This window comes from Streptomyces sp. NPDC060002, assembly GCF_042737245.1.
In the GTDB taxonomy this organism is placed as follows: Bacteria; Actinomycetota; Actinomycetes; order Streptomycetales; family Streptomycetaceae; genus Streptomyces.
On sequence record NZ_JBHWUW010000003.1, the window covers coordinates 1 to 55,589 of the forward strand.

General features: G+C 72.2%; 52 protein-coding genes and 1 pseudogene. 17 read left to right on the top strand and 36 right to left on the bottom strand.

All coding sequences use genetic code 11. The features are described from left to right. Positions 1-88: 88 nt before the first annotated feature. Positions 89-2,086: a pyruvate dehydrogenase complex E1 component subunit beta gene (locus tag ACFWBD_RS04035; protein ID WP_385662279.1), complete on the bottom strand. Its 1,998-nt coding sequence runs from the start codon at positions 2,084-2,086 to the stop codon at positions 89-91. A gap of 136 nt (positions 2,087-2,222) precedes the next feature. On the opposite strand from ACFWBD_RS04035, the gene ACFWBD_RS04040 reads away from it, so the two are divergent. Next, complete coding sequence (locus ACFWBD_RS04040; protein WP_385662282.1) at positions 2,223-2,930, top strand: TetR/AcrR family transcriptional regulator; 708 nt, start codon at positions 2,223-2,225, stop codon at positions 2,928-2,930. A 42-nt stretch (positions 2,931-2,972) separates the two neighbouring features. On the opposite strand, the gene ACFWBD_RS04045 is transcribed toward ACFWBD_RS04040, so the two are convergent. From ACFWBD_RS04045 to ACFWBD_RS04055, 3 genes are read right to left on the bottom strand one after another with little or no spacing between them, the layout of a single operon-like run. Then, positions 2,973-4,127: an acyl-CoA dehydrogenase family protein gene (locus ACFWBD_RS04045; RefSeq protein WP_385662285.1), complete on the bottom strand. Its 1,155-nt coding sequence runs from the start codon at positions 4,125-4,127 to the stop codon at positions 2,973-2,975. A 1-nt stretch (position 4,128) separates the two neighbouring features. Beyond that, positions 4,129-5,187 carry a 2,3-butanediol dehydrogenase gene (locus ACFWBD_RS04050; protein ID WP_385662288.1) on the bottom strand — a complete coding sequence of 353 codons (1,059 nt, stop codon included), beginning with the start codon at positions 5,185-5,187 and terminating at the stop codon, positions 4,129-4,131. A gap of 41 nt (positions 5,188-5,228) precedes the next feature. Next, positions 5,229-6,017, bottom strand: coding sequence for an enoyl-CoA hydratase/isomerase family protein (locus tag ACFWBD_RS04055; protein WP_385662291.1), 789 nt, complete (start codon positions 6,015-6,017; stop codon positions 5,229-5,231). A 171-nt stretch (positions 6,018-6,188) separates the two neighbouring features. On the opposite strand from ACFWBD_RS04055, the gene ACFWBD_RS04060 reads away from it, so the two are divergent. After that, on the top strand, positions 6,189-7,721 hold the full coding sequence (locus ACFWBD_RS04060; protein ID WP_385662294.1) for a long-chain fatty acid--CoA ligase: 1,533 nt from the start codon (positions 6,189-6,191) through the stop codon (positions 7,719-7,721). Positions 7,722-7,724: 3 nt separating this feature from the next. Further along, on the top strand, positions 7,725-8,495 hold the full coding sequence (locus ACFWBD_RS04065; protein WP_385662296.1) for an SDR family NAD(P)-dependent oxidoreductase: 771 nt from the start codon (positions 7,725-7,727) through the stop codon (positions 8,493-8,495). A gap of 74 nt (positions 8,496-8,569) precedes the next feature. Here the strand turns inward: ACFWBD_RS04065 and ACFWBD_RS04070 are convergent, their stop codons facing one another. From ACFWBD_RS04070 to ACFWBD_RS04085, 4 genes are all read right to left on the bottom strand, one after another. Then, a complete protein-coding gene (locus ACFWBD_RS04070; protein WP_385662298.1) occupies positions 8,570-9,328 on the bottom strand; it encodes an IclR family transcriptional regulator in 759 nt (252 codons plus the stop codon). A gap of 287 nt (positions 9,329-9,615) precedes the next feature. Beyond that, positions 9,616-10,629, bottom strand: coding sequence for a 4-hydroxy-2-oxovalerate aldolase (gene dmpG, locus ACFWBD_RS04075; protein WP_385662300.1), 1,014 nt, complete (start codon positions 10,627-10,629; stop codon positions 9,616-9,618). Further along, on the bottom strand, positions 10,626-11,597 hold the full coding sequence (locus tag ACFWBD_RS04080; protein WP_385662303.1) for an acetaldehyde dehydrogenase (acetylating): 972 nt from the start codon (positions 11,595-11,597) through the stop codon (positions 10,626-10,628). The genes dmpG and ACFWBD_RS04080 overlap by 4 nt, the downstream gene beginning before the upstream one ends. Then, complete coding sequence (locus tag ACFWBD_RS04085; protein WP_385662306.1) at positions 11,594-12,451, bottom strand: 2-keto-4-pentenoate hydratase; 858 nt, start codon at positions 12,449-12,451, stop codon at positions 11,594-11,596. The genes ACFWBD_RS04080 and ACFWBD_RS04085 overlap by 4 nt, the downstream gene beginning before the upstream one ends. Before the next feature lie 278 nt (positions 12,452-12,729). Here ACFWBD_RS04085 and ACFWBD_RS04090 point away from each other — a divergent pair, with 278 nt between their 5' ends. Then, positions 12,730-14,364: an FAD-binding protein gene (locus ACFWBD_RS04090; protein ID WP_385662309.1), complete on the top strand. Its 1,635-nt coding sequence runs from the start codon at positions 12,730-12,732 to the stop codon at positions 14,362-14,364. Between the two features lie 119 nt (positions 14,365-14,483). Here the strand turns inward: ACFWBD_RS04090 and ACFWBD_RS04095 are convergent, their stop codons facing one another. Then, a complete protein-coding gene (locus tag ACFWBD_RS04095) occupies positions 14,484-15,092 on the bottom strand; it encodes a TetR/AcrR family transcriptional regulator (protein WP_385662311.1) in 609 nt (202 codons plus the stop codon). 48 nt (positions 15,093-15,140) lie between these two features. Further along, positions 15,141-16,001, bottom strand: a complete 861-nt coding sequence (locus ACFWBD_RS04100; RefSeq protein ID WP_385662314.1) for an alpha/beta fold hydrolase — start codon at positions 15,999-16,001, stop codon at positions 15,141-15,143. 165 nt (positions 16,002-16,166) lie between these two features. Here ACFWBD_RS04100 and ACFWBD_RS04105 point away from each other — a divergent pair, with 165 nt between their 5' ends. After that, the gene (locus tag ACFWBD_RS04105; RefSeq protein WP_385662317.1) at positions 16,167-17,039 is read left to right on the top strand and encodes a VOC family protein; all 873 of its coding nucleotides are present in this window, start codon (positions 16,167-16,169) and stop codon (positions 17,037-17,039) included. A 56-nt stretch (positions 17,040-17,095) separates the two neighbouring features. On the opposite strand, the gene ACFWBD_RS04110 is transcribed toward ACFWBD_RS04105, so the two are convergent. From ACFWBD_RS04110 to ACFWBD_RS04125, 4 genes are read right to left on the bottom strand one after another with little or no spacing between them, the layout of a single operon-like run. Beyond that, positions 17,096-17,284 carry a ferredoxin gene (locus ACFWBD_RS04110; protein WP_385662319.1) on the bottom strand — a complete coding sequence of 63 codons (189 nt, stop codon included), beginning with the start codon at positions 17,282-17,284 and terminating at the stop codon, positions 17,096-17,098. A gap of 15 nt (positions 17,285-17,299) precedes the next feature. Then, on the bottom strand, positions 17,300-18,112 hold the full coding sequence (locus ACFWBD_RS04115) for a mycofactocin-coupled SDR family oxidoreductase (protein WP_385662322.1): 813 nt from the start codon (positions 18,110-18,112) through the stop codon (positions 17,300-17,302). 7 nt (positions 18,113-18,119) lie between these two features. Continuing rightward, the gene (locus ACFWBD_RS04120) at positions 18,120-18,341 is read right to left on the bottom strand and encodes a hypothetical protein (protein WP_385662325.1); all 222 of its coding nucleotides are present in this window, start codon (positions 18,339-18,341) and stop codon (positions 18,120-18,122) included. Next, positions 18,338-19,483, bottom strand: a complete 1,146-nt coding sequence (locus tag ACFWBD_RS04125) for an amidohydrolase family protein (protein ID WP_385662328.1) — start codon at positions 19,481-19,483, stop codon at positions 18,338-18,340. The genes ACFWBD_RS04120 and ACFWBD_RS04125 overlap by 4 nt, the downstream gene beginning before the upstream one ends. Positions 19,484-19,659: 176 nt before the next feature. Between ACFWBD_RS04125 and ACFWBD_RS04130 the strand changes: the two genes are divergently transcribed. After that, positions 19,660-20,523, top strand: a complete 864-nt coding sequence (locus ACFWBD_RS04130; protein WP_385662330.1) for a mycofactocin-coupled SDR family oxidoreductase — start codon at positions 19,660-19,662, stop codon at positions 20,521-20,523. A 7-nt stretch (positions 20,524-20,530) separates the two neighbouring features. Here the strand turns inward: ACFWBD_RS04130 and ACFWBD_RS04135 are convergent, their stop codons facing one another. From ACFWBD_RS04135 to ACFWBD_RS04155, 5 genes are all read right to left on the bottom strand, one after another. Further along, the gene (locus tag ACFWBD_RS04135; RefSeq protein ID WP_385662331.1) at positions 20,531-21,514 is read right to left on the bottom strand and encodes an NADPH:quinone oxidoreductase family protein; all 984 of its coding nucleotides are present in this window, start codon (positions 21,512-21,514) and stop codon (positions 20,531-20,533) included. Continuing rightward, a complete protein-coding gene (locus ACFWBD_RS04140) occupies positions 21,511-22,701 on the bottom strand; it encodes an acyl-CoA dehydrogenase family protein (RefSeq protein ID WP_385662860.1) in 1,191 nt (396 codons plus the stop codon). Before ACFWBD_RS04140 ends, ACFWBD_RS04135 begins: the two co-directional genes overlap by 4 nt. After that, positions 22,698-23,465 (bottom strand): SDR family NAD(P)-dependent oxidoreductase, encoded by a 768-nt coding sequence (locus ACFWBD_RS04145; protein ID WP_385662332.1) that lies wholly within the window; start codon positions 23,463-23,465, stop codon positions 22,698-22,700. The genes ACFWBD_RS04140 and ACFWBD_RS04145 overlap by 4 nt, the downstream gene beginning before the upstream one ends. A 10-nt stretch (positions 23,466-23,475) precedes the next feature. Then, positions 23,476-24,624 carry an acyl-CoA dehydrogenase family protein gene (locus ACFWBD_RS04150; protein WP_385662335.1) on the bottom strand — a complete coding sequence of 383 codons (1,149 nt, stop codon included), beginning with the start codon at positions 24,622-24,624 and terminating at the stop codon, positions 23,476-23,478. Between the two features lie 117 nt (positions 24,625-24,741). Beyond that, positions 24,742-26,214, bottom strand: coding sequence for a FadR/GntR family transcriptional regulator (locus tag ACFWBD_RS04155; RefSeq protein ID WP_385662338.1), 1,473 nt, complete (start codon positions 26,212-26,214; stop codon positions 24,742-24,744). A gap of 219 nt (positions 26,215-26,433) precedes the next feature. Between ACFWBD_RS04155 and ACFWBD_RS04160 the strand changes: the two genes are divergently transcribed. The 3 genes and pseudogenes from ACFWBD_RS04160 to ACFWBD_RS04170 all read left to right on the top strand — a co-directional run bounded on the left by ACFWBD_RS04160 (position 26,434) and on the right by ACFWBD_RS04170 (position 27,966). Then, positions 26,434-27,642, top strand: a complete 1,209-nt coding sequence (locus ACFWBD_RS04160; protein WP_385662341.1) for an acyl-CoA dehydrogenase family protein — start codon at positions 26,434-26,436, stop codon at positions 27,640-27,642. 60 nt (positions 27,643-27,702) lie between these two features. Beyond that, a pseudogene (locus ACFWBD_RS04165) lies at positions 27,703-27,819 on the top strand (hypothetical protein); the annotation flags it as partial. Positions 27,820-27,822: 3 nt separating this feature from the next. Continuing rightward, positions 27,823-27,966 (top strand): hypothetical protein, encoded by a 144-nt coding sequence (locus ACFWBD_RS04170; RefSeq protein ID WP_385662344.1) that lies wholly within the window; start codon positions 27,823-27,825, stop codon positions 27,964-27,966. Between the two features lie 58 nt (positions 27,967-28,024). Here ACFWBD_RS04170 and ACFWBD_RS04175 read toward each other — a convergent pair whose 3' ends face one another. The 10 genes from ACFWBD_RS04175 to ACFWBD_RS04220 are packed head-to-tail and all read right to left on the bottom strand — an operon-like array spanning position 28,025 to position 39,719. After that, positions 28,025-29,686 (bottom strand): OB-fold domain-containing protein, encoded by a 1,662-nt coding sequence (locus tag ACFWBD_RS04175; protein ID WP_385662347.1) that lies wholly within the window; start codon positions 29,684-29,686, stop codon positions 28,025-28,027. After that, positions 29,683-30,828 carry a thiolase family protein gene (locus ACFWBD_RS04180; protein WP_385662350.1) on the bottom strand — a complete coding sequence of 382 codons (1,146 nt, stop codon included), beginning with the start codon at positions 30,826-30,828 and terminating at the stop codon, positions 29,683-29,685. Before ACFWBD_RS04180 ends, ACFWBD_RS04175 begins: the two co-directional genes overlap by 4 nt. A 15-nt stretch (positions 30,829-30,843) precedes the next feature. Beyond that, a complete protein-coding gene (locus ACFWBD_RS04185; protein WP_385662353.1) occupies positions 30,844-31,965 on the bottom strand; it encodes a CaiB/BaiF CoA transferase family protein in 1,122 nt (373 codons plus the stop codon). 2 nt (positions 31,966-31,967) lie between these two features. Next, on the bottom strand, positions 31,968-32,732 hold the full coding sequence (locus ACFWBD_RS04190; protein WP_385662355.1) for a crotonase/enoyl-CoA hydratase family protein: 765 nt from the start codon (positions 32,730-32,732) through the stop codon (positions 31,968-31,970). Positions 32,733-32,734: 2 nt separating this feature from the next. Continuing rightward, a complete protein-coding gene (locus ACFWBD_RS04195; protein ID WP_385662358.1) occupies positions 32,735-33,997 on the bottom strand; it encodes a MaoC family dehydratase N-terminal domain-containing protein in 1,263 nt (420 codons plus the stop codon). Further along, positions 33,994-35,505 carry a class I adenylate-forming enzyme family protein gene (locus ACFWBD_RS04200; RefSeq protein WP_385662361.1) on the bottom strand — a complete coding sequence of 504 codons (1,512 nt, stop codon included), beginning with the start codon at positions 35,503-35,505 and terminating at the stop codon, positions 33,994-33,996. Before ACFWBD_RS04200 ends, ACFWBD_RS04195 begins: the two co-directional genes overlap by 4 nt. A 4-nt stretch (positions 35,506-35,509) precedes the next feature. Further along, a complete protein-coding gene (locus ACFWBD_RS04205) occupies positions 35,510-36,754 on the bottom strand; it encodes an acyl-CoA dehydrogenase family protein (RefSeq protein WP_385662364.1) in 1,245 nt (414 codons plus the stop codon). A gap of 20 nt (positions 36,755-36,774) precedes the next feature. Next, positions 36,775-37,242 (bottom strand): VOC family protein, encoded by a 468-nt coding sequence (locus ACFWBD_RS04210; RefSeq protein WP_385662366.1) that lies wholly within the window; start codon positions 37,240-37,242, stop codon positions 36,775-36,777. Positions 37,243-37,252: 10 nt separating this feature from the next. Then, complete coding sequence (locus ACFWBD_RS04215) at positions 37,253-38,452, bottom strand: cytochrome P450 (protein WP_385662369.1); 1,200 nt, start codon at positions 38,450-38,452, stop codon at positions 37,253-37,255. 34 nt (positions 38,453-38,486) lie between these two features. Next, positions 38,487-39,719: a CaiB/BaiF CoA transferase family protein gene (locus ACFWBD_RS04220; protein ID WP_385662372.1), complete on the bottom strand. Its 1,233-nt coding sequence runs from the start codon at positions 39,717-39,719 to the stop codon at positions 38,487-38,489. 103 nt (positions 39,720-39,822) lie between these two features. Between ACFWBD_RS04220 and ACFWBD_RS04225 the strand changes: the two genes are divergently transcribed. Then, a complete protein-coding gene (locus ACFWBD_RS04225; RefSeq protein WP_385662375.1) occupies positions 39,823-41,142 on the top strand; it encodes an acyl-CoA dehydrogenase family protein in 1,320 nt (439 codons plus the stop codon). Beyond that, positions 41,139-41,906 (top strand): SDR family NAD(P)-dependent oxidoreductase, encoded by a 768-nt coding sequence (locus ACFWBD_RS04230; protein WP_385662377.1) that lies wholly within the window; start codon positions 41,139-41,141, stop codon positions 41,904-41,906. Before ACFWBD_RS04225 ends, ACFWBD_RS04230 begins: the two co-directional genes overlap by 4 nt. A 304-nt stretch (positions 41,907-42,210) precedes the next feature. Here the strand turns inward: ACFWBD_RS04230 and ACFWBD_RS04235 are convergent, their stop codons facing one another. From ACFWBD_RS04235 to ACFWBD_RS04245, 3 genes are read right to left on the bottom strand one after another with little or no spacing between them, the layout of a single operon-like run. After that, positions 42,211-43,245 carry a phosphotransferase family protein gene (locus tag ACFWBD_RS04235; RefSeq protein ID WP_385662380.1) on the bottom strand — a complete coding sequence of 345 codons (1,035 nt, stop codon included), beginning with the start codon at positions 43,243-43,245 and terminating at the stop codon, positions 42,211-42,213. Continuing rightward, positions 43,242-44,783, bottom strand: a complete 1,542-nt coding sequence (locus ACFWBD_RS04240) for a class I adenylate-forming enzyme family protein (protein ID WP_385662383.1) — start codon at positions 44,781-44,783, stop codon at positions 43,242-43,244. Before ACFWBD_RS04240 ends, ACFWBD_RS04235 begins: the two co-directional genes overlap by 4 nt. A 16-nt stretch (positions 44,784-44,799) precedes the next feature. Continuing rightward, complete coding sequence (locus ACFWBD_RS04245) at positions 44,800-45,108, bottom strand: hypothetical protein (protein WP_385662386.1); 309 nt, start codon at positions 45,106-45,108, stop codon at positions 44,800-44,802. A gap of 101 nt (positions 45,109-45,209) precedes the next feature. Here ACFWBD_RS04245 and ACFWBD_RS04250 point away from each other — a divergent pair, with 101 nt between their 5' ends. Beyond that, the gene (locus tag ACFWBD_RS04250; protein ID WP_385662388.1) at positions 45,210-45,983 is read left to right on the top strand and encodes an enoyl-CoA hydratase/isomerase family protein; all 774 of its coding nucleotides are present in this window, start codon (positions 45,210-45,212) and stop codon (positions 45,981-45,983) included. An 81-nt stretch (positions 45,984-46,064) separates the two neighbouring features. Continuing rightward, positions 46,065-47,075 carry an LLM class flavin-dependent oxidoreductase gene (locus tag ACFWBD_RS04255; protein ID WP_385662391.1) on the top strand — a complete coding sequence of 337 codons (1,011 nt, stop codon included), beginning with the start codon at positions 46,065-46,067 and terminating at the stop codon, positions 47,073-47,075. 64 nt (positions 47,076-47,139) lie between these two features. Here ACFWBD_RS04255 and ACFWBD_RS04260 read toward each other — a convergent pair whose 3' ends face one another. After that, on the bottom strand, positions 47,140-48,396 hold the full coding sequence (locus ACFWBD_RS04260; protein WP_385662393.1) for an amidohydrolase family protein: 1,257 nt from the start codon (positions 48,394-48,396) through the stop codon (positions 47,140-47,142). 261 nt (positions 48,397-48,657) lie between these two features. On the opposite strand from ACFWBD_RS04260, the gene ACFWBD_RS04265 reads away from it, so the two are divergent. The 4 genes from ACFWBD_RS04265 to ACFWBD_RS04280 all read left to right on the top strand — a co-directional run bounded on the left by ACFWBD_RS04265 (position 48,658) and on the right by ACFWBD_RS04280 (position 52,966). Further along, a complete protein-coding gene (locus ACFWBD_RS04265; protein ID WP_385662396.1) occupies positions 48,658-50,136 on the top strand; it encodes an aldehyde dehydrogenase family protein in 1,479 nt (492 codons plus the stop codon). Positions 50,137-50,260: 124 nt separating this feature from the next. Then, positions 50,261-51,385: an acyl-CoA dehydrogenase family protein gene (locus ACFWBD_RS04270; RefSeq protein WP_385662398.1), complete on the top strand. Its 1,125-nt coding sequence runs from the start codon at positions 50,261-50,263 to the stop codon at positions 51,383-51,385. Between the two features lie 23 nt (positions 51,386-51,408). Beyond that, positions 51,409-52,179, top strand: a complete 771-nt coding sequence (locus ACFWBD_RS04275) for an SDR family NAD(P)-dependent oxidoreductase (protein WP_385662401.1) — start codon at positions 51,409-51,411, stop codon at positions 52,177-52,179. Between the two features lie 7 nt (positions 52,180-52,186). After that, entirely contained in the window at positions 52,187-52,966 is a 780-nt protein-coding gene (locus ACFWBD_RS04280; protein WP_385662404.1) for an SDR family NAD(P)-dependent oxidoreductase, read from the top strand. A gap of 71 nt (positions 52,967-53,037) precedes the next feature. Here the strand turns inward: ACFWBD_RS04280 and ACFWBD_RS04285 are convergent, their stop codons facing one another. The 3 genes from ACFWBD_RS04285 to ACFWBD_RS04295 are packed head-to-tail and all read right to left on the bottom strand — an operon-like array spanning position 53,038 to position 55,588. Beyond that, positions 53,038-53,778, bottom strand: coding sequence for a hypothetical protein (locus ACFWBD_RS04285; protein WP_385662406.1), 741 nt, complete (start codon positions 53,776-53,778; stop codon positions 53,038-53,040). A 24-nt stretch (positions 53,779-53,802) separates the two neighbouring features. Then, positions 53,803-54,369, bottom strand: a complete 567-nt coding sequence (locus ACFWBD_RS04290; protein ID WP_385662408.1) for a flavin reductase family protein — start codon at positions 54,367-54,369, stop codon at positions 53,803-53,805. Positions 54,370-54,406: 37 nt separating this feature from the next. Beyond that, complete coding sequence (locus tag ACFWBD_RS04295; protein WP_385662411.1) at positions 54,407-55,588, bottom strand: hydroxylase; 1,182 nt, start codon at positions 55,586-55,588, stop codon at positions 54,407-54,409. Between the last annotated feature and the right edge of the window lies 1 nt (position 55,589).

Consider the following 55,589-nt stretch of genomic DNA (forward strand, 5'->3'; position numbering starts at 1 on the left):
GTGTGGCCGGGCCGGTGGGGGTCCGCACCACGGGGGAGGCCCCGGGAGGTTCGGCCCGGGGCCTCCCCCTTTGCCGTCGCTTCCTCGTTCACACCGCCGCGATGCGCCGCAGGGTGTCGGCGATGGTGTCGCGCGAGGGCAGCCACAGCCGTTCCAGCGAGGGCGCGTAGGGCGCGGGCATCGGGGGTGGCGCGACCCGGGTGACGGGCGCGTCCAGGTGCCAGAACCCCTCGTCGACGGCCAGCGCCGCGAGTTCGGCGCCGACCCCGAAGTCCCGTACCGCCTCGTGCGCGATGACCAGCCGGCTGGTCTTGGCGAGGGAGGCGAGGACCGTCTCCCGGTCCAGCGGGGCGATCGTGCGCAGGTCGATCACCTCCACGCTCACGCCCTCCGCGGCGAGCGACTCCGCGGCGGCCAGGGCGTCCTGGACCATCCGCGACCAGGAGACGAGCGTGATGTCGGTGCCCTCACGGACCACCTTCGCCCGACCCAGCGGGACCAGGTGGTCGACCGGCGGCTTCGGGCCCTTGAAGCCGTACTGGAGCCGGTTCTCGACGAAGACGACCGGGTTGGGATCCTGGATGGCGGCCCGCAACAGTCCGTAGGTGTCGGCCGGGTTGGACGGCATCACCACCGTCAGCCCCGGAATGTGGGCCAGCAGCGCCTCCAGGCTCTGCGAGTGCTGGCTGCCGGAAGAGCGCCCGGCGCCGAACTGGGTGCGCACCACGAGGGGCATCGCGGCCCGGCCGCCGGTCATGAAACGCAGCTTGGCTGCCTGGTTGAGCAGCATGTCGAGGCAGACGCCGATGAAGTCCATGTACATGATCTCGACGACCGGTTTCATGCCGGCCATGGCCGCCCCCACCGCCGTCCCGAGAATGGCGCTCTCGCTGATCGGCGTGTCACGGACCCGGCCCGGGAACGCCTCGGCCAGGCCCCGGGTCAGCCCGAAGACGTTCCCGCCCGCGCCGACGTCGATACCGGCGACGAACACGGCGGGATCGGCCGCGAGTTCGTGTTCCAGGGCGAGCCGTACGGCGTCCATCGAGCGGAATGTCTCACCCGTCGCCGGGGCGGGCTCGGGCCGGGCGGGACGCGGGGCCGAGACGAAGTCGTACAGGGTCTCGGGGGCCGGCTCGGGCAGGCCCCTGGCCCACTCGACCGCCGCCTCGATCTCCTTGTCGATCTCCTCGTCGACCGCGTCGGCGGCCGCGGCCGGCACGCCCGCCGTCGCCAGGTGGCGGCGGGCCACCAGCAGCGGGTCGCGTTCCTTGGCGGCGGCGACCTCCTGCGCGCTGCGGTAGCGCTCGGGGTCGCCCTCGTAGTGGCCGTGCCAGCGGTAGGTCTCGGCCTCCACCAGGACCGGACCGCCGCCGCCCCGCAGCCGTTCCACCACGTCGCTCATCATCCCCGCCACCGCGAGGACGTCGTTGCCGTCGACGTGCGCGTACCCGATGCCGTACCCCGCGGCCCGGGCGGAGAGCGGGGCCCGGTGCTGCTCGGCGGCGGGTGAGAACTCGGAGTAGTGGTTGTTCTCGCAGAGGAAGACGACCGGCAGGTCCCACACGGCGGCCAGGTTCACCGCCTCGTGGAACATGCCCTGCGCGACCGCGCCGTCCCCGAAGAAGGCCACCACCACGTCCCCCGCGGCGCGCAGCTTGGCCGCGGTCGCCACGCCCGTGGCGATGGGGAGTCCGGCGCCGACGATCCCGTTGGCGCCGTAGATGCCGAGGCCGGGGTCGGCGATGTGCATCGAGCCGCCACGGCCGTGACACGTGCCCGCCTCCTTGCCCATCAGCTCGGCCATCATGGACGCCGAGTCCAGCCCCTTGGCCAGGACATGGCCGTGACCGCGGTGGGTGGAGGTGATCCCGTCCCGGGGGCCGAGCGGCCAGCAGGCGCCCACGGCGCCGGCCTCCTGGCCTATCGACAGATGCAGGAATCCGGGGATCTCCGTCGCCTTGTACAGCTCGGACGCCCGTTCCTCGAAACGCCGGATACGGCGCATCCGGCGATACATCTCCAGGAGTTGATCCGCGTGCGCGGATCCCGATCCGGTCTGCCGCGGTGCCTCGGTCGTCGTCATGCGCGTCCTCGCAATGCTCGCCCGGGCGGCACAAGGCCGCACCGCCTGAGTCCTTCTTTTAATGTACCGTCTGGTCTAGCAAACTACGTGGAGCACAACAGAAAAGATGTCCGCACATCAGGCGGGGAGTGGGGCAATGCCCAGACCACCGGGCCACGGACCGGGTTACGAGGTCAGACGCCAGAAGATCATCGACACGGCCGCCGAGCTGTTCGCCCGCCAGGGCTACGCGGCGACCTCCGTCAACGACCTGGGCCGGGCGGTCGGGCTCGCCAAGGGAGCGCTGTACTACTACATCGACTCCAAGGAGAACCTGCTGATCGAGATCCAGTCCCGGGTGATGACCCCGCTGCTCTCCCGGGCCCAGGAGATCGCGGCGCTCGACGCGGATCCGCTGGTGCGGCTGCGCCTGCTCTCGGAGTCGCTGCTCACGATCATCGTCCGCAGGCTCGACCACATCTGGGTCTACGAGCACGACTACCGCAGTCTCACCGGCGACCACCTCCAGACCCTGCTCGGCCAGCGCGCCGAGTTCGAGCGGCTGGTCCGGGGACTGCTCACGAAAGCCATGGAGCGGGTCAGCTTCCGCGCGGTCGACCCGCACCTGGCCACCCTCCAGTTCCTCAACCTGCACAACCACACCTACCAGTGGGTGAAGCCGGACGGCCACTGGAACGCCGCGTACCTGTCCCGCGCGTACTGCGACACCCTGCTGCGCGGGTTCGGCGCGCCGGGTGCCGCCCTGCCGGACGTGGAGGAGGCGGCGGCGGCCTTCAAGCGCGACCGTCCCGATCTGCCCCTCGACCCCGAAGCCGAGTGGCGGTCCGCCTCGGTGGCGAGCTGATCGGAGGGGGCCCGCGGCACGCGCCGCGGGCCCCTGCGCCGCTCACACCTGCTTCACCAGCGCCCTGGCGATGACATCTCGCTGGATCTCGTTCGTGCCCTCGCCGATCTCGAGGATCTTGGCGTCGGCGTAGAACCGCGAGATCTCCGACTCCCGCACATAGCCGTAACCGCCGTGGATCTGCACCGCCTGGGAGGCGGCGCGGTTGGCGACCTCGGAGGCGTACAGCTTCGCCATGGCGGCCTCCGTGCCGTACGGGCGCCCCTGGTCGGCGAGCCAGGCGGCGCGGTAGACCATCCACCGGGCGGCCTCGAACTCCGTGCCCATGTCGGCGATCTTGTGGGCGACGGCCTGGAACGCCGACAGCGGACGGCCGAACTGGTGCCGTTCCGTGGCGTGTTTGACGGCGAGCGCGAGGGCCGCCTTGGCCAGCGACAGTCCCAGGGCGGCGACGCTGATCCGGCCCTTGTCCAGCACGGAGAGGAACTGGCGCAGCCCGCCCCCCTCCTCGCCGATGAGATGGCCGTCGGGGACGAAGCAGTCGGCGAAGACCAGTTCGCGGGTGTCCATGGCGTGCCAGCCGAGCTTCCTCAGCTTGGCCCCGCACGTGTAGCCGGGGGTGCCGGTCGGCACGTAGAAGGTGGCGAAGCGCTTCCGCCCGTCCTCGTCGCGGCCGGTGGTGGCCAGCAGGGTGACGCCCTGGCTGATGCCGGTGCCGGCGTTGGTGATGAACATCTTGGTGCCGTTGATCACCCAACCGCCGTCCGCCCGGCGGGCGGTGGTGGTGATGCCGGCCGCGTCGGACCCGGCGCCGGGCTCGGTGAGGCCGAACGCGCCGAGGGCCTCGCCCCGGGCCAGCGGGGCCAGCCAGCGGTGCTTCTGCTCCTCGGTTCCGTAGGCCAGCAGCGGGAGGGTGGCGATGGTGGAGTGCGCGTTCCAGGAGGAGGCCACCGACTGGTCGGCGGCGCCGAGTTCCTCCATGACGGCCACATAGGAGACCATGTCGGAGCCCGCGCCTGCGTACTCCTCGGGGACGAGCATGCCCATCAGGCCGAGTTCGCCGAGCTTGGTGAAGACAGGGGTCGGGAACTCCTCGTTCTCCGACCACTGGGCCGCGTTCGGGGCGATCTCCTTGGCCGCGAACTCGCGGACCATGTCCTGTAGGTCCCGGGTCTCCTCCGGCAGGTCGAAATCCATGTCACAGTCCCTTCGGGGTCAGCAGAACCTTGAGGTGGCGGGCCCGGTCAGCGGCCAGGTCCGCGAAGACCCCGGCTCCTTCCGAGAGCGGGAAACGTCCGGTGATCAGGGCGGACGCGTCCAGGCGTCCGGTGCTCATCAGGTCGATCACCCGGGGGATGTCGAAGTGGTAGCCGAGCGTGCCGACCACCGAGCGCTCGTAGAAGACGAGTTGGCCCATGTCGAACTCGACGCTGCCGTGGCCGACGCCGGCGAGCACGACCCGGCCGCCGCGCCGGACGGTGGTGACGGCCTGCCCCGCGAGCGCGGGGACGCCGGTCGCGTCGATGACGACGTCCGGGCCGATCCGGCCGGTCTTCAGGAACACCTCGCGGCGTACGTCGGTCTCGCGCGGGTCGAACGCCTCGGTGACGCCGAGCCGCAGGAGCGACTCGCGGCGCCCGGCGAGGGGTTCGCTCACATAGAGCCCGGCGGCGCCGGCGATCCGGGCGGCCAGGACGACCGCGACGCCGATCGGGCCGCCGCCGACGACCAGGACGTTGTCGCCCGGCCGGACGCCGGCCCGGGTGACGGCGTGCAGACCGACCGCGAGGGGTTCGGCGGCGGCCGCCATCTCGTCGCTCACGTTGTCGGGAAGCCGTGTGAGCCCGGCGATCGGCACGGTGACGCGATCGGCGAAGGCACCGGGCGAGGCCAGGCCCACCGAGCCGCTCCGGGGACAGATGTGGTACTCGCCACGTGCGCACCAGAAGCAGACGCCGCACCGCCAGACGGGGTCGGCGGCGACCCGGTCGCCGACCGCGACCCCGGGCACGTCCGCGCCCAACGCCAGTACGGTGCCGCTCAGTTCGTGCCCGAGGGCGAGGGGCGGACTGGCTCCGGTCAGCGGGTGCGGACCGGAGCGGATCATGTGCGGCCCTTCGAGGAACTCGTGCAGGTCGGTGCCGCACACCCCGCACCAGGCGACCTCGACCACGGCCTCGTGCGGCCCCGGCTCGGGTGGGTCGGGTACCTCCTCCAGCCGCAGGTCGAGCGCGCCGTGCCAGCGCAGTGCCTTCATCTTCTCCACCCCTTTCGTGTCGTACGGGTCCCGGCGCGCGGCTAGTCGTCGTCCGCCGGGCCCTCGAAGCGCGCCTTGCCGGGGCCGTGTTCCAGGAACGACCGGATCCCGGTGGCGGCGTCGGCCGTGCCGAAGACCCCCGTGAACAGGGACCGTTCGAGCGCGAGCCCGGCGGACAGGCCGGAGTCGGCGCCGTGGTCCACGGCCTCCTTGATCGCCTCCAGGGCGGCGGCGGGCCCCTCGGCGAGCCGCCGGGCATAGCGCAGTGCCGTGTCGTGGACCTCGCCCGCGGGCACGACCTCGTCCACCAGCCCGAGCCGCAGCGCCTCGTCGGCGCCCACCCGGCGGCCGGTCATCAGCAGGTTCTTGGCCCGCGACGGCCCGATCAGCCGGGTCAGCCGCTGGGTGCCGCCCGAGCCCGGCATGATCCCCAGCTGCACCTCGGGCTGGCCGAGGACCGCGTCGTCGGCCGCCACCCGGTAGTCGGCGGCGAGGGCCAGTTCGAGGCCGCCGCCGAGCGCGTACCCGGTGATCGCGGCGACGACCGGCACCGGCAGCCGGGCCACCTCGTCGAAGGTCCGCTGCAACGCCCGGTTCCAGCCCCGTACTTCCTCCGGGCCCATCGCGGCCAGGGCCCCGACGTCCGCCCCGGCGGCGAACAGCCGCTCCCCTCCGTACAGCACCACGGCCCGCACCGCGCGGCTGTCGGCGAGCTGGCGCACTGCGGCGGCCAGCTCGCTGCGCTGGGCGGTGTCGAAGGCGTTCATCGGCGGGTGGTCGAGCCGGACCGTGACGACGGGTCCGTCGGTGTCGAGGCGGATGCGTGGCACGGGGGCCCTCCTCCGTGGGGAAGCGACATCACGCCCGCCTGGATGGTTGTCGACCGGTGCGCTCCGTCGTAAAGTGCGGCAAGAGTTTTATAGACCAAGAGGTACACTAAATCTTGGGAGCGGGCAACCGACCGGTCGGGACAATCCCGGCCGCAGAGCCGGAGAGTCGCCGTGCACAATTTCTCGAGCATCCTCGATCACCATGTGGCCCAGCGGCCCGACGCCGTGGCCGTGACGCAGGAGGACCGCCGCCTGACGGTCCGCGCCCTCCACGAACGGGTCAACCGGCTGGCCGCCGGTCTGACGGAACTGGGCGTCGGGCGCGGCGACGTCGTGGGCCTGCTGCTGTACAACAGGCCGGAGTTCCTGGAGCTGGTGTACGCCGTCAATCGCGTCGGGGCCGTCTTCCTGCCGCTGAACTACCGTCTGTCCGAGGACGAGTGGGCGTACATCCTCGACCACTCCCGGGCGAAGGCGGTCGTCACCGAGCCGGAGTTCCTGCGGGCCGCCGACCGCGTCGCCGAGAGGCTGACCGGCCTGGAGCGGCGGATCCTGGTGGACGGCGAGGCCCCCTCGGACCGGTGGACCGGTTACGAGGCCCTGCTGGAGCGGCACCGGGGCGCGCGGGTGGAGCCGGTGGACGTCGAGCCGGACGACCTCCAGCGTCTGATGTACACCTCCGGCACCACCTCGCGGCCCAAGGGCGTGCGGATCACGTACGGGAACCTGCACGCCAAGAACGTGGCGCAGATCGTGCAGTTCGGCCTGACCTCTGCGGACACCACGCTGGTGGCGGGCCCGCTGTACCACGTCGGCGGCCTCGACATGCCCGCCCTCCCGGTGCTGTACGCGGGCGGCGGCGTCGTCCTGCAGCGCAGGTTCGACGCCGCCGGCGTCCTGCGGGCCATCCAGGAACACCGGGTCACCAACGCCTGGCTGGCGCCGGTGATGGTCAACGCGGTCCTGGAGGTCCCGGACCGGGAGTCGTACGACACCACCTCGATGCGCTTCATCGTGGGCGGCGGCGAGAAGACCCCCGAGCCGGTCCTGCGGCGGATCATGAACGCCTTCCCCAACGCCTGGTTCGCCGACGCCTACGGACTGACCGAGACGGTCTCCGGCGACACCTTCCTCGACCGGGAGCACGCGCTGTCCAAGCTGGGTTCGGTCGGGCGTCCCGTGGCGCACACCCGGGTCAGGATCGTCGACGACATGGACCAGGAGGTCCCGGCCGGCGAACTGGGCGAGATCACGCTGCGCGGCCCGAAGGTCTTCGCGGGCTACTGGCGCGACGAGAAGGCCACGGCCGCCGCGCTCAGGAACGGCTGGTTCCACACCGGGGACATCGGGCACGTCGACGAGGACGGCTTCCTCTTCATCGACGACCGGAAGAAGGACATGATCGTCTCCGGCGGGGAGAACATCGCCACGCCCGAGGTCGAACGGGTCCTGTACGAGCACCCGGCCGTTCTGGAGGCCGCCGTGGTGGGCCTGACCCACCCCCGCTGGGGCGAGGTCCCCCGGGCCTTCGTGGTGTTCCGGCCGGGCGCGAGCGCCGGGGCGGACGAGCTGCGGGAGTTCTGCCGGGAGCGCCTGGCCAGGTTCAAGGTGCCGGCCCGCATCGACCTCGTCGGCGAACTGCCCCGCACCCCTTCGGGCAAGGTCCTCAAGCGGACCCTGCGCGACATCCCCGTGGAGGGCTGAACGATGTCCGACGTCAACACCGATCTGCGCCTCGACGGCAGGACCGCCTGGGTGACCGGCGCGGGCAAGGGTCTCGGCCGGGCGATCGCGGTCGCCCTGTCCCAGGCCGGAGCGGACGTGGCGGTGACCGCCCGGACGGCCGCCGACCTGGAGAGCCTGGAGGCCGAACTCGCCGGGCACGGCGGCAAGGTGCTGGTGCTGCCCGGCTCCGTCGCCGACCCGGACGCGGTCCGCACGGCGGTCGGGCGGATCACCGGGGCGACCGGGCGGCTGGACGTCCTCGTCAACTGCGCGGGTATCAGCCCGCACTTCACCCGCAGCGAGTTCGTCACCGACGAGGACTGGCGGCGGGTGCTCGACGTCAACCTCCAGGGCACCTTCACCTGCTGCCGCGAGGCCGGCCAGGTCATGCTGGAACAGGGCTCCGGATCGATCGTCAACGTGTCGTCGGTGCACGCGAGCACGGGCTTCGAGCGGATCGCCGCGTACGCCGCGAGCAAGGGCGGTGTCGAGGCCCTCACCAGGGCGCTCGCCGTCGAGTGGGCGGACCGCGGGGTGCGCGTCAACGCCCTCGCGCCCGGCTACTTCCGTACGGACCTCAGCTCGGGGCTGCTGGAGAGCCGCTGGGGCGAGCGGATCGTGCGGGGCACTCCGCTCGGCCGGGTGGGCGAGGCCGGGGAACTGGGCGGCGCGGCGGTGTTCCTCGCCTCGGACGCCTCCCGGTTCGTCACGGGCACGACCGTCACCGTGGACGGCGGCTGGACGGCGTGGTGACCGACGCGCGGGCGGCCGGCTGACGCGGCCGGCCCGAGGAGAGCCGCCCCGGGCCTCGCCGGGGCGGCCGCGCGCTATCCGAGGATGTCCGACACGTCCCGGCGGTACGACTGCGGCATGCCGAAGAGCTCCTCGGAGACGGCCCGCACCGCGCCGACCACCAGCGGGGCCACGAGCTCCAGCGAGGAGCGGCCGTCGCCGACCACCGATATCGCCCCGACCGGACCGGCGGGACCGCGCAGCGCGAGGCCGACGCAGCCGAGCTCCGGGAAACACTCTCCCCGGTCGATCGCCAGTCCGCCCCGCCGGCGCACCAGGCCCAGTTCGCGGTGCAGTTGGCCGAGATGGCCGATGCTGTGCCGGGTGCGACGCTCGATCAGCTGCGCGTACCGCGTGTCGATCTCCTCCGGGCTCAGCCAGGCGAGCATGGCCTTGCCGAGCCCGGTGCAGTGGGCGATCGCGCGGCCGCCGACCTTCGACGGAATGTCCACCGCGGCCCGGCCCCCGACCTTGTCGAGGTAGTAGATCTCCGGTCCGTCGAGCACGGCGAGGTGGACGACCATCCTGGTCCGCACGGCCAGGTCCAGGAGGTGGGGTGCGGCGGCGGCCCGCAGCGCGCTGTGCCCGATCTCCCGGCCTCCCAGGCCGAGCGCACGGGTTCCCAGCGTGTATCCGGCCACCGTGTGGCGCAGCCAGTCCAGCCGGACCAGCTGGTCGAGTATCCGATGTGTGGTCGAGCGGGGCAGATGGGTCCGCCGTGAGACCGATTCGAGCGTCAGATGGGTCTGTGGACGGTCGAACAAGTCCATGATCAGCGTCACGCGCTCCATCATCGACGGAGGCGACGCGGACCCGTCGACCTCGGAGGATCGCGAGTTCAGGCGAAGGGCAGACGTCATCGTCGGTGCCTCTCTGATCAAACTGAAATCAATTCTAGTTCGGCGCCGGCGTCAAGGTATCAATGCCCCGGGACGCAGAGAAAGAGTCGTGCACCAACTTATTGGGACGGTCGGTCCATTTATTTCGGACGCAAAAACGTACCGCTCCCGGGGAGATCCTTTCCGGGAAGCGGTACGTCCGATGAGCGGTCCGTCCGGCGAGCGGGGCGTCCCTGCCGACGTCAGCCGTGGGTGAGGTCGAGGGCGATGTCCACGATCATGTCCTCCTGCCCTCCGACGAGGCCACGCCTGCCGACCTCCTCCAGGATGGTGCGGGCGTCCAGGCCGTACTGCTGCGCCGCGGCCTCGGCGTGACGCAGGAAACTGGAGTAGGCGCCGGCGTAGCCCAGCGTGAGGGTCTCCCGGTCGACGCGCACCGGCCGGTCCTGCAGGGGGCGGACCAGGTCCTCGGCGGCGTCCTGGAGGGCGTACAGGTCGCAGTCGTGCTTCCAGCCGTGGAGGTTGGCGACGGCGACGAACGGCTCGATCGGGCAGTTCCCGGCGCCCGCGCCCTGTCCCGCGAGCGAGGCGTCGACCCGGGTCACCCCCTCCTCCACGGCCACCACGGAGTTGGCCACCGACAGGGAGAGGTTCTCGTGCGCGTGGATGCCGATCTGGGTGTCCGGATCGAGCACGTCCCGGTAGGCACGGATGCGGTCGCGCACTCCGTCCATGGTCAGCCGGCCGCCGGAGTCGGTGACGTACACGCAGTGCGCGCCGTAGGACTCCATCAGCCGGGCCTGCCCCGCGAGTTTCTCCGGTGACGTCATGTGGCTCATCATCAGGAAGCCCGAGACGTCCATGCCGAGTTCCCGGGCGGTGGCGATGTGCTGGGCCGCCACGTCCGCCTCCGTGCAGTGGGTGGCGATGCGCACCGAGCGGACCCCGAGGGCGTTGGCCCGCTTCAGTTCGGCGATGGTGCCGATGCCGGGCAGGAGCAGGGTGGTGAGGACCGCGCGGTCGATCGCGTCCGCGGCCGCCTCGATCCACTCCCAGTCGGTGTTGCTGCCCGGCCCGTAGTTGAGGCTGCCGCCGGCCAGTCCGTCGCCGTGGGCGACCTCGATCGCGTCCACCCCCGCCCGGTCGAGGGCCGCGGAGATCCGGGACACGAACCCGGGCGTGATCCGGTGCCGGACGGCGTGCATCCCGTCCCTGAGGGTGACGTCCTGCACGTAGAGCCTGCGGGTGGCGGTCACTCGGTCACCTCGGTGGTCGCTCGCCGGGCGATGCGCTCGGCGACGCGCAGGGCGGCCGAGGTCATGATGTCGAGGTTGCCCGCGTAGCCGGGCAGGTAGTGGGCGGCGCCCTCCACCTCGAGGAACACGGAGACCTTCGTGGTCGCCGCGGAGCGGTCGCCGTCGGGCAGCAGGGTGTGCACCGGGTCCCCGTCGGGCACCGGCGTGAACTGGACCTGCTGCTTGAGCCGGTAGCCCGGCACGTACTCGGCGACCTCGGCCACCATCTCCTCGACGGAGGCCCGGATCGCGTCGTGGTCCGCCTCGCCGATCAGGCAGTACACGGTGTCCCGCATGATCAGCGGCGGTTCCGCCGGATTCAGGACGATGATCGCCTTGCCCCGGCGGGCGCCGCCCACCTTCTCGATGGCGCCGGCCGTGGTCTCGGTGAACTCGTCGATGTTGGCCCGGGTGCCGGGCCCGGCCGACCTGGAGGCGATCGAGGCGACGATCTCGGCGTAGGGCACCGGTGTGACCCGGCTGACCGCGTGGACGATCGGGATGGTCGCCTGGCCGCCGCAGGTGACCATGTTGACGTTGTCGACGGTGCCGCCGGACCGCGCGGCGTCTTCCAGGTGTTCGTCGAGGTTCACCGGTGGCACCACATAGGGGCCGATCGCGGCGGGGGTGAGGTCGACGAGCCGCTTGCCGTACGGGGCGAGCTTCTCGGCGTTCTCGGCATGCGCCTTCGCCGACGTGGCGTCGAAGACGATCTCGATGTCCTCGAAGCCGTCCATACGGATCAGGCCGTCCACTCCCTCGTGGGTGACGGGGACCTTCAGGCGCGCGGCGCGCGCCAGGCCGTCCGAGTCCGGGTCGATGCCGACCATCGCGGCCATCTCCAGGGTGTCGGACAGGCGCAGCACCTTGATCATCAGATCGGTGCCGATGTTGCCGGAGCCGATAACGGCCACCTTGGTCTTCGTCATCCGTGTTCCTCGAGTTCCTCGGGAGCCTTGGCGTCGTCGGGCGTGAAGGTCGCCGTCACCGGACCCAGGCCCGACAGCTCGGCCCGTACGGTGGTGCCCGGCGGGGTGGGGACGAGCGGGCCCAGGGCGCCCGAGAGCACCACCTGTCCGGCGCGCAGCGGGTCGCCGAACTCCCGGGCCGTGCGCGCCAGCCACAGCAGCGCGGCGAGCGGATCGCCCAGACAGGCAGCGCCGTCGCCCGCGGAGGCGAGCTCGCCGTCGGCGTACAGCCGCATGGTCACGTCCCGGGGGGTGAACTCCCCGAGACCGACCCGCTGCCGGCCGAGCACGAACAGGCCGCTGGACGCGTTGTCGGCGACCGTGTCGGTGATCGCGATGTCCCAGCCGGCCACCCGGCTGTCCACGATCTCCAGCGCGGCCACGGCGTGTCCGACCGCCGACCGGACCCGCTCGACATCGAGGTCGTCGTCGTCCAGATCGGCGGCGAGCACGAACGCGATCTCCGCCTCGACCCTCGGCTGGAGCAGCCGGTGGCTGGGGACGGCCGGCAGGGCGGTGACGTCCGTGTCGTCCAGGAGGACGCCGAAGTCGGGCCGGTCGACCCCCACCTGGCGCTGGACCGACTCGGACGTCAGCCCGATCTTGCGGCCGACGACCCGTGCTCCGGCGGCGATCCGGTCGCCGATGACGCGTTGCTGGACGGCGTAGGCGAGGCCGATGTCGGTCGCGCCGAGCAGCTCCCGTACCGGCGCGCAGGGCTTGTGGTCATGGGCTGCGCGGGTGAGTCGTGCGGCCGCCTCGGCCACCGCGGTCTCACGGTGCCCGGCGGCCGTCGGTTCCCGAACGTCTGTCATCGCCATCCTCAACTCGTGCCGGCCTCCAGCCTGGGCCGCCGGGCCGGACGGCGGCCCGGGGCGTTCCGCTCACCGGGACTGCCTCACCGGGCCCCGGGCGTCGGCGACCGGGACCGCCGGGCGGGTCTCGCTGAGCGAGATGGCCCGGCGGCGGGCCCGCGCCGCCTCGTTACCGTCGCCGTGGCCTCCAGGGAGTGCGCCCTGCCGGCTCCACGAACGCGGCACGCGCCGGGACCCCACCCCCCACCAAGAACGTCGGCACTCATGAGGAGGTTCGGATGAGCATCAGCGAGGACGCCTACGACGTGATCGTCGTCGGGTCGGGCGGAGGTCTGGTCGGGGCGTACGTGGCGGCTTCCCGCGGCTTGCGCACGCTCGTCGTCGAGAAGACCGACCGGGTCGGCGGAACGGTGGCGTACTCCGGCGCGGGTCTGTGGTTCCCGGGGTCCGCTCCGCTCGGCCGGGCCGGTCTCGGTGACGACGTCGAGGAGGCGCGGACGTATCTGCGCGATGTCGTCGACGACCCGTCCCGGGAGGCGCTCCAGGACGCGTATCTGGCGGCCGGGGTCCGGCTGATCGACGAGCTCGAGCAGAACCCCTGGTTCCGGTCCTTCGTCCACGGGCCGGTTCCGGACTACTACGCGTCGAGCCCGGGGGCGTCGCCCACCGGGCACACCGTGTTCCCGCCGCCGCTCGAGGTCACTGAGCTCGGCGAGCGCAGGGCGCTGGTCCGCGACTGTCTTCCCACCGAGCGGTTCGGCTTCGACGAGGGCCCGGTCCTGGTCGGCGGCCGGGCGCTGATCGGCCGGGCGCTGTCGGCGTTCCTGGAGACGGGCAACGGCGAACTGCGGCTGAACACCGCGCTGGAGAGCCTGGTCGTCGAAAACGGCCGGGTCACCGGTGTCGAGGTCGTCAGCGGCGGCGACGGCGACGGCGACGGCGACGGCGACGGCGACGGCGAACGGGTCAGGATCCGGGCCGGACGGGGCGTGCTGCTCGCGGCCGGCGGCTTCGAGCGCGACCGTGAGCTCCGCGAGAAGCACCAGTCGCCGCTCACCGGAGAGTGGTCCGAGGGCGCGCCGGCCAACACCGGGGACGCGCTGCGGGCGGGCGTCGCGGTGGGGGCGGACACCGACCTGCTCGACGAGGCCTGGTTCGTGCCGGGGCTCGTCCACCCGGACGGGCTGCCGCTCTTCCACACGGGCACCCGGGGCGGGATCTGGGTCAACGGCGCGGGCGAGCGCTTCGTCAACGAGACACGGCCGTACGACCAGGCCGGGCACGAGATCGTCCGGCTGCACGCCACCACCGGCGTGCGGCACATCCCGGCCCACTGGGTGTTCGACCAACGGCAGCTGGACCGGGACGGCATCGGCTTCCCGCCCGCCACCCCGGGGCCCGAACAGTGGCTGGCGTCGGGCGCACTGAAGAAGGCCGGCACCCTGGAGGAGCTGGCGCGTCTGATCGACGTGCCGTTCGAGGGACTGAAGCGCACGGTCGAGGAGTTCAACGGGTACGCGCGGACCGGCGTCGACGAAAGGTTCCGGCGCGGTGAGACGCCGTGGGACCGGATGTTCCACCACATCGTCCCCTTCCCGGCGGACCCCCGGCAGAACATCCCCGCGAAGCCGGCGCCGGAGTGGCCGAACCCGCTGCTCCTGCCCATCGACACAGCGCCGTTCTACGCGGCGGCCATCGTGCCGTCCGACATCGGCACGAAGGGCGGTCTGAGGATCGACGCCCAGGCGCGGGTGCTGCGGCCCGACGGCCGGCCGATCGACGGCCTGTACGCCACCGGGAACACCGCGGCCGCGATGTCGGGGCGCGTGTACCCGGGTGCGGGCACCCCGATCGGCTCGAGCCTGGCGTTCGGATACCTCGCGGTGCTGGACATGGCCGGGACGACGGACTGACGGAACGGGTGCGCCCGGGACGCGGTGGCTGTCCCGGGCGCTCCGCCGTGTGCTCCGTCTTGTGCTCAGTCGCGCGCTTCAGTCGTGCGCTCAGTCGTGGCGAAGCGCTCCGTCGTGCGCTACGCCGCGGCGATCAGCCGGGCGGCGAGCCGCAGGTCGATCTCCCCCTGCTCGGTGGAGATCTCCTCGGTCAGCATGGCCACGAACAGCCCCCACCAGCTGTAGACGAGCAACCGCACCCTGCCGCGTTCGGTCTCCGCGTCCGCACGGCCCCCGAGCAGTCGCAGGAGCCGCTGTCCCAGCGCTCTCTCGACGATGTCGATCCGGGTCGGGACGGCGCTCGCGTACTCGGTGAACGACGACAGCGCCACCGCCGAGGCCAGCAGACGGCTGTCCAGCAGCTTCCCGGTCAGCGCGATGAGCGTCTCCGCCACCTCCGTCGCGGGGTCGGCCGGCTCGGCGGCCGCCGGACCGCCGTCACGGCCTCCGAGGAACTGTTCGATGTGCCATTCGAGGACCGCGAGGAACAGGTAGGGCTTGGACGGGAAGTAGCGGTACAGCGTGGCGATGGCGACGCCGGATTCCCTGGCCACGTCGTGCATCTGCACCCGGGAGAGCCCCTCGCGCGCCCCGAGTGCGGAGGCGGCGCTCAGGATGCGGACCCGCCGGGCGGCCTGGCGGCTCGACGTCGGGTCGGCGGGTCGCCGAGCCTGCGCGGGTCTTGGCACGTGGTCGTCCCCCCTGTCGTCGGCTGCTCCCCCTCCCCCCGTCGGCACTCAGCCGGTCTCCGGGCGGGTCAGGAAGGCCACTACCGCGCTCTCCCAGGCCGCCTTCTGCTCGATCATCGCCCAGTGCCCGCAGTCCGGCAGCACGTGCAGTTCGGCCTTGGGGATCGTGCGCAGCGGCAGCAGCGCGTTCTCCAGCGGTGTCACCCGGTCGTCCCGGCCCCAGGTCAGCAGGGTGGGCGCGGTGACCTTGTGGAGCGCGGCCCAGACGGGCTGGTCCGACTGGGCCTGGGCGGCCAGGACGGCTGCCATGGCCTGACGTCCGTAGATCCGGCGGGACGCCTCCAGGGTGGACGGTTCGGTGGCGCTCGCCCACCGTTCCTCGATCAGCTCCTCGGTGAGCAGGGCCGGGTCGTGGACCATCGCCCGCAGCCACTGCACGAGGTTCTCCCTGCTGGGGTTCTCGGCGAACTCCACCAGCAGGTTCAGCCCTTCGCTGGGCGCCGGCGAGAGGAGGTTGCGGCCCACTCCGCCGATGGTGACGATCCGGCGGAACAGATCCTGGTGGGCGACCGCGAGTCCCACGGCGACGAAGCCGCCCATGGAGTTCCCGACGACGTCGACGCGGTCGAGACCGAGGCCGTCGAGGAAGCGCAGGACGGCCTTCGGAGCGGCCGCCATCGGGTTCTCGGCGGTCGGGTCGCTGACCCCGAAGCCGGGGAACTCCAGCGCGAGGCAGCGGAAGTGGCGGGCGAGCACGGGAAGGTTGTCCCGGTAGTTGCGCCAGCCGGTGACTCCCGGCCCGGACCCGTGCAGCAGGAGCAGCGGCGGTCCGTCGCCCGCCTCGTGGTAGCGCAGGACGCCGTCGTCGGTGCGCAGTTCGCGCAGGGTGTCCTCGTGGCTGAGTGTCATGGCGGTCACCGTCGCACCCGGGGTAGGCCTTCCGCCGTGCGTCTCCCGATCAGTGGGACGCCCGCGGCCACGCGGGCCCGGGGCTGTCTACCGTCGCGGACATACCGATACCGGGGGTGCCCGACGGGCCGCCCCGGACCTGACCACATGTGAGGGGAGGACCTGATGGGTGTTCGCTCACTCGGGTACCTGCGTCTGGAATCCGACGACCTGGGCAGGTGGAAGGCGTTCGGAGCCGACTTCCTCGGCCTGATGCCCGTCGAGAGCGGTGACTGCGAGTCGCTGTCCTTCAGGATGGACGACTACCCGGCCCGGATCGTGGTCTCCGCGGGGGACCGGCCCGGGATGACCGCCCTGGGCTTCGAGGTCCTCGACGAACGGGAGCTGGCGCGTCTGGTCGTGGGCGTCGAGAAGGCCGGGATCCAGGTGACGGCCGGCACCGAGGCCGAGGCCGCGGAGCGGAAGGTCACGGGCTTCGTCAGGTTCGACGACCCGGGCGGCAATCCGGTCGAGCTGTTCTACGGCACGACACTCGACCATGTGCCGGTCCGGACCCCGCTCGTCTCGAGGTTCGTCACCGGCGACATGGGCTTCGGGCACGCGATCATCTCGGCCGAGGACGCGCGGACCACGTTCGACTTCTATGTCGAGGTCCTCGGCTTCATCGAGCGCAACACCATGCGCTCTCCCGGCGGCACGACCTGGTTCATGGGCTGCAACGCCCGTCACCACACGCTCGGCGTCACGCCGATGCCGGGTCCCGGGCGGCTGCTGCACTTCATGGTCGAGGGCGCGGCCCTGGACGACGTCGGGCGCGCTCTCGACCGGGCCGCCGCGTACGAGGTGCCGATGATGCACTCGCTCGGCAAGCACACCAACGACCACATGGTGTCGTTCTACGTGTGGTCGCCGGAGAACTACGCCGTCGAGTTCGGCTGGAACGGCCTGAAGGTGCCGGAGCCCGTCCCCGTCTACGAGATCACGGACGGCGCGTTCTGGGGCCACCACTTCACGCCGCCGCCGCAGCCGGCCGGCTGAGCGGCCTGCGCGCATGGCCGGGCCCCACGGTCCTCGGACCGTGGGGCTCGGCCATGTCACTCGACGGTGATCGCCCGTTCCGGGCAGGCCCGTTCTCCGTCGCGGGCCGCCTCTTCGAGGGCCCCCGGAATCTCTTGGTCGACGGGCAGCGCGTAGCCGTCGTCGTCGAGCCGGAAGAGGCGTGGCGCCGCCGCCGCGCACCGGGCGTGCCCGGAGCACGAGGACGTGTCGATCGTGATCTTCATGCCACCCACCCCCTTCTACGGCTTGTTGGTGGACCCCGCGTCGACGGTGAACTGCAGGCCCGTGACGTAACGCGCCTCGTCGGAGGCGAGGAAGAGGACCGCGTTCGACACGTCCCGCGGCTCCACGTACGGGGCGAGGGGGTTCATCGCGGCGAGGGCGAACAGCGGCTCGCGCGCGGCGAGTTCCTCCACGGGGACGCCGACGGTGATGCCCGTGTCGCTGACGCCGGTGGGGTGGACGGTGTTCACCCGGACGCGGTGCGTGGCGAGTTCGTTGGACAGGGCCTTCATCAGACCGACCACGCCGTGCTTGGCGGCCACGTAGTGGGCGTACGGCACATGTCCGCGGATACCGGCGGCGGAGCTGATCATGACGATGGAGCCGCCTTCCCCGGCCTCGATCATCCAGGGGATCGCGGCCCGCGCCGTGTTCCAGGCGCCCTTGAGGTTGACGTCGACGACGACGTCCCAGACCTCCTCGGACAGCTCCCAGGCGGAGCCCGAACTCATGACGCCGGCATTGGCGACGACCACGTCGAGCCGCCCGAACCGAGCCCGCGCCGCGTCGACGGCCGCCCGCATCTCGGCGATCGAGCGGACGTCGGCCTGTACGGCGACGCACCGTCGGCCCGTCGCCCTGACCAGCTCCGCCGTCTCCTGAAGCTGTTCCTTCGACGCGAGCGGGTACGGCAGTTCGTCGCTGATGTCATGGCAGACGTCGGTGACGACGACGTCCGCGCCCTCCTCGGCCAGTCGCACGGCATGGGAGCGGCCCTGCCCCCGCGCCGCTCCCGTGACGAGCGCGACCTTTCCCTCCACACGCCCCATGGCGGCCTCAGTCCTTCCTCGCGTGGTCGGTCAGTTCCCCGGCGGCCTCGCGCAGGGCGCGCAGCCGGGTCCGCAGGAGTGCGCGCTCGGCCTCGTCGCGGTCGCCGAGTTTGGCGAGACGTACGTCCGTCTCGGCGATCTCGGCGAGCAGCCGGCCGTGCGCCTCCTCGACGGTGAGCAGGTCCAGGTCGGTCCAGTCGGAGCGCTCGGACTCCGGACGCCGGCTCATACGGGGAGGTTGTAGAGGCGGCGGGTGTTGAGCTCCACGATCTGGTGCACCTCGTCGTCCGGGACGTCGGCCAGCACCTCCGCCGCGTAGGCGCGGGACTTGGGCCAGTAGGAGTCGGAGTGCGGGTAGTCGCACTCCCAGGTGATCTTGTCGATGCCGACGTGGTGCCGTACCTCGACGCCGAACCGGTCGTCGATGAAGCAGCCGTGGAAGTGCTTGTGGAACAGCTCCGAGGGCCGCACGCTCTGGTTGACGTTCTGGTAGAAGCGGTGCCTCTCCCAGGTGCCGTCGCTGCGCTCCAGCAGGTACGGGATCCAGCCGATGCCGCCCTCGGACAGACCGATCTTCAGCTTGGGGTGCTTGTGCAGCACCGGCGAGAAGAGCAGGTCGGCGGTGGCGAACATGGCGTTGCAGCCGAACAGCGCGATGGTCACGGCGAACGGGGCCTCCTCGGCCGTCTTCGGCGGCTTGCCGGAGGTGCCGAAGTGCAGGCACAGCGGCATGCCGGTCTCCTCGGCCGCCGAGAACATGGGGTCCCAGTGGTCGGTGTGGAAGGAGGGCAGACCGCGCGGCGCCGGGTTCTCCGGGAAGGAGATCGCCTTCGCCCCCTTGGCCGCGGTCCGGTGGATCTCCTCGACGCAGGCCTGGACGTCCCACATCGGCATGATGACCAGGGGGATGAGCCGCCCCGGCGCGGTGGCGCACCACTCGTCGAGGACGAAGTCGTTCCACGCCCGCACACACAGCAGCGCCAGTTCACGGTCCTTGCCGTCCAGGAAGACATGGCCGGAGAACCCCGGGAACGACGGAAAGCACAGGGCGCCCCACACTCCGTCCAGATCCATGTCGCGGATCCTGGCCCCGGGGTCGTAGCAGCCCGGGATCATCTCGTCGTAGCGGGTCGGTTCGAGGCCGAACTCCTCCGGCTTCTTCCCCGCGACCGCGTTGAGGCCGATGTAGGGGTGGATCCGGTCCTCGTACACCCACACCTCGGCGGGCGCCTGCCCCGCTCCCCGCGGCTGCTCCACGATGCGTGGCCCCGCCTCCCGGAACCTCGCCGGCAGACGGTCCGACCACAGTCGTGGGGGCTCGATCAGATGGTCGTCGGTCGACAGCAACTTCATCCATGGCTGCAACGGCATCCTTGTGCTCCCTCGGTCTCGGGGACTCTCTAGCACTCGGCAGATTGTGTGCACTGAACAAGTCCCGCTCAGCGGAAACGATCAGCGACAACATGCGGGTTTCCGAGATCATCAAGAACTCCCCGGCTTCCTGTGCCGGTATTCAGGCTACTCTTTTTCCGAGGGAAGGAGACCCCATGGGTCGAGTGCAGGACAAGGCCGTCTTCATCACCGGGGCCGCGCGCGGCCAGGGCCGGGCGCAGGCGGTCCGGCTCGCCGCGGAGGGAGCCGACATCATCGCCGTGGACCTCTGTGCGGACATCGCCACCAACGGCTATCCGCTGGCCACCGAGGAGGACCTGGACGAGACGGTGCGCAAGGTCGAGAAGCTCGGCCGGCGCATCGTCGCCCGCAAGGCCGACGTACGTGATCCGGCGGCGCTGAAGGCGGCCGTGGCCGACGGGGTGGCCGAGCTGGGGCGGCTCGACGCCGTGGTGGCCCAGGCCGGGATCTGCCCGCTGGGCCCCGGGCAGAGCGCGCAGGCCTTCCTCGACGCCGTCACCGTCGACTTCAACGGGGTGGTGCACGCCGTCGACGCGGCCCTGCCCCATCTGCCCGACGGCGCCTCGATCGTCGCGACCGGATCGATCGCCGGGCTGATCCCCGCGACCACCGACAATTCGGCCAACGGGCCCGGCGGGCTCGGCTATTCGTTCGCCAAGCGCCAGGTGGCCGCGTTCGTGCACGACCTGGCGACCGTGCTCGCCCCGCGGCGGATCCGGGTCAACGCGCTGCATCCCACGAACGTCAACACCGACATGCTCAACAGCGACCTCATGTACCGCTCGTTCCGGCCCGACCTGGAGAACCCCGGCCGCGAGGACGCGCTGCCCTCGTTCCCCGCGACGACCGGCTTCGGCATCCCCTACGTCGAGCCGGAGGACATCGCCGACACCGTCCTCTTCCTCGTCTGCGACGAGTCCCGCTACGTCACCGGCATGCAGATGCGCGTCGACGCCGCCGGATACGTCAAGCGGCGCCCGCAACTGCCCACGTTCTGACAGCCGTTCACGGCGGTCCGGTCAGGTCGATGACCACCTTGCCGGTGGTGCGCCGCCGCGCCACGTCGGTCAGGGCGGACGCCACCTCGGCGAGGGGGTGGACGCGGGAGACGAGCGGGCGCATCCCGTCCCCGACCATCCTGGCGAGCTCCCGGTCCCCGGCGGCCACCGCCTCCGGGGCGTACCGGCGCAGCATGCGGATCTCGAAGCCCCGTACCACCGCGTCCTTGAGCAGCACCAGGTTCAGCGGGATCCGGGGGATCTTCCCGTCGGCGTAGCCCACGGTCACGAACCGGCCGCCCCGCCGCAGCGCGCGCAGGGCGGCCTCGGCGTGGTCGCCGCCCACCGGGTCGACGACGAGGTGGACTCCGTCGCCGCCGGTCAGCTCGCGGATCCGCGTCTTCAGGTCCTCGCGGACGTAGTCGACACCGGCCTGCGCGCCGAGCTCGCGGGCGACCTCCAGCCGCTCCCGGCTCGATGCCGCCGCGACGACGCGGATCCCGAGCCGGGTCGCGATGTCGACGGCCGCGGTGCCGACGCCGCCCGCCGCCCCGAGCACCGCCGCCCACTCCCCCGCCGTGCCCCGGCCGACCGTGACCAGGGAGTGGTAGGCGGTCGCGTACGTCACGTGGAAGGCGGCGGCGTGGACCATGTCGAGCCCGTCGGGGACGGGGCGCAGACCCGCGACGGGCACCACGACCTGCTCGGCGAAGGCGCCCGTCAGCACCGCTCCGGCCACGGGCGAGCCCACCGGGGGGCCTGACACCCCCGGCCCCAGCGCCGTCACCACACCGGCGAACTCGCTGCCCGGCGTGAACGGCGTCGGCGCGGACACCTGGTAGCGGTCCGCCACGAGCAGGACGTCCGGGTAGTTGACCGCGGCGGCGTGCACCCGCACCAGCACCTCGCCCGGGCCGGGTTCCAGGTCGTCCAGTTCCACGACCTCGAGACCGCCGGGGGGCCCGTGGTGCGTACAGCGTGCGGCTCTCATCGTGCCCTCCCGGTGGTCGGCGTCGCCGGGTCCCGGGGCAGGCCCAGCACCTGTTCGGCGATGGTGTTGCGCTGGATCTCGGCGGTGCCCGCCCCGATCGTCGAGGCCCGGGTGCGCAGGAAGCCCCACACCCAGCGTCCGCGCTGGACGGCGTGCGGGTCGTGGCGGCCGAGGATCCCGTACGGTCCCAGCAACTCCAGGGCGAACTCGTGCAGTTCCTGCTCGAAGGTCGCGATGAACAGCCGTGACGTCGAGGAGGCCGGCCCCGGCTCGCCCCTGGCCATGATGTCGGCGATGGTCCGCATCCCGGTGAGCCGCATGATCGTCACCCGGATCTCGAAGTCCGCGAGCCGGTCGCGCACCAGGGGGTCGGCGGTCGCCCCGCGTTCGTGCGCCAGCTCGATCAGCTCGTCGAGCACGCGCCGGTACAGGGCCGCCTGGTTCATCGCTCCGGCGGCGCGTTCATGGCCGAGGCTCGTGCGGACCAGCGGCCAGCCGCCGTTCTCGGGGCCGATCCGGTCGGCGACGGGGACGCGCACGTCGTCGAAGAAGATCTCGCAGAAGTGCGCGTCCCCGGTCAGGTCCCGCAGCGGACGCACCTCGACGCCCGGCGCGTGGGCGTCGATCAGCAGATAGCTGACGCCGTCCTGGCGGGAGCCGGAGGGGCCGGTGCGGACGAGCGTGAAGAGGACGTCGGCGATGTCCGCCGCGCTGTTCCACACCTTCTGTCCGTTGACGACGTACTCGTCCCCCTCCCGGCGGGCTCTCGTGCGCAGTGCCGGGAGGTCGGAGCCCGCCTCCGGCTCCGAGTAGCCCTGCGCCCATACGGCGTCACCGCGCAGCATGGGGCGCAGAAAGCGCTCCTTCTGCTCGGGTGTGCCGTATGTGATCAGGGTGGGGGCCGCGATGCCGAGCCCGGTGCCGAGCGGGCCCGGCACCCGGGCGCGCGCGTACTCCTCCTGGTAGATCACCTGGCGGGCGAAGTCCAGGTCCATCCCGCCGTACTCGCGCGGCCAGCTGGGGCCCGCGTACCCGGCGTCGAACAGCGTGGCGAGCCAGGCCTTCTGCCAGGCCAGCCGGTCGACGGGGTCCTTCGGACGCCGGCCGGGGTGGTGGTCGGTCAGGAAGGCGCGCAGACCGGCGCGGAAGCCGTCGGCCGAACTCGTCGGAGCCCCCCGCCCGTTCAGCGCGGAGCCATGCGCAGGGCGCCGTCGAGCCGGACCGTCTGACCGTTGAGGTAGGGGTTCTCCAGCATCTCCACGGCGAGACGGGCGAAGTCGTCGGGGTCGCCGAGGCGCCCGGGATGGGGCACGGTCGCGGCGAGCCCGTCGCGGATGTCGGCGCGCAGCCGGCCGAGCATGGGGGTGTCCATGATGCCCGGCGCGATGGTGTTGACGCGGATCTGCCAGCTCGCCAGGTCACGGGCGGCGACGAGGGTCATGCCGTGCACGCCCGCCTTGGCGGCGGTGTAGGAGGTCTGGCCGATCTGGCCGTCGAAGGCGGCGACGGATGCGGTCAGGACGACGGCTCCGCGGTCGCCGTCGACGACGTCGTTGCCGGCGAGACGGGCGGCGGCCAGGCGCAGCACGTTGTAGGTGCCGGTCAGGTTGACCCGTACGACCTCGGCGAACGTGGCGAGGTCGCCCGGGGTGCGGTCACGGTCGATGATCCGGGTGCGGTCGCCGCCGCGTCCGGCGCAGTGCACGACGAAGCGCAGCGGGCCGAGTCGCCCGGCCGCGTCGAGGGCCGCGGTGACGGACTCCTCGTCGGTGACGTCGGCGTGCACGAAGCGGGCGGCGTCGCCGAGGCCGGCGACCGCCTTGACGCCCTGCTCCTCGGAGAGGTCGGCCAGGACGACCCGGCCGCCCCGGTCGATGACGCGGCGCGCGGTGGCCAGTCCGAGGCCGGAGGCGCCCCCGGTGACCAGTACCGCCGAACCGTCGATGTTCACGTGGATCTCCTCACAGGCCCAGGGACTTGCCGATGATGGTCTTCAGGACCTCGCTGGTCCCGCCGTGGATGCGGGACACCCGGGCGTCGGCGTACAGCCGGGCGATCGGGGACTCGAGGAGGTAGCCGTAGCCGCCGTGCAGTTGGAGACAGCGGTCGACGACGCGGCCCTGTGTCTCGGTGCAGAACAGCTTGGTCCGGGCCGCGTCGGCCGGAGCGAGTTCGCCGGCCACCAGCGCCGTGACCGCCGCGTCCAGCAGGGTCTGGGCGGCCTCCAGCTCGGTGGACATGGCGGCGAGTTCGAACTTCGTGTTCTGGAAGTGGGCGACCGGCCTGCCGAACACCGTCCGGTCGCGGACGTAGGCGAGGGTCAGGTCGATCGCGGCGCGGGTCTGGGCGACGGCGCCGACCGCGATGGCCAGCCGTTCCTGGGCCAGGTTGCGGCCGAGGTGGGTGAAGGCGGCGCCCTCCGCGCCCAGCAGGTCGGCGGCGGGGACCCGGACGTCGTCGAAGAACAGCTCCACGGTGTCCTGGACCGGCAGGCCGATCTTCTCCAGCCTGCGCCCGACCGTGAACCCGGGCATGCCCTTCTCCACCACCAGGAGGGACAGACCGGCGCGCCGGTCGTCCGGGTCGCGGGCGGTGCGGGCCACGACGATCACCAGGTCGGCGTGGTGGCCGCCGGTGATGAAGGTCTTGGCGCCGGCCAGGGTGTAGTGGTCGCCGTCGCGCACCGCCCGGGTCGTGATGCCGGCGAGGTCGGAGCCCGCGCCCGGTTCGCTCATCGCGATCGCGGTGTACAGCTCGCCCGAGGCCAGCCCCGGGAACCAGCGGGCCCGCTGCCCGGCGTCGGCGAGGCCCGTGAAGTACGGGACGACCACGTCGAGATGGGTGCGCAGGCCGCCGAGTGTGACGCCGGCGCGGGCGCACTCCTCCTGGATGACGACGTTGAAGCGGTAGTCGTCCCGGCCGCCCCCGCCGTACTCCTCGGGGATGGCCGTGCCGAGGATGCCGAGCCTGCCCATCGAGGTGAACAGCTCACGGGGGACGAGTGCGGCGCGCCGCCAGTCCTCGTACACCGGGAGCACGTCGCGGGCGAGGTAGTCACGGACCAGGAGACGGAAGTCCTCGTGGTCCTGTTCGAACAGGGTCCGGCGCATCGGATCTCCTTCGGCCGTTGACCCTATTCAGTATACGTAATTGGGTGCCCTGGGAACAGGGAAACGCCCCATGCTCAGGGCAGAGAGCATGGGGCGTCGGTAATCAGTGTCACTAAATCAGTGCCACCAGGGGATGAGCGCGTCCAGGTGACGGCGCATCCGGTGACGGGCGACCCCCGCGTCACCCTGGACGATCGCGTCGAGGATGCGCTGGTGGACATGCCGGACCTCGTCGGCCGCGGTGTCTCCGGGCAGCGGCCTGTCATGGCCCGAGGCGTGCCGGCGGAACAGCTCGGTGATGATGGCGAGGAAGAGCGAGAGCACCGGATTGTCGGCCAGGGCCGCCAGTTCGGAGTGGAACAGGTCGGCCTTGCGCAGATCGCCGGCCGGGCCCTCGGTGGCCCACCGGACCGCCTTCGCGAGGCGCTCGGCGACCTCCGGGTCGCCCTCGGCGTGCCGGGCGGTCACCCGGGCGACGATGCCGAGCTCGATGGCGTTGCGGACGATCCGCAGGTCGTCGGCCGTGACGCCCTGGTACTCGAGGAAGAGCGCCATCGTGTCGATGCTGGCCTGCGGCTCGGGCGCGGTCACGATCAGTCCGCCGCCCGGCCCACGGCGCATCCGGGCGACCTGGTGGTACTCCAGCAGCCGCACCGCCTCCCGCAGGACGGCCCGGCTGATCTCGTAGCGGGCCAGCAGATCCGCCTCCGAGCCGAGGACCATGCCGATCTGCCAGCCCCGCGCGGCGATGTCGTCGTGGATCCGGGCGGCCACCACTTCGGCGAGCTTGGCCCGTGGGCCCTCGGCCAGTTCGGGCTCGACCACGTTGCCCGAGATCCGCTGCCCGCGCCGCACCCGGTGCTTCTCGATCCAGGCGGCCACCGACTCCAGATGCGCGGTGAGTTCGGTCTGCGCGCGTGCGCCGTCGTCGGCGACGACGGCGTCCACGACGGCGCGGTGCTCACGGTGCGAGGTCTCCTTCGCCGCGTGCATCTCCGCCCTGGAGATCCGTCGGGAGGTGTGCGCGTACCGGGCGGTCAGCCGGGTGAGCACGTCGATGAACAGGTGCAGCACCGGGTTTCCCGAGAGCCGGCCGAGTACCGGGTGGAGCGGGTCCTGCGAGTGGACCGACGGGTCGTCCCAGTGGCCGCGCTCGGAGTCGAGCGTCGCCCGGAGCGTGGCGATGCCCTCTTCCGTGATGCGGTCGGCGGCGAGCCCGGCGGCGATCGGTTCGAGGAGCTGTCGGGCCCGGAGCAGGTCCGTGACGCTGGTGCCGACGTACTCCAGGTAGATCACCATGGCCCGGGTCGCCGGTCCCGCGTCGGGCGCGCAGACGATCAGGCCGCCGCCCGGGCCGCGCCGCATCCGGGCGACCTGGTGGTGCTCGACCAGCCGTACCGCCTCGCGCAGCACCGCGCGGCTGACCCCGAGCCGCTCCCGCAGGTCCACCTCGGAGCCCAGCGACTCACCGACGGGCCAGCCCTGGCGGATGACGGTCGCCTCGATGCGCTGCGCGGTCTGGGCGGCCAGCTTGCCGACCGGGATGCCGGTCTCGCCGTCGGCGGGCTCGCGGTCGACGGCAGTCGCCATGGGCCTACTCCTCTGAGGGGACATTTGCGGATCCCCAGTCTATTGGCCACCAGGACGGAGGACGTACCGGCCGGTCGGGCGCCCAGCACCGGGATCGGGGTACTGATTCAGCCGCCTGACCCAGACAACCGAGTCGATGACTCGGTTAGAGTACCCTCATTTCGAGATCGCTTGCGTGAGGACCCACGAGGACCGATGAGGACCAAGGAGTCGGCGGCGATGCGACTGGAACCCACACTCGAACTAGAGGCGTTCCGCGGGAAGGTGCGCGCCTTCGTGGCGGAGCACGCGCCCGGCGCCAAGACACACTCCGGGGTGCGCGCACCCGAGCCGGCGCTGATGCCGGCGGTCCGGGAGTGGACCGCGAAACTGTACGAGGCGGGCCTCCTCGGCATCGACTGGCCCGCCGAGTACGGCGGCCGGCCCGACGCCCACCCGCTCGAACCGTCCGTCGTCGCCGAGGAGATCGCCCGCGCCGGCACCTGGCCGCCCGTCGGGGCGTCCTCGCTCGCCTCGGCGGCCCTCCTCGACTTCGGCACCGACGCACAGCGGGCGCGCTTCCTGCCCCGCATCCGCACCTGCGAGGACGTGTGGTGCCAGCTGTTCAGCGAGCCGGAGGCGGGCAGCGACCTGGCGGCGCTGCGCACCCGCGCCCGCCGCGAGGGCGCGGGCGACGACGCGGTGTTCGTCGTCGACGGCCAGAAGGTGTGGACGACCAACGGCCAGTACGCGGACATGGGTTACCTCCTCGCGCGCACCGACGCCGACGCCCCGAAGCACCGGGGCATCACGGCGTTCGCACTCGACATGCGCAGCCCCGGCGTCGAGGTGCGGCCGTTGCGCGAGATCACCGGGACCACCGACTTCAACGAGGTCTTCCTCGACGGTGTCCGGATCCCGGCCGCCCAGGTGATCGGCCGGGTGAACGACGGCTGGCGGGTGGCGACGAGCAGCCTGGGCCGTGAGCGGTCCGGCGTGGCCGCGCGCGGCGCCGAGCTCTCCGCCGTGCTGGACGATTTGGTGCGGCTGGCACAGGAGACCCGGGTCGGCGGCCGGCCCCCGTTCGACGACTCCGCCACCCGGCAGGCGATCGGGGAGCTCGCCGCGAGGGTGCGGGTGAACGCCGCGCTGACCGGCCTCGCGCAGTCGAGGGTGGCGCACGGCACGGAGCGGCCCGAGGACGCCCTGCTGGGCAAGATCTTCTTCAGCGAGCTCCATCACGACCTGGCCGACTTCGGGCTGCGTCTGCAGGGCACGGACGGGCTGCTCACCGAGGACGACCCGGAGGCGGTGGCGGACGGCTGGTGGCAGGACGCGCACCTGTACTCGCGTGCGTACACGATCGCGGGCGGCGCGAACGAGGTGCTGCGCAACCAGGTCGCCGAACGGGGGCTGGGGCTGCCGCGGGAACCTCGCCCCGCGGATTGAACGCACCGACATCGAGATCGAAGGCGAGACCCTCCGGGCGGGCGAGGGCGTCATCGCTCGCTGCCTGCGGCCGACTGGGATCCGCGGGCGTTCCCCGAGCCGGCGAGACCGGACCTCACCCGCACCGCCTCGCATCACCACGCGTTCGGCCGGGGTCCCCACCAGTGCGTCGGACAGCAGTTGGCCCGCATCGAACTGCACGTGGTGTTCAGCACCCTGTTCCGCCGGATGCCGTCCCTGCGGCTCGCGGTCGACGTCTCGGAGCTGAGGTTCAAGGAGGACTCGCAGGCGTACGGCATCTACGAACTGCCCGTCACCTGGTGACCGGCGCCCCGCGAGACCTGGTGATCCGGCGCCCCGCGAGAGGAGTGAGCCCCGGCGCCTACTCCGCCCTTCTCAGCAGCATCGCCCCCGACGGCACTCCCCCGCCCGCCGTGACCACCGCCACCCGGGCACCCTCGACCTGGCGTCCGCGCGCTTCGCCGCGCAGTTGCAGCATGGCCTCGCGGACGAAGCCGTAGCCGTGCAGCCGGCCCGCCGAGAGCTGGCCGCCGTGCGGGTTGAGCGGGAGGCCGCCGTCAGGGGCGATGGTCTTGCCACCGGCGATGAAGTCCGTCGCCTCGCCCGGCCCGCAGAAGCCGAGGCCCTCGATCCAGGACAGGGCGTTGAAGGTGAACCCGTCGTAGAGCAGGGCCACGTCGACGTCGGCGGGGGTGAGGCCGGTGCGGGTCCACAGGTGTGCGGAGGGGCCGCCCGACTGCGGCAGATGGGTCAGGGTGTCCTGGTCCCAGCTGAGCCGCTCCAGCACGGCCGTGCCGACCGACTCGACCAGGACGGGCGGCCGGGGGCGGTCGTACGCCGTCTCGATCGCCGACACGACGACGGCCACCGCGCCGTCACAGGGGACGTCGCAGTCGTAGAGGCCGAACGGGGTCGTGATCATGCGGGCGCCGTAGTAGTCGTCGAGCGTCATCGGGTCGCGGTGCAGGGCCTCCGGATTGCGGGTCGCGTTCGCCCGCGCGGTGACGGCGATGGCGCCGAGGGCCTCGCGGCCGACGCCGTAACGGTGCATGTAGTGCGAGGCGTTGCACCCGATCCACTGGGCCGCGGACATGGCCCCGAAGGGCGCCCGGAACTCGAACATGCCCGTGGCGCGGCCGCCGCCGGCACGCCACTGCCCCGAGCGCAGCAGCGCGCCGTGCGAGGACTCCCACACCGTGCGGAAGCAGAGCACGTGCCGGCACAGCCCGGCGGCGACCGCCAGCATGCCGGCGGTGATCGAGCCGATCTGGCCCGGCACCTCTTTGGCGCCGTTGACCCAGGTGGGGCGCAGTTGCAGGGCTTCGGCCAGCGCGGTGACGCCGCCTTCGCTCATGCCGTCGGGGCTCGGTCCCGGGTAGGTGGAGAGCCCGTCGATCTCCTCGGGGTCCAGGCCCGCGTCGGCGACCGCGGCCAGGCACGCGTCGACCGTCAGGGACAGCGGGTCGACCATGAGGCGCCGGCCCACGCGTGACTGCCCCACGCCGGTCAGCGCCACCCGGTCCTCGTACTTCCGGGGTGAGGCCATCGGGCGCACGGAGGCGCGGACGTCGCGTGGCTCGGGCAGCGGACCGGGGCCCTCGGCGGCCTCGGTCTCCGGGTCCGGCTCGAACAGGGGGGCGTACACGTCCTCCTCCAGCCGCTCGAAGCGCACCCGGACCCGCATCCCGACGCGTACCTCGTCCTGATCGCAGCCCACGAGGCCGGTGGTCAGACGCGCCCGGTCGTCCTCGGCGAGGGCGACCACGGCGACGACGTACGGCGGCGGGAACTCCGGCAGCCAGGTCTGGTGGTTGACGCTGAACCCCACCACCACGGCCCGGCCCGAGACCGGGGCGAGGCCCACGTCACGGCCGCGACAGGACGGGCAGACCGGCAGCGGCGGATGGAAGTACCGTGCGCAGGCCCCGCAGTGGGAGACGCGCAGCACTCCGTCGGCTCCCGAACGCCAGAACCCGGCGCTGGCGAAGGTGGGTTGGGGCAGCGGTCGTTCGACGGCGGTCATCGCAGCAGCTCGATGACCGTGGCGTTGGCGGTGCCGCCGCCCTCGCACATGGTCTGGAGCCCGTAGCGCAGGTCCTCGTGCCGCATCCGGGCCAGCAGCCGGGTCATCAGGATGGCACCGGAGCCGCCGAGCGGGTGGCCGACCCCGATCGCCCCGCCCAGCGGGTTGAGCCGCCCGGGGTCGGCGCCGGTCTCGGCCAGCCAGGCCAACGGCACCGGTGCGAACGCCTCGTTGACCTCGTACACGCCGATGTCGGCGAGGGTCAGCCCGGAGCGGCGCAGCACCTTCTCGGTGGCGGGGATCGGGCCGAGCAGCATCGTGATCGGGTCCGCGCCGCTGACCGCTCCGCTGTGGTAGCGGGCGATCGGGACGAGTCCGAGTTCGCGGGCCCGTTCCGCGGTGGTGACGAGCAGGGCGGCCGCGCCGTCGGAGATCTGGGAGGCGTTCCCGGCGTGGATCACGCCGTCCTCCTTGAACGCCGGCTCGAGCCTCGCCAGCGTCTCGACCGACGTCCCCCGCCGCAGCCCCTCGTCCACGGCGAACTTCACGCCGTCGACGTCGACCGGCACGATGTGGTCGTCGAAGACGCCCGCGTCGATCGCGGCGGCGGCCTTCGCGTGCGACCCGGCGGCGAACTCGTCGAGCCGGGTGCGGGTCAGCCCCCAGCGCTCGGCGATCAGTTCGGCGCCGATGCCCTGGTTGAACTCGACACCGTCGTAGCGGGCGAGGACGCCGGGCCCGTACGGCTGTCCCGTGGTGCGGTGCGAGCCGAGCGGCACCCGGCTCATCGTCTCCACACCGCCCGCGACCACGAGGTCGTACTGGCCGGACATGACGGCGTGGGCGGCCTGGTCGACCGCCTGCTGGCCGGAGCCGCAGGCCCGGTTGACCGTGACGGCCGGGACGTGTTCGGGCCAGCCGGCGGCGAGCACCGCGGACCGGCCGACGTTGCTGGACTGGTCGCCGATCTGGGTCACACAGCCCCAGACCACGTCGTCCACCGTGCCGGGGTCCACACCGGTGCGCTCGACGAGGGCGTTCAGCACCCGGGCCGACAGATCCGCCGCGTGCACCGGGGCGAGCGAGCCGTTGCGCTTGCCGATCGGGGTGCGCACGGCGTCGACGATGACGGCGTCTCGCATGAGAGCTCCTTCAGGTCAGTCGGAGAACCGCACGGCGGGGTCGACTCCCCAGTCCAGGAACACGGCCGCGGTGTCGGCGCCGAGGGCCGGTGCCGCGCGGCCCGCGCTCGACGGGGTCGCCGAGAACCGGGGCGCGGCGGCGGGCTGGACCACTCCGTCGCGGGCGAAGAGGCTGCCCCGCGCGGCGAGATGAGGATGGGCGGCCGCCTCGGTGAGGCTCAGGACGGGTGCCACGCAGGCGTCGGTGCCCTCGAACAGCTCCGCCCACTCGTCCCGGGTGCGCTCCGCGAAGCGTCGCGTCAGCAGCCGGCGCAGCCGCGGCCAGGTCGACCGCTCGTGCTGCCGGTCCGGGTCCACTCCCAGGTCGAGCAGTTCGACCAGGCTTCGGTAGAACTTGCGCTCCAGTGCCCCGACGGCGATGTGGCGGCCGTCCTTCGTCGCGTACACGGCGTAGAAGGGCCAGCCGCCGTCGAACCGGTTGACGCCCCGTTCGTCGCTCCACTCGTCGCGCCCGAGCTTGCCGAAGGTGCTGGCGAGGAGGTGTGCGGTGCCGTCGACGACGGCCGCGTCGACGACCTGGCCGCGACCGGTGCGGGCGGCGGCGTGCAGGGCGGCGAGTACGCCGATCACGAGGTAGCAGCCGCCGCCCCCGAAGTCGCCGACGAGGTTCAGCGGGATCCGCGGCGGGCCGCCCGCCTCCCCGATGGCGCCGAGCGCGCCGGTCAGCGCGATGTAGGTGATGTCGTGTCCGGCCGACGCGGCGAGCGGTCCTTCCTGCCCCCAGCCGGTCATCCGGCCGTAGACCAGGCGGCGGTTGCGGGCCAGGCAGTCGTGCGGTCCGATGCCCAGGCGTTCGGTGACGCCGGGCCGGAACCCCTCGATCAGCGCGTCGGCCCGCTCGACGAGGCGCAGCAGCGCGGCGGTCGCGGCCGGGTCCTTCAGGTCGAGCACGACCGACCGTTTGCCCCGGCCCAGCACGTCAGCCGGCCCGCCCCCGTCCGGTTCGTCCGCCCGCGGGGGCCGGTCCACCCGGACGACCTCCGCCCCGAGGTCGGCGAGGAGCATGCCGGCGAACGGGGCCGGTCCGATGGCGCCGAGTTCGACGACCCGGCAGCCGGCGAGCGGTCCTGCCGTCATGGTCAGCGTCCCTTCCAGACCGGCGCCCGCTTCTCGGCGAACGCCGCCGCCCCTTCACGGGCGTCCTGCGACCGGAACACCGGCTCGGCGAGGTCGAACTGCCTGTCCCAGGCCTCGTCCAGCGTCCAGTCGGCGGTGGAGCGGGCGATCTGTTTGGTCGCCGCGACCGCCAGCGGACCGTTCGCGGCGACGGCCGCGGCGAGTTCGAGAGCGCCGTCGAGTGCGCCGCCCTCGTCGGTGAGCCGGTTGACCAGGCCGTGCGCGGCGGCTCGTTCGGCGTCGATCGGTGCACCCGTGAGCAGCAGTTCCAGGGCGATCGCGTACGGGATCCGGCGGGGCAGATGGAGCGCGGCACCCGCCCGCGCGACCAGCGACCGGGTCACCTCCGGCACCCCGAGCCGGGCGGTGCGCGAGGCGACCACCAGGTCGCAGGCCAGCAGCAGTTCGAAGCCGCCGGCCAGGGCCCAGCCCTCCACCGCGGCGATCAGCGGCTTGCGCGGCGGCGTCATGCTGATCCCGCACAGGCCGCGCCCCTCGATCGCGGGCGTCTCGCCCCGCAGCCACGCCTTGAGGTCCATCCCGGCCGAGAACGTGCCGCCCGCCCCCGTGAGCACGCCGGCCCGCAGCTCGTCCGACTCGTCGAGCTCGTCCACCGCGGCCGCGACTCCTGCGGCCACCCCGGCGTCCAGCGCGTTCTTCACCGCCGGGCGGTTGATCGTGATGACCTGGACCGCGCCACGGCGCTCCACCAGCACCTCGTCCGACACGCCTACCTCCTCGAATCGTGCAACGGATCGCCGGTGACGGCGAATCGGGCCAGTTCATGGGCGACCATGCCGTCCAGGTCGTCGGCGGGCGGCGCCGGCAGTTCGACGGCACGGTCGCGGGTCGGCAGCAGGACGACGGCCGTACCGGGGGTGGTGATCTCGCCCCGCTGGTTCTCGCAGCGCACCTCGATGTGCACCTCGGCCCGCCCGGCCGCCTGCCGTTTGTCGACGACGGTGCCCCGCACCCAGGTGGTGTCGCCCAGGTAGTTGAACCTGCGGTGCTCGCAGCGCAGTCTCCACAGCCAGCCGTCGTCGCCGATCCAGTCGGTGAGCAGATGGCACAGCCAGGTCTCGCGCATGCCGCCGTAGTCGTAGGAGCCCGGCAGGCCCAGCTCCCGCGCCCGCTCCGGCTCCCAGTGCAGCCGCTGCACGGTGTCGGGGACGTTCAGCGGGTTCGGCGGATAGAGGCCGGGCGCCTTGCGCCGGACCTTCGCGGCGATCCCGAACGCCCCGGGCGGGGTGAGCTGCATGCCCCAGCCCAGATGCCACACGACCACGTCGGTGGTGGTCAGCGGCCCCTTCACCCGGGGCTGGAGCTCCTCGCCGATCTCGACGTCCTCCCAGTGGCGGGGACGGGCGCCGCGCCGGCTCTCGGCCGCGTACGCCGCGTCGATCCCGGCGAGTTGTGCGGGGGTGTAGGGCTCCTGGACGAGTCGCTCCTTGGCCCTCGTCCTCGAGGTGTGCCGTTCGGCGTTGATCCAGGTGCCCCGCCGCAGGGCGTGCATCTCGCCGTGCCCGTTGGCGTAGAGGTAGTCGCGGACCACATGTGCGGTGCGCCCGCCGAAGCTGCTGGGCTTGAGATGCACGCCCACCTGGGTCTGCAGCACCCTGCACCGGTCGCCGAGCCGGAGGGGACGCCACCACTCGAACTCCATCACCGCCTGGTAGGAACCGAGTCCGGCGAACGGGTCGCCCTTGAGCAGCGCCCGGGTCTCGGCGTCCGGCGCCGGGGCGGCGTCCTCCCCCATCGTGTACAGGAAGGCGGGCGGTGCGACGAGCGAGCCCCAGCGGGTCGTGGCCGCGTACTCCGGGTCTCCGTAGAGGGGGTTGTCGTCGCCGTAGCCGTACGCGAAGTGCCGTACGCCGTCCCGGGTCACCTCGTAGTTGTGCGGGGGGTTGCGCTGGGGCTGGGGAACGCCGAGGCGGCGGCGGGAGCGCTGGACCGCCTCGTCGGTCAGTACGCCGAACTGCTCGGTGGTGGTCATTTCCGGTCCTCCTGGAGGCGGCTGTGCCGGGCCAGCCGACCGCGCACGAGCTCCAGCAGCTCCACCCGGCTGACCTTGCTCGACGGGGTGCGGGGCAGTGCGTCGAGGACGACTATGTGGGCCGGCACCTCGTACGGGGTGAGCCGGTCGCGGCAGTGGGCGACGAGTTCGGCGGCGTCCGGGGCGGGCCGGTCCGGCTCGACCTCGACGGCCGCGACCGGCACCTCGCCCAGTCGCGGGTCCGGCAGTCCCGCCACGGCCGCCTCCCGTACGGCCGGATGCGACTCCAGTACGCGTCGGACCGTCTCGGGCTGCACCTTGAAGCCGCCGCGGATGATGGCGTCGTCCGCGCGTCCCTCGATCCAGACGAACCGGTCCGCGTCGATCCGGGCGAGATCGCTGGTGCGCACCCACGTCCGGCCGCCCCGGGTGCTCTGCTCGGTCCTGACCTCCAGGCGTCCCGTCCCGCCGACCGGGAGTTCGGCTCCGTCCTCGCCGGTCACCCGCAGCTCGACCCCGGCCAGGGCGCGCCCGGCGCTGCCCGCCTTGCGCCGCCACCACCGCTGGTGCAGCGGCAGCGTCCAGCCGGCCACCGCTCCGGCGAACTCGGTCGCCCCGTAGGTCATCAGGACGGGGATGCCGTAGGCGCGGAAGAAGGCGTCGGCGAGTTCGGCCGGGCAGGGTGCCGTCCCCGAGGTGACGACCTGGAGGCTCGCCAGCCGTTCCTTCGGCACCTGCGCGTCGAGTACCGCGCGCAGGGCGGCCGGCACCAGGCTCGCCGCCCTCAGCTCGTGCCGTTCCACGGCGCTCACCCATGGTTCGACGGCGAACCTGGGCAGCAGCAGCATGCGGCGCCCGGTCGCGAGAGCGGCGAGCGCCCGCCACAGCCCGCCGATGTGCACGAGCGGGGTGGCCACGAGCGACGCCGACCGCGACAGCAGCCTCTCGGGCTTCGGGGTCTGCCCGCCGGAGACCAGCGCCTGGTCGAGCTGGCCGATGCGCAGCGGGACGCGTTTGGGGGGCCCGGTGGTGCCGGAGGTGAGCATCTCCACGGCGACACCGGGGTGGGCGGGCGCCCCGGCGGGCGCCGTGCCGCCCGCCGGCCGCGGGGTGCCGTCCGTGCCCAGCTCCAGGGCCGCGCCCCGGGCGGTCACCGCCGCAAGGACGCCCTCGCGGGCGAGGGGTTCGGCGCCGGAGACGACCACGGGCAGCTCACAGCGGGCGATGTCGGCGGCGAGCCGGGCGGCGGGCTGGAGCGGGCTCAGCATCACCAGGCAGCGCCCGGAGGCGATCACCGCGGCGACCACGGCGACGTGCTCGGGCCGGTTCTCCAGGACGACGCCGACGCGGGCGCCGTTCTGCGCGCCCACCGCGTCGAGTTCCCCGACGAGCTGCCGCGCGGTCCGCTGGACCTGCCCCCAGGTCCACCACTGCCCGTCGTACTCGATCGCCTCGGCGTCGGCGGCGGCCTCGGCCAGCAGCCGGGACAGGCGGTCGCGAATTCCCACGTGATCAGCCTTTCGTCGCCGTGGCCACGGAGATCCCGACCAGGTCGGCCAGCCGAGCGCGGTGCGTCGCCGGGCTTCCGAAGAGCTGCTCGGACGACTTCGCGCGCCTCAGCTGGAGGTGCGCGTCGTGCTCCCACGTGTAGCCGATGCCGCCGTGGATCTGGATGTTCTCCTTGGCCACGTGGGTGAAGGCGTCGGCGCAGTACGCGGCGGCGAGCGCGGCGCAGACGGGCAGTCCGTCCGTGCTCCCGGCCGTCGCGGGCGCCGGCGGTCCGCCCGGTGCCCCGGTCGCCACGGCCGCCCCCGTCGCCACGGCCGCCATGGACATCGCGTGGTACGCAGCCGACCGCGCGGCCTCGACCTTCAGCAGCATGTCGGCGCACTTGTGCTTGACGGCCTGGAACGACCCGATGGGGCGGCCGAACTGCACCCGCGTCCCGGCGTACTCGACCGCCGCCTCCAGACACGCCCGCGCCCCGCCGACCTGCTCGGCGGCCAGTGCCACGGCCGCGAGGTCGAGCACCCGGCGCAGATACCCGGTGGCGTCGCCCGGCGGTCCGACCCGCAGCGCCGGGGCGCCGTCGAGGTCGATCCGCGCGAGCCGTCGGGTCGGGTCGAGCGTCTCCAGGCGGGTACGGGTCACCCCGGGCGCGGCCCCGTCGACGGCGAACAGCGCGGGGCCCGTGCCGGCGCGGGCCACGACGAGGACCAGGTCGGCGCTGTGGCCGTCCACGACGAACATCTTCGTGCCGAGGACCCGCCAGGCGCCGTCGCCGTGCACGGCCTCGGCAGTCACGTCCGCGAGGTTCCACGATCCGCTCTCCTCGGCCAGCGCCAGCGTGCCGGTCAGCGAACCGTCGGCGATCGCGGGCAGCCAGCGCGCCTTCGCCGTGTCGTCGCCGGACGCGGCGAGGGCCTGTCCGGCCAGGGCCACGGTGGCGAAGTACGGCGAGGGCAGCAGGACCCGGCCGAGTTCCTCCAGGACGATCCCCAACTCGACGGGACCGCCGCCGAAGCCGCCGTGCTCCTGAGGCAACGCGATGGCGTGCAGGCCGAGTTGGCCGGCCATCTGTCGCCAGAGCGCCGGGTCGTGGCCCTGCTCGGACTCCATCGCCCGGCGTACCGCCTCGCTCGGCGCCTTGTCCGCGAGGAAGCGGCGCAGGGTGGAGCGGAGCTCTTCGTGCTCGTCGGTGAAGGTGGAGACGGGGGTGGAGGTGGAGCCGGGGGTGGAGGTGAGGGTCGGTGCCACGTCTTTCGCGTCCTCGGCAGTCACTCGGGCGTCTTCGACCGCAGGTAGGCGGAGAAGTCGGGCATCCGGGCACGGTCCACGATCTCGATCCGGAGCCCGGAGGGGGCCAGGTGGTAGGCGAAGACCGACGGTGTCCCGTCGGTCACCGCGCAGGCCTCCAGGGCGAAGCCGGACTCCGCCAGCCGGTGCGACGTCGTCGCGAGGTCGTCGCAGAAGTAGCCCAGGTGGTGCGTCGCGGTGTGCTCGGACGCGGTCCACGGCGTCCCGGGGATCTCCTGCACGAGTTCGAGGTGCGGGGCGTCCAGCGAGTACGCGTAGCGGAGGTTCAGCACCCGGTCGCCGTCCGCGAGCCGGACCGGCAGCTCGGCGGACATGGTCCGGGTCCACCGGTGGCCGGCGACCTCGCCCATCCGGGCCTTCCAGGCGTCGATGTCCGAAACGACGATGCCGGTGTGGTAGAGATCCGCCGCGCGGAGGGGATGCGTCATGGCCGGCCCCTCACCACTGCAGCCGCAGCGACGTGATGCCGTACATGTTGCCGTGCTGCCAGAGCTCCTGGCCCGGTGCGACCCGGTAGTCGGGGATGCGCCGGTGCCATTCCTCCACCGCCACGTTGAGTTCGAGGCGGGCGAGATGCGAGCCCAGGCAGCGGTGCGGGCCCGAGCCGAACGCGATGTGGTTGGTGGCCCTGCGGTGCAGGTCCACCTCCAGCGGGTGGTCGTACCGCCCGGGATCGCGGTTGGTGACCGCCAGCGGGAGCATCACCATCTCGCCGGCCTTGACCGGACAGCCGCCGATCTCGACGTCCCGCGTCGCCTTGCGTGCCGGGACGACGAACGAGTAGACGCGGAGGATCTCCTCCACCGCGGTGGGGACGAGCGAGGGGTCGGCGAGGATCTCGGCCCGCTGCTCCGGGTGCGTGGCGAAGTGGTACAGCGCCCAGCCGATGGAGATCGGGACCGTGTCGAAGCCCGCCTGGAACATCAGGACGCAGAAGGCGTGCATGTCCCGGTCGCCGATCGGCTCGCCGTCGATCGTCCAGGTCATGGCGTGGGACAGCAGGTCGTCGCGCGGCGTCCTACGGCGCAGGGCGATCTGTTCCTCGAAGTACGCGGACACCTCCCGCATGGCGGCCAGTTGCCGTGCGCCGTCCGGGTCCTCGGCGTGGGACAGGTGCAGCAGCGCGTGGGTCCACGCGAGGAAGACGGGCAGATCCTCCTCCGGCAGGCCCATCAGACGCATGAAGATCACGGTGGGGAAGCGGCGTGCGAACGCGTCGAGCACGTCGGCGCCGTCGCGGCCCTCCAGGGCCTCGATCATCTCCGCCGCGACCCGGCGGACCTCCGGTTCCCGGGCGGCGACGGTACTCGGGGAGAAGTAGCGGCCGAGCAGGCGGCGCCACACGTTGTGCACGGGCGGGTCCAGCATCTCGGGGATCCACAGGAACTTCGGGTCCGCCTCGAGCGCGGTCACCGACCTGTTGGAGAAGGTCCGCCAGTCCTGGAGCGCCTGCTGCACCTGCGGGCCGTCCGTGACGACCCAGTAGCCGCGGGCGACGGTGCTGCGGAACCCACGGTGGGCGCCGGCCATCTCGTCCCAGCGCTCCTGGTGACTGAGGACCGGGCCGCCGAGCCGGTTGTCGAAGTGATAGGCGGGCAGACCGTCGTGGGTTCCGTCCGGTTCGGGCGTCGTACGCATCACGGCTCCTTCCGTCGTACCTCGGGTCCGTCCGTCACGTCGCCGCACCGTCGATCTTGAGCGCGATCAGCTCGTCCTCGGTGAGGCCGAGCGAGCGCAGGACCTCGTCGGTGTGCTCCGCGAACTGGGGCGCCCGGGTGAGACCGGCCGGCGTCTCGTCGAACTGGACCGGGCTCGCGACGAGTTCACGGTCGACCCCGTCGGCGTCCACGACGGGGGCGATCAGGCCGTTGGCGCGCAGGGCGGGATCCTGGCCGACCTCCCAGGCGTTCTGCACGGCCGCCCACTGGCCCTCCCCCCGGGAGAGGATCTCGACCCACTCCGCGAAGGGGCGGGCCGCGACGAGGCCGGCGACGATCCCGGCGGCCGCGGCCGCGTTGGCCATCAGCTTCTCGGTGCTGTCGAAGCGTTCGTCGCCGCTCAGTTCCTCGCGTCCGGCCAGCTTGCAGAACTCCGCCCAGTACCGGCCGGGTTGCAGCATCGACAGCTCGATCCAGCGGCCGTCCGCGGTGCGGTAGGCCCCGATGAGCGGATTGGTGGCCGAGCCGTGCCGGGGCGGGGTGTTCACCGGGAGCGGGCCGCCGGTCATCAGCGCGAGGTTGACCGTGAACTGCGTCGCCCAGGCGCCGACGCCGACCAACGACACGTCCACCACGGACGGTTCACCGGTCGTGGCACGGGAGTAGAGAGCGGCGGCGATGCCTCCGGCGAGCGCCATGCCGCCCATCGAGTCGCCGTAGGCGCCCGCGGGCATCCGCGTCATCCGGTCCGCGCCGGGCGGGGTGACGCCGGCGGCGCTGCCGCCGCGTGCCCAGAAGGCGGTGCTGTCGTAGCCGCCCTTGCCGGCCTCGTCCCCACGGGCGCCGAAGCCGCTGCCGCGGACGTAGACGATGTCGGGGTTGACCGCCCGCACGTCCTCCACGTCGATCCGCAGCTTCGCCCGTGCCGCCGGCAGGAAGTTCGTGAGGAACACGTCGCTGGTCCGGATCAGCTCCTCCAGCACGCGGCGCGCGGACGGCTTCTCCAGGGCGAGGCCGACGCTGCGTTTCCCGCGGTTGGGCCCCTCCATGATCGGGAAGAACGACGACCCCTCGCTCGCGGCCTCGTAGCCGAGCACCCGGACCAGTCCGCGCTGTGCGTCGCCGCGTTCGGCGTGCTCGATCTTGATCACGTCGGCGCCCCAGTCCGCGAGCACGGCACCCGCCGCCGGGACGAAGGTGAACTGGGCGACCTCGAGCACCCGCACGCCCTCCATCGGCCTCTGCATCGGACCAACTCCTCTGCGGCTCATCGCTATTGCGCATACCCAATGCGCCAACTCTGCCCCAGAGTATGGACCGGGAGGAGCTAAAAAGTATACTGTTTTCGCCATGCTGGATTTCACGATCGACCCTGAGTTCCAGGCCGGGCTGGACTGGGCCGCGGCCTTCGTACGTGAGGAGGTCGAGCCGCTGGACCTGCTGTTCCCGCACGGCGGCGACCCGTACGACACCCGCAACGAGAAAGCCCGCGCGATCCTGAGGCCGCTGCAGCAGCAGGTCCGGGAGCAGGGCCTGTGGGCCTGTCACCTCGGCCCCGAACTGGACGGCCCCGGCTACGGCCAGGTGAAACTCGCCCTCCTCAACGAGATCCTCGGCCGCTCCTACTGGGCCCCGACGGTGTTCGGCACCGCCGCACCGGACACCGGCAACGCCGAGATCCTCGCCATGTTCGGCACCGAGGAGCAGAAGGCCCGCTATCTGCGGCCGCTGCTCGACGGCGAGATCGTCTCCACTTTCTCGATGACCGAACCGCAGGCCGGAGCCGACCCCAAGGAGTTCGTCTGCCGCGCCCGGCGGGACGGCGAGGAGTGGGTGATCGACGGGGAGAAGTGGTTCTCCTCCAACGCCCGTTACGCGGCCTTCCTCATCGTCATGGCCGTCACCGACCCGGACGCGCCGCCGCACGCCCGCATGTCGATGTTCATCGTGCCGGCCGAGACGCCGGGCATCGAGATCAAACGCAACGTCGGCACGATGGACGAGCGCGGCTCCCTCGACGAGGGCATCCACGCCTACCTCCGCTACCACCGGGTCCGCGTCCCGCTCGACGCCATGCTCGGCGGTCCCGGCGAGGGCTTCAAGGTGGCCCAGGCCCGCCTCGGCGGCGGCCGCGTGCACCACGCGATGCGCACGGTGGGCAAGTGCACCCGCGCCTTCGACATGATGTGCGAGCGGGCGCTGTCCCGCCGCACCCAGGGAACCCTGCTCGCCGAGAAACAGGCGGTGCAGCAGTTCATCGCGGACTCCTGGGTGGAGCTCCAGCAGTTCCGGCTGCTCGTCCTGCACACCGCCTGGCTCATCGACACCCGGCCGCACGGCGCCGCACGCACCCAGATCGCCATGTGCAAGGTCCAGACGGCCAAGGTGCTGCACGACATCGTCCAGCGGGCGGTGCACCTGCACGGGTCGCTCGGCACCACCGACGAACTCCCGCTCGCGAAGTGGTGGATGGCCGCGCCGAACCTCGCCCTCGCCGACGGCCCGACCGAGGTGCACCGCACCACCATCGCCAAGCAGCTGCTGAAGAACCACCGGCCGGCCGAGGGGCTGTTCCCCAGCGAGCACATCCCGCCGAAGCGGGAGGCCGCCCGCAAGCGGTACGCGCACATCATCGGCGACGACGCTCTCAGCGGCCGGGTGGACGAATGAACGACGCGGACTCCCCCGGCCCGGCCGGCCTGTTCGACCTGTCCGGCAAGGTCGCGCTCGTCACCGGCGGCAGCCGGGGCCTGGGGCGGGAGATGGTGCGGGCCTTCGCCGTCGCGGGCGCCGACGTGGTGATCGCCAGCCGCAAGCTGGACGCGTGCGAGACGGTCGCGGCGGAGGTCCGCGGCCTCGGCCGGCGCGCGCTGCCGGTCGCCGCGCACGTGGGCCACTGGGACGACCTCGGCCGGCTGGCCGACACCGCGTACGAGGAGTTCGGGAAGGTCGACGTCCTCGTGAACAACGCCGGCATGTCACCGCTGGCGCCCTCTTCGCAGGAGACCGGCGAGGAGCTGTTCGACAAGGTCGTCGGGGTCAACTTCAAGGGCCCGTTCCGGCTCGCCTCGCTGGTCGGGCGGCGGATGTCCGAGGGCGGCGGCGGCTCGATCATCAACGTCTCCTCCTCGGGAGCGCTGTTCCCCCAGCCGCGGTTCGGCCCCTACGCCGGCGCCAAGGCCGCGCTCAACGCGCTGACCACCGTCTTCGCCCTGGAGTACGGCCCGAAGGTGCGCGTCAACACCATCTCGGCCGGCCCGTTCCTGACCGACATCTCCCAGGCCTGGCCCGAGGAGAAGCGCCGGAGCACGCGCAGCGCGATCGGCCGGCCCGGCCGGCCGGAGGAGATCATCGGCACGGCGCTGTACCTGGCGAGCGACGCCTCCAGCTACACCACGGGCTCACTGATCCGGGTGGACGGCGGCCTGTACTGAGGCTCCGCCGGCTCTGCGGTTCGTCTTGCCACGGGCCGGTTAATTTCTTGGCCGCGGGCCGGTTGGTTCTTCGGCCGCGAGCCGGTTGGTTCGTCGGGCTGCGAGCGGTTGGCTTCTTGGCCGCGAGCCGGTTGGTTCGTTGGGCTGCGAGCGGTTGGTTTCTTGGCCGCGGGCCGGTTGGTTTCTTGGCCGCGGGCCGGTTGGTTCTTCGGCCGCGAGCCGGTGGGGGCTGGTCGCGGCCGCGCGGCGGAGCCGCACACGTCAGAGCCCCGCGCCCCTGCGGGGCGCGGCATCCCCAGGTGGCTCAGGCCGCTCGGCCGAGCAGCTGCGTCGCCTCGGCCAGGAGCACCGGGAGCGCGGGCAGCATGCGCCGGTGCATGTCGGTCAGCCGCCCCGCCTTCCGGCCGCGCTTGATCAGCAGGGCGGTCGCGGCGGACTCCTTGTACTTGGTCAGCGCCTCGAACCAGGACAGGTCCGGCAACGCCTCGCCCCGCGTCTCCTGGTAGGCGTCGATCAGCTCCGCCTTCCCCGGCATCCCGGTCGGCTCCCCCGACGGGGACGCCGGGTGGCGGGCCTCGTCGGTGAAGAAGGTCAGCCAGGTGATGTCGACCCGGGGATCGCCGAGCGCCCAGATCTCCCAGTCGATGACGGCGTTGACCGAGTCCGCGTCGCAGAGCGTGTTGCCGAGCCGGTAGTCGCCGTGCGTGAACACCGGCATCATCGCGGCGGGCATCGTGGCGCGCAGCCGTTCCCCGACGGCCTCGTACCCGGTGCGCAGGTCCTCGGGCACGGTCGTGAACGCCCGGGTCCAGCGGTCGATCTCGGCGCCGAGGGTGACGACGGGTTCCACGGCGAGGGCGGTCCGCTTGGGGTCCACCCGGTGCAGGTGCGCGAGCATCCGGGCCGCGTCGAGGGCGCGGGCCCGTACCTGAGCCGCGGGAACGGTTCCCCGTGGCACGAGCACCGGTTCCACGCACTGCCCGGGCACGAGCTCCATCGCCACGAAGGGCTGGCGAGCCGTCGGCGCACCCCTGTCGGAGAACAGCACCTTCGGCACCCGCACCCCCACCACACCCGCCAGCAGCTGCATCAGCCGCGCCTGGCGCAGTACGTCCCGGTTGCGGACCGGCGGCAGGCCGGGCGGGGCCACTTTGAGGACGACGCGCTCGTGTCCGGCGGGGACACCCGACAGCACGGCCACGTAGGTGAGGCTGGACGTGCCGCCGGTGAGCGGCTCGACCGACTCCACCGTGGCCCCGGGAACCCAGCCGCGGACCGCGACGGCTGTCCGTCGCGTCAGCTCCGCTGTCCGGTCGGCACTGTCCGCGACGACGCTCATGTCCTCGTCCCTGTCGGTCCCCGCCGGTCCACGGCTTGACGGCTCCCGGCGGTCAGCGCCTCGACGATGTCGCGGCGTACGAGCTTGCCGGTCGGGGTGCGGGGCAATTCGGGCCAGCGGGTGATGCGGTCCGGTGTCTTCGAGCCGCGCAGCGTGCCGCGCACCTGCGCGCGCAGGGCGTCCGGGTCGATCGCCACACCGTCGCGCAGGACGACCACCGCCTCGATCCGCTGGCCCCACTCCTCGTCCGGGACGCCGACGACGACCGCGTCGAGCACGTCCGGGTGGCCCAGCAGGATGTCCTCGATCTCGGCGGGCGCGATGTTCTCGGCACCGCGGATGATCGTGTCGTCGGCCCTGCCCTCGATGTGGAGATAGCCGTCCCGGTCGATGCGGCCCCGGTCGCGGGTGTGGAAGAAGCCCCGCTCGTCGACCGTTGAGCCCTGGCCCGCGTACTCGCCCGACACCTGCTCGCCGCGCACCCAGATCTGCCCGGTCCCGCCGGGGGCCGCGACCGCGCCGGACGCGTCACGGACCTCCAGTTCGACACCCGGCACCGGCAGTCCGGCCGAACCGAGCCGGGCCCGCACCGCCGGATCGTCGCTCGCCGCGGCCGTCCGGTGCTCCTGCGGCCCCAGGACCGTGATCGTGGACGAGGTCTCCGTGAGCCCGTAGGCGTTCACGAAGTCCACGTGCGGCCAGACGCGCAGCGCGGTCTCGACGACCCGCACCGGCATCCGGGCTCCGCCGTAGGCGAGCGCGCGCAGCGAGGGCACCGACCGGTCGAGGCCGCCGGTGTCCATGAGGCGGGCGAGCATCGTCGGCACCACCATCGCGTGGGTGATCCGCTGCTCCCGTACCAGGCCGAGCCAGCCGTCCGGCGTGAACTGCTCCAGGGTCAGGGTCCGGCGCCCCGCGTAGAGGTTGGTCAGCACGTTGGACACGGCGGCGATGTGGTACGGCGGGACGCTCACCAGGGCCGCCGCGCCGGGCTCGGCCGCGGCGAACTCCACCGTGCCGAGCACGTACGACACCAGGTGGCGGTGGCGCAGGAGCACGCCCTTGGGCGCGGAGGTCGTCCCGCTCGTGTAGATGAGGACGGCGGGCGACGCGGGCGGCGGCGGATCGTCGGCCGCGGGGCCGGGGCCGGGGTGGCGCGCGGCCCGGGCGAGCCACTCGGCCGGGCTGTGCACGGTCAGCCCGGCACGGCGCAGGGCCTCGCCGTGCTCCGGATCGGCGATGCCCAGCGCGCGGGGGTGGTTGGCCAGCAGCGCGTCGAGCTGGGCGTCGCCCAGGCGGTAGTTGACCGGCACCAGGGGCACTCCGGCGCGGGCGGCCGCGAACAGTGCGACCGCGAGGGCCGGACCGTTCACGGCGAGGTACACGATCGCGTCGGCGTCGGCCGCGCGCACCAGGTGTGCTCCGCCGGCCGCCAGTTCGCGCAGCCGGCGGGCGGTCAGCCCGTCGTCCGTGCGCCCGATGACGACCCGGTCGCCGAATCCCTCGGCGGCCATGTCCGACAGCATCGATATGTTCACGGGGCTCCCCCGCCCCTCAGTCCGAGGCCGGGAGCGGCTTGGCGCTCTTCACCGGCAGCGGGACGCCGTTCAGCGCCAGGGTGCCCGGCCCGGGCTTCGTGCAGAGGAGCTCGACGCCGAGGTCCTCGTCGGCGTACCGCTTGCCGAGCAGCGAACCGCCCATCAGTTCGGGGTCGGGCTCGCCGGTGAGGGATCCCGGCCCGGCCCCCTCCACCATGGCGGCCCCGCCGCACGTGATCTCCAGCTCTTCGTCGGGGCACCGCACGACGATCACCGCCGTCGGATCGACCGTACTGGCGAGCATCTGCCCCACGCGTGGCCTCATCGCAGTGTCCTCCGCGGCTCTCGTGGTGCCGATCACTGGCACCGAGTAACCAGAGAAAAGTATACTACTTTCCCCGATCGCGTCGAGAACGGAGCTGCCGGATGGAACTCAGGACCGTGCTGTTCGAGGTGACCGGCCACGTCGCCACGATCACCCTCAACCGGCCCGAGGCCATGAACGGCTTCAACCAGGAGATGCTGGAGGATTTCGGCGTCGTCTGGCGCACCGTCAAGGCCGACGACGACGTACGGGTCGTCGTGTTGCGCGGCGCCGGCGACCGGGCGTTCTGCACCGGCATGGACGTGAAGGAGGGAATCGACCGCCACCCCAACGTCTGGTCGCAGACCGATCCCGGGGAGTACCTCTCGCCGAAGCTGAACCAGGTATGGAAACCCCTGGTGTGCGCCGTGCACGGGATGGCCGCCGGCGGCGCCTTCTACTGGCTCAACGAGGCCGACATCATGATCTGTTCGCAGGACGCCACGTTCTTCGACCCCCATGTCAGCTATGGCCTCACCGCGGCCCTGGAACCGATCGGCCTCGCCCGGCGCATCCCGCTCGGCGAGGCTCTGCGCATCGCCCTGCTCGGCCTGGACGAGCGCGTGTCGGCCGCGCGCGCCCTGCAGATCGGCCTGGTCAGCGAGGTGCTGCCACGCGAGGAGCTGTGGGACCGGGCCGACCGGATCGCGCGCATCATCGCCGCCAAACCGCCCGCCGCCGTCCAGGGCACCGTGCGGGCGGTCTGGGAGTCGCTCGACTCGACCCGCACCCAGGCGCTGCGCACCGGCCTGTCGTACACCCAGATCGGGAACCCGGTCGGGAAGGCCGGTGTCGACCGCTCCGCGGTGCCCCGGGGGCAGTGGACACTGCGCTGAACACTCCCCTAACCTCTCCTAAATAAGTGTACTTTTTAAGGAGCACACGGCCCGGCTTCGGGCATTCGACGGGAGGCTCTCATGCGGTTCGGCATGCCCTGGCCCGGCCGGGACGTCGGACGGGAGGCGGAGCAGGCGGGCGTCGGCGCCTTCTGCGCCGGGGAGTTCGCCGACCACGACGCCTACCTCACCGTGGCCGACGTCGTGGCGAACACGGAACGCGCCCTGGCGGGCCCCGCCATCGCCTACGCGTTCGCCCGCTCCCCCTACGCGCACGCCACCGCCCTGCGCCAGCTGCACGCCCGGGCACCGGGCCGGCTGTTCCTCGGCCTGGGCAGCGCGGCGTTCCGGATCAACCGGGACTGGCTGGGCGTGCCCGCCGAACGTCCGGTGGCCCGGATCGCCGAGACCGTGGGCGCCGTACGGGCCTGGCTGCACGCGGAGAACGGCGACCGGGTCCGCTACTCCGGCGAGTTCTACGCGCTCGACGCCGACGTCCGCGCTCCGGTGCTCGGCCGGCTGGACATCCCCGTCCTGCTCGCCGCGTTCAACACCCGCATGGCCGCCACCGCCGGCCGGGTCGCCGACGGTGTCGTCGGACACGGGCTGTTCACCGGCTCCTGGTGGAACGAGGTCGTACGCCCTTCGGTCGCGGGCGGCGCGAGCGACGGGAACCGGGCCGGCGCGCGTCCGCTCGAACACGGCTGGATCATCACGGCGGTCGACGACGCCGCTCCCGAACGCGCCGTCGCCGACGCCCGGCGGATGATCGCCTTCTATCTCACCGTCAGGACGTACGACCCGTTCGTCGCCCACCACGGCTGGGAGGAGCCCGTCGCCCGGATCCGGGCGGCGTTCCGGGCCGGTGAGACCGACGAAATGGCGCGGGCGGTCACCGACGAGATGGTCACCGGGATCGCCGTCTGCGGGACGACCGCCGACGCCAAGGACGCCCTCGCGCGCCGCGCCGGTTCGCTCCCCCACGACGTCGGCTACTTCGCACCGCCGAGTTTCCTGGTGAGCCACAGGCGCCGGGCCGCCTACGCCCGGGCCGCCCTGGCCCTGGTCGGCGGCGTACCGGACCCGGCCTGACGCCGGGCGGAGCGCCGGTTCCGGAGCGGTCGCGCTCGGGACCGGCGCTCCGCCCGGTCGCGGGTCAGGCGTCCTCGGTGACGGGGGCGAGCTTCTCGCTGGTGTCGAAGTGCACGACGCCGGCGAGGGTGCCGCCCAGGATGGCCGCGCGGTCCTCGTCCGAGACGGTGTCGTCGAAGTTGTCCGCGACGCACTCGGCGCTGCTGCGGAAGGTCCCCTCGGCATGGGGGTAGTCGTTGCCCCACACCACCGTCGACACACCGGTGATGTGGCGGGCCTTGACGGCGGTCGGGTCGTCCGCGAACTGGACGTGGATCTGGCGCTGGATGTACTCGCTGGGCTTGAGGGGGTAGGGCCACTTGCCGTTGATGGTGAACAGCCGCCCCATGGCCGACTGTTCCTTCGGCGAGCGGCTGTCGTCCCAGAAACCGAGCCACCAGTCCGGGTCCTGGCCGATGCCCGTCCGGAAGGACTTGTCCATGAAGCCCATGTAGGAGACCAGCCAGCCGGCGCTGAACTCGATCAGGTTGAAGTGGAGTGCGGGGAACCGCTCGCAGACGCCGCCGCCGACGAGGTCGGCGATGATGCGCTGCGGGCTGGAGAACCCGGCCGCGGAGTTCTGGAGCCGGCCCGACACCATGTCGTCGGTCAGCTGGCCCTTGCCCATGTTGACGGCCGTCATCATGCTCCGGACGGTCAGCGCCGTCTCCGAGGTGCTCTCCTTCGTCTTCACCCCGCCGGTGGCGACGTGGATGAACACCGGCATTCCGTGCGCCTGGGCGGCCGCCCACAACGGGTCGTAACTCCGCGACGCGTACGGCACGGGCGGGGTCTCCGGGATCAGGATCGCTCCGAGCCCGAGGCGCGCGCACCGCTCGATCTCGGCGACGGCCTCGGGGATGTCCGTGACGGGGATCGCCGCCGTCGGGCGCAGCCGCTTCCTGTACTGCAGGAACCGCTCGGCGATGTAGTCGTTCCACACGCGTGCGTGCGCCATCGACAGTTCGTGGTCGTCGGTGAACAGGACGAACAGCGACAGGTTGGGGAACATCACCGAGGCGTCGACGCCGTCGAGGTCCATGTCCCGGATGATGTGCTGCGGCTCGCCGTCCGGGGTCTGCCCGCCGAACTGCCGGTACTTGGAGATGGTCCAGCCGTCGTAGCCGATGGTGTGCAGCTTCTTGAACTCGGTGTGCCCGCCCTCGACGATCGGCTCGTCGAGCGTGAATTCCTCTTCCCACAGGGCCCGTTCCCTGAGGTGCTCGGGCAGCCGGGTCTTGAAGAGATCGACCGGCTCGATGATGTGCGAATCACCGGACACGACAAATTCCTTGAACACAGGCGGTACCTCTTTCGAACCTCGTCGTTCGTTGCAGAACCCACCCCGCGGATGCTGCCGAAGTTAGCTGTACCGACCGGTCCAGTCAATGATTCAGCATACGGAATCACCGCTCGATCGAGGCATCGAAATCACAGAGCCCTGACACAGAGCCGGTGACGCCGAGCCCTTCTGCGACCGCCATAATTCAGTACACTTAAATAGGCGCCGCACCGGCGTCCGGGGGCGATCAGGAGACGGCACATGGCGACGGCGTACTCGTTCTCTTCGCAGCTCTACATCGACGGGCGCCGGACCGACGGCCGTTCGGACACCCCGGTGCTCGTCCGCAATCCGGCGACGGAGGAGACGGTCGCCGAGGTCCCGGGCTCGTCGCCGGCGGACGTACGCCAGGCCGTCGAAGCGGCCCGGCGCGCCTTCGACGAGGGACCCTGGCCGCGGATGAGGCCCGCGCAACGGGCCGCCGTCCTGCTGCGCATGGCGGACGAGATGGAGCGCAGGCTGCCCGAGCTGGTGGCCGTCAACATGGCCGAGGCGGGCTCGGTCCGCGCACTGGCCGAGACCCTGCAGACCCGGGTCCCGGTAACGCATCTGCGCGACATGGCCGAGCGGGTGATCCCGGCCTTCGCCTGGGAGCGCCCGATGGACGCGACGATCGCGCCCGGGGTCGGCATCTCCCAAGGGGTGCTGCGCCGCGAGGCGTTCGGCGTGTGCGCGCTGATCTCCGCCTACAATTTCCCCTTCTTCCTCAGCATGATGAAGGTGATCCCGGCGCTCGCGGCGGGCTGCACCGCCGTACTCAAACCGGCGCCCGCCACTCCCCTGGAGTCCCTGCTGATCGGCGACTTCGCGGACGCCGCGGGACTGCCGCCGGGCGTGCTGAACATCGTCACCGGTGATGTCGAGGCCGGCCGTGAGCTGACCACCCACCCCATGGTGGACCTCGTCAGCTTCACCGGGTCCGACACCGTCGGGCGCATGGTCCACACCCAGGCCGCCGCCTCCCTGAAGAAGGTCGTCCTCGAACTCGGCGGCAAGTCGGCGAGCCTCGTCCGTGCCGACGGCGACCTCGGCGGCGCGGTCCGCTCCGCGCTTCTCGGCATCACCACCCACGCCGGGCAGGGCTGTTCCCTGCTGACCCGCACCCTCGTGCACGAGTCCGTCCACGACGAGTTCGTCGCGCGGCTGACCGCCGCCCTCACCGAGGTCAGGGTCGGCGATCCGGCCGACCCGTCCACCACCATGGGCCCGCTGATCAGCGAAGCGCAGCGGGACAGGGTCGAGAAGCTGATCCGGGTCGGCGAGGAGGAGGGAGCGCGCCTCGCCCACGGCGGCGGACGTCCGGCCGGCCTCGACCGGGGTTTCTTCGTGGAACCGACCCTCTTCGCCGACGTCCACAACGACATGACCGTCGCGCGCACGGAGTTCTTCGGACCGGTCGGCGTCGTCATCCCGTTCGCCACGGACGAGGAGGCGGTGCGGATCGCGAACGACAGCCCGTACGGCCTCGCGGGCGCCGTCTGGAGCGCCGACACCGTGGCCGCGTACGAGCTCGCGTCCCGCATCCGGACCGGCGGTGTGACGATCAACGGCGGCAGCGCCGGGGTGAACCCGCGGGCCGCGTTCGGCGGCTACAAACAGAGCGGACTCGGCCGGGAGTGGGGCGAGTTCGGTCTGGACGAGTACCTCCAGACCAAGACGGTCAGCTGGGCCGCCCGCTGAGCGACCGGCCGCGACCGCGACCGCGAGCAATTCAGAGTACTTAAATCAAGGAGGTCCGGGCAGATTGCCTGGCGATTCGGCTGGCCATCTCGACCGTGAGAGCAGTAGAGGATACCTTGTTCTGATGGACTTCGAGCTCAGCGAGGAGCAGGACATGCTGCGCGCGGCCTCACGCGAGCTGCTGTCGGACCGGGCCCCGATCGAGCACGTACGGGCCTGGGCGGATCGCGACGAGGACGTCGATCCCGAGGTGTGGCGGCTGACGGCCGGCCTCGGCTGGCCCGGTCTGGGCCTGCCCGAGGAGTACGGCGGCGCCGGCCAGGGCCTGGTGGAACTCACCCTCGTCGCCCAGGAGACGGGGCGGGCGCTCGGGCGGGGTCCGTTCGCGCCCACCGCGATCGTGGGCCGGGCGCTGGCCGCCGCGGGGTCGCCCGGGCTGCGTGCCGAGGTCCTGCCCGCGCTCGCCGCCGGAGCGGGCTGGGCCACCTGGGCCTTCGCCGAACCGCATGCCCCGTGGTCCCTCGACGGGGTCCGCGCCACCGCCCGTGCCGACCGGGACGGAAACGTCCTCGACGGCGTCAAGACGGCGGTGCAGGACGCGGGCGGCGCTCGCTGGCTCCTCGTCACCGCACTCCAGGACGGGGCCCCGGCATCGTTCCTCGTCGACCGGACGGCCCCCGGCGTCGCCGTCCGACGGCAGCGGACCCTGGACCTGACCCGCTCGTTCCACGAGATCCGGCTCGACGGGGTGCGCGTACCGCACGGACGCCGTCTGGCCGGCGGGCCCGAGGAGATCCAGCGGCTGCTCGACGAGGCCTCGGTGCTGCGGTGCGCCGACGCGCTCGGGGCGATGGAGCGGATGCTGGAGCTCACCGTCGAACACACCAAGGCCCGCGTGCAGTTCGGCCGGCCGATCGGAACGTTCCAGGCCGTCAAGCACGCGTGCGCCGACATGGCGCTGCTGGTGCACGGCACCCGCGCCGCCACGTACTACGCGGCGATGGCCGCCGACGCGGGCGCCGGCGACACCGCCCGAGCGGCCTGCGCCGCCGCCTCGTACACCGCGTCCGGGACCGGCGAGGTCGCGGCCCGGGCACTCCAGCTGCACGGCGGCATCGGCTTCACCTGGGAGCACGACCTCCACCTCCACCTGCGCCGGGCCAGGGCCGACAGCGTGCTGTACGGCGACGCCGCCGTGCACCGCGAGCGGCTGTGCACCCTTCTGCGGCGGTCGCCCGCGTCCGCCTGAGCCGACGATCCGAAAGGTTCCCGATGGAGATCAAGGGCAAGAAGGCCGTGGTGTTCGGCGGCGCGTCCGGCATGGGCCGGGCCACCGCCGAGCTGCTCGCGGCCCGCGGCGCCGACGTCGCCGTGCTCGACCGCCCGGCATCCGCGGGCGAGGAGGTCGCCGCCGCGCTCGGCGGGAGCTTCCACCCGGTCGACGTGACCGACTTCGAGGCGACCGGGAGCGCGCTGGACGCCGCTGTGACGGCCCTGGGCGCACTGCATGTGTCGGTGACCACCGCCGGCGGCGGCACCGTACGGCGCACGCTCGGCAAGGACGGTCCGCACGACCTGGAGACCTTCCGCCGGGTGCTCGACCTGAACGCCGTCGCCACCTTCAACATCAGCCGGCTGGCCGCCGCGCACATGAGCCGCAACGACCCCGAGGACCCCGAGACGACCGGCGAGCGCGGCGTCATCGTCAACACGTCGTCGATCGCCGCGTTCGAGGGGCAGGTCGGGCAGGTCGCCTACTCGGCCGCCAAGGCGGCGATCGCCGCGATGAGCCTCACCATGGCCCGCGACCTCGGCTCGCTCGGCATCCGCGTCGTCGCCATCGCGCCCAGCCTGTTCGAGACCGGCGCCACCGAGCGGATCCCGGCCGAGACGCGGGCCGCGCTGGTGAAGGGCGCCGCCTTCCCCCTCCGCCCGGGCCGCCCCGAGGAGTACGCCAAGCTCGCCCTGGCGATCGTCGACAACCCCATGCTGAACGGCCAGTGCCTGCGTCTGGACGCGGGCCAGCGGTTCGGCCCGAAGTGAGGTCCTGATGCCGGACAACCAGGTTCTGACGCCGAAGGACGCAGTACACCAGGGCAAGGTGGCCCTCGTCACGGGAGGTGGCCGGGGCTTCGGCAAGGCGTTCGGCGAGGCGCTGTCGGCCCTGGGCGCGCAGGTCGTGCTCGCCGACATCGACGGCCGCGCCGCGGCCGAGGCGGCGGCGGAACTCACCGCACGGGGCGGCCGGGTGACGGGAGTCGCCTGTGACGTGGCCGACGAGGACCAGGTCGGCGCGGTCGTGAGCGAGGTCGCCGAACTCCACGGCGGACTCGACATCCTGGTCAACAACGCCGGCCTGCACGCCGCCTACCACAGGCCGTTCACCGAGCTCGGCCTCGCCAAGGTGCGGCGGGTGCTCGACGTCAACGTCATGGGCGTCGTCATCTGCTCACTCGCCGCCCGCGAGGCGATGAAGGGCAGGGCCGGCGCCTCCATCGTCAACATCTCGTCGTCTGCGGCCTACGCGAACCGCAGCGTCTACGGCGTGTCCAAACTGGCCGTCCGGGGCCTGACGGTGTCCTTCGCGCGCGAGTTCGCCGCCGACGGCATCAGGGTCAACGCGATCGCGCCGGGCCTGATCTTCACCGACGCCGTACGGGCCGAACTGTCCCCCGAGGACGCGGACCGCGTCCTCGGGGAGCAGATCCTGCACAAGGAGGGCCAGGTGCAGGACATCGTCGAGGCGCTGCTCCACCTGGTCTCGTCCAAGGCGTCGTTCGTCACCGGGGAGACGTTGCGCGTGACGGGCGGGTTCGCGCTCTCGGTCTGACGTCGGCACAACGCCTGGGGCCGTGGCCCGCGATGTGGATCGCGGGGCACGGCCTCCGTGTTGCGGCTGGCCTACACGGTCACCGGTTCGGCCTCCGGCTTCCCGGCCAGCTCCTTCTCCTCGGACGTGATCGCCTTCAGCAGCACGTACGGCGTGGCGATCTTCCAGAAGACGTACGCGATCGAGGGGATCAGGTACGCGAGGAGTCCGTCCCAGGCGAGCGGTCCGGTCCGGTTGAGGAAGACGAAGGCGCCCGGGACGAGCAGCACCCCCAGCGCCATGCTGAGCCAGCCGTACCAGCGTGGAAAGACCGGCTTCTCCCGGGTGTGGTCGATGAACGCGGCGTATCCGATCGACCAGACCTGGAGGACGAAGACGCAGGCGTTGCCCACGAACATGAGCCAGAAGATGTCGGTCATCGCGGACAGGACGTCGGCGGAGTGGCTCTCCGGTCGGTAGGCCGCGGCGGCCAGGATCGCGAGCGGGAAGAAGAACCCGGCCGGGGCCATGATGCCCGTGGTGAGCTGGATCATGGACAGCATCCCCCAGCCGCCCTCGACCCGGCGCAGCTGCATGCTCGTCACGATGACGTACGGGTACTCGAACGGGATGAGCACAACCATCAGGGAGACACAGGTGAGGATCCCCGTGCGGTGGTCCTCGAGGAAGGCGACGATGTCCTCGGGACTCTCCGTAGGGCTCATGGGCGGGGTGAGGTTGCCCACGGCGAACGCGGCGAAGAATCCCACGAAGAGGATGACACCGCACCAGGCCGACACTCTCTGCAGTCTTATGTAGAGGTCCTTCTTCATCTGCGGCTCCTTTTTCGCTCGCTGCTATCGACCGATCTCGTCCCACCCGACGAGCCTGTCGAGCAGCAGCGCCGCGCTCGACAGGTAGTCGCCGTAACCGCCCCGGAAGAACAGCAGCGGGGTTTTCATCGACTCGACGCGCAGGTCGTGGACCCGCCCGACGACCAACAAGTGATCACCGATCTCGACGACCTGCTCCACCGTGCAGTCGACCCAGGCGACGATTTCGTCCAGGACGGGACTGCCCAGCGCCGACGGCTGCCAGCTCGTGTCCTCGAACCGCTGCCGGGCCGGGCCGGTCGCCAGCTTGCGGGACAGCCGTTCCTGGTCGCCCGCGAGCGCGTTGGCGCAGAACCGGCCCGCGGTCCTGATCGTCCGCAGCGTCGTGGAGGAGCGGTCGACCAGGAAGGACACCAGGGGTGGAGCCAGGGACACGGAGGTGAAGGTGCCGACGATCATCCCGTGCGGCCGCGCTTCGGCGTCCGTGGTGGTGATCGCGACCACGCTCGTGGGGAAGTTGCCCAGGACGTCGCGGAACCGGCGCCCGTCGATCGCGTCCGTCGTCCGGGGACGCGTCACGCCGTCGCTCATACGGCCTCCTTGCCTCGTCCATCTCACCAGGGCCGCGTCAGATCAGGATGCGCATCGCCTCGGGCAGCTCGAGTCCCATCTGGGCCAGGGCGTTCGCGTGGTACGCCGAACCGGGCACGTGGATCATGTGCTGGAGCCCGACGTGCGCGTCCCGCCAGAACCGCTGGATCGGGTTGCCCCGCCGGATCGCGTTCCCGCCGGACCGCGCGAAGATCTCGTCCAGGGCGGAGACGGCCCGCCAGGCGCAACGGACCTGGTTGCGCCGTACGTTCGCCCGGTCCTCCAGGGTGATCGGCCGGCCGGCCTCGACCTGGTCGTACAACCGGCTGATGCCGTCGATGAGTTGCACCCGCGAGGCGGCGATCTCCGCCGCGGCCTCCCCGGCGGCGTAGAGGACGTACGGGTCGTCGCGCACCTGGACGCCGGTGACGGCGACCCGTTCGCGCTGCTGGGCCAGGTGGACGGTGAGCGCGCCCTCGCAGATGCCGATGACCGCCGCGGTGATCCCGAGCGGGAACATCGAGCTGAAGGGCAGCTTGTACAGGGTGTCGGTCAGTCCGGCCGCCTCCGCGGCGGCTCCGTCCTGGACCGCCTCCTGCCTGATGACGCGGTGTTCGGGAATGAACGCCTTGTCGACGACGACGTCCTTGCTGCCGGTGCCCGACAGTCCGATCACGTCCCAGGTGCCGTCGACGATCTCGTAGTCCGAGCGGGGCAGCACGACGTGCAGCACCGTGATGGGACCGGCCGGCCTGCCCTTGCCGTCCCCGAGGAGCGCGCCGAGGAAGTCCCAGCCGCAGTGGTCGCTGCCCGAGGAGAACGGCCACCGTCCGCTGAGGACGTAGCCGCCGTCCACCGGCTCGGCGATGCCGTTGGGCATGTAGGGCGAGGCGATCCAGGTGTCCGGGTCGTCGTCCCACACCTCGTGGGCGAGCCGCGGGTCCATCTGCGCCAGCTCCCACGGGTGGACCCCGACGACGCCGCACACCCAGCCGGCGGCCCCGTCGTGCCGGGCGACGGCCATCACCGCTTCGGCGAAGTCCCGGGGATGGGCGCCGAATCCGCCGAACTCCTTGGGCTGCAGGAGCCGTATGACCCCCGCGGAACGGAGCAGTTCGACGGTCCGCTCGCTCAGCTTGCCGAGTGACTCGTTCTCGTCGGCGAGTGCTGCCAGTTCGGCGCCCAGCTCCTCGACACGACCGATCACCTCATGCGTCACG

Excerpts from the sequence above, each read along its gene's own strand:
- ACFWBD_RS04035 (WP_385662279.1), bottom strand. The coding sequence starts at position 2,086 with ATGACGACGACCGAGGCACCGCGGCAGACCGGATCGGGATCCGCGCAC.
- ACFWBD_RS04040 (WP_385662282.1), top strand. The coding sequence starts at position 2,223 with ATGCCCAGACCACCGGGCCACGGACCGGGTTACGAGGTCAGACGCCAG.
- ACFWBD_RS04045 (WP_385662285.1), bottom strand. The coding sequence starts at position 4,127 with ATGGATTTCGACCTGCCGGAGGAGACCCGGGACCTACAGGACATGGTC.
- ACFWBD_RS04050 (WP_385662288.1), bottom strand. The coding sequence starts at position 5,187 with ATGAAGGCACTGCGCTGGCACGGCGCGCTCGACCTGCGGCTGGAGGAG.
- ACFWBD_RS04065 (WP_385662296.1), top strand. The coding sequence starts at position 7,725 with ATGTCCGACGTCAACACCGATCTGCGCCTCGACGGCAGGACCGCCTGG.
- ACFWBD_RS04070 (WP_385662298.1), bottom strand. The coding sequence starts at position 9,328 with ATGATGGAGCGCGTGACGCTGATCATGGACTTGTTCGACCGTCCACAG.
- ACFWBD_RS04080 (WP_385662303.1), bottom strand. The coding sequence starts at position 11,597 with ATGACGAAGACCAAGGTGGCCGTTATCGGCTCCGGCAACATCGGCACC.
- ACFWBD_RS04085 (WP_385662306.1), bottom strand. The coding sequence starts at position 12,451 with ATGACAGACGTTCGGGAACCGACGGCCGCCGGGCACCGTGAGACCGCG.
- ACFWBD_RS04090 (WP_385662309.1), top strand. The coding sequence starts at position 12,730 with ATGAGCATCAGCGAGGACGCCTACGACGTGATCGTCGTCGGGTCGGGC.
- ACFWBD_RS04100 (WP_385662314.1), bottom strand. The coding sequence starts at position 16,001 with ATGACACTCAGCCACGAGGACACCCTGCGCGAACTGCGCACCGACGAC.
- ACFWBD_RS04105 (WP_385662317.1), top strand. The coding sequence starts at position 16,167 with ATGGGTGTTCGCTCACTCGGGTACCTGCGTCTGGAATCCGACGACCTG.
- ACFWBD_RS04110 (WP_385662319.1), bottom strand. The coding sequence starts at position 17,284 with ATGAAGATCACGATCGACACGTCCTCGTGCTCCGGGCACGCCCGGTGC.
- ACFWBD_RS04115 (WP_385662322.1), bottom strand. The coding sequence starts at position 18,112 with ATGGGGCGTGTGGAGGGAAAGGTCGCGCTCGTCACGGGAGCGGCGCGG.
- ACFWBD_RS04120 (WP_385662325.1), bottom strand. The coding sequence starts at position 18,341 with ATGAGCCGGCGTCCGGAGTCCGAGCGCTCCGACTGGACCGACCTGGAC.
- ACFWBD_RS04125 (WP_385662328.1), bottom strand. The coding sequence starts at position 19,483 with ATGCCGTTGCAGCCATGGATGAAGTTGCTGTCGACCGACGACCATCTG.
- ACFWBD_RS04130 (WP_385662330.1), top strand. The coding sequence starts at position 19,660 with ATGGGTCGAGTGCAGGACAAGGCCGTCTTCATCACCGGGGCCGCGCGC.
- ACFWBD_RS04135 (WP_385662331.1), bottom strand. The coding sequence starts at position 21,514 with ATGAGAGCCGCACGCTGTACGCACCACGGGCCCCCCGGCGGTCTCGAG.
- ACFWBD_RS04150 (WP_385662335.1), bottom strand. The coding sequence starts at position 24,624 with ATGCGCCGGACCCTGTTCGAACAGGACCACGAGGACTTCCGTCTCCTG.
- ACFWBD_RS04155 (WP_385662338.1), bottom strand. The coding sequence starts at position 26,214 with ATGGCGACTGCCGTCGACCGCGAGCCCGCCGACGGCGAGACCGGCATC.
- ACFWBD_RS04160 (WP_385662341.1), top strand. The coding sequence starts at position 26,434 with ATGCGACTGGAACCCACACTCGAACTAGAGGCGTTCCGCGGGAAGGTG.
- ACFWBD_RS04175 (WP_385662347.1), bottom strand. The coding sequence starts at position 29,686 with ATGACCGCCGTCGAACGACCGCTGCCCCAACCCACCTTCGCCAGCGCC.
- ACFWBD_RS04180 (WP_385662350.1), bottom strand. The coding sequence starts at position 30,828 with ATGCGAGACGCCGTCATCGTCGACGCCGTGCGCACCCCGATCGGCAAG.
- ACFWBD_RS04185 (WP_385662353.1), bottom strand. The coding sequence starts at position 31,965 with ATGACGGCAGGACCGCTCGCCGGCTGCCGGGTCGTCGAACTCGGCGCC.
- ACFWBD_RS04195 (WP_385662358.1), bottom strand. The coding sequence starts at position 33,997 with ATGACCACCACCGAGCAGTTCGGCGTACTGACCGACGAGGCGGTCCAG.
- ACFWBD_RS04210 (WP_385662366.1), bottom strand. The coding sequence starts at position 37,242 with ATGACGCATCCCCTCCGCGCGGCGGATCTCTACCACACCGGCATCGTC.
- ACFWBD_RS04215 (WP_385662369.1), bottom strand. The coding sequence starts at position 38,452 with ATGCGTACGACGCCCGAACCGGACGGAACCCACGACGGTCTGCCCGCC.
- ACFWBD_RS04220 (WP_385662372.1), bottom strand. The coding sequence starts at position 39,719 with ATGCAGAGGCCGATGGAGGGCGTGCGGGTGCTCGAGGTCGCCCAGTTC.
- ACFWBD_RS04225 (WP_385662375.1), top strand. The coding sequence starts at position 39,823 with ATGCTGGATTTCACGATCGACCCTGAGTTCCAGGCCGGGCTGGACTGG.
- ACFWBD_RS04230 (WP_385662377.1), top strand. The coding sequence starts at position 41,139 with ATGAACGACGCGGACTCCCCCGGCCCGGCCGGCCTGTTCGACCTGTCC.
- ACFWBD_RS04235 (WP_385662380.1), bottom strand. The coding sequence starts at position 43,245 with ATGAGCGTCGTCGCGGACAGTGCCGACCGGACAGCGGAGCTGACGCGA.
- ACFWBD_RS04245 (WP_385662386.1), bottom strand. The coding sequence starts at position 45,108 with ATGAGGCCACGCGTGGGGCAGATGCTCGCCAGTACGGTCGATCCGACG.
- ACFWBD_RS04250 (WP_385662388.1), top strand. The coding sequence starts at position 45,210 with ATGGAACTCAGGACCGTGCTGTTCGAGGTGACCGGCCACGTCGCCACG.
- ACFWBD_RS04255 (WP_385662391.1), top strand. The coding sequence starts at position 46,065 with ATGCGGTTCGGCATGCCCTGGCCCGGCCGGGACGTCGGACGGGAGGCG.
- ACFWBD_RS04265 (WP_385662396.1), top strand. The coding sequence starts at position 48,658 with ATGGCGACGGCGTACTCGTTCTCTTCGCAGCTCTACATCGACGGGCGC.
- ACFWBD_RS04270 (WP_385662398.1), top strand. The coding sequence starts at position 50,261 with ATGGACTTCGAGCTCAGCGAGGAGCAGGACATGCTGCGCGCGGCCTCA.
- ACFWBD_RS04275 (WP_385662401.1), top strand. The coding sequence starts at position 51,409 with ATGGAGATCAAGGGCAAGAAGGCCGTGGTGTTCGGCGGCGCGTCCGGC.
- ACFWBD_RS04280 (WP_385662404.1), top strand. The coding sequence starts at position 52,187 with ATGCCGGACAACCAGGTTCTGACGCCGAAGGACGCAGTACACCAGGGC.
- ACFWBD_RS04285 (WP_385662406.1), bottom strand. The coding sequence starts at position 53,778 with ATGAAGAAGGACCTCTACATAAGACTGCAGAGAGTGTCGGCCTGGTGC.
- ACFWBD_RS04290 (WP_385662408.1), bottom strand. The coding sequence starts at position 54,369 with ATGAGCGACGGCGTGACGCGTCCCCGGACGACGGACGCGATCGACGGG.